The sequence below is a fragment of the Oryzihumus sp. genome (assembly GCF_054325275.1).
In genome coordinates this window covers 1-55,588 of sequence record NZ_JBTCWL010000008.1, presented here as the reverse complement: position 1 = coordinate 55,588, position 55,588 = coordinate 1, and the positions used below count along the sequence as shown (strand labels likewise).

Genomic DNA, 55,588 nt, shown 5'->3' with positions numbered 1-55,588 from the left:
CGCTTCGGTGAGGCCTACCGGCGGCGGCACGACCGGATCCGGGACCTGCTCGGCGGGGCCCTCCCCACGCCGGAGCACGAGGAGGGCGCCCGCCGGGACTGATGCCCGGCCAGGTGATGGTCGTGCTGGCGTCAGCGACGGTCCCGGCGGTCCTCACGACGGTCGGAGCGCCGCGACACCCCGTGTGAGACTACGGCGGCCGTGCCGACGACTGCGGCACCGCGTGCCACCGGACGCCCGATCACGCCACGACGTCCCATCCTCCTGGCTGCCAGCGGCATGTCACTCACCCTCTCCTGCGTCCTCGGACTCTTCTTCCTCGATCGCCTGGATCAGCGCCTGCACCGGGATCCGGCCGCTGTCGACCAGGTGACCTCCCGCGTGACGCAGCGCCGAGGCGAACGGGGCCGCCCAGGCGTTCTCCCACACCAGCAGCGCCGCCGTGCTGCCGGGCTCGATCACCTCGGCCACCGCTGCCACGTCGTCCTCGCTGAGCAGCCACGCGAGCTCGGTCTCGTAGGCCCGCAGCACCCCGAGCTCGCTCTCGTCGACCTCGCTGAGCTCGGAGATGTCGAGGGAACCGTCCTCGCCCTTGCGGATCAGCACGAGGTCGAGCACGCGGATGGTGCCGCTGCGCACGAGCTGTTCGAGCGTGGGGATGATCTCGCCCCTGAACCGGCTTCCGGGGAACTCCACGACGATCCAGTCGACCGGGCCGAGCTCGTCGAGCGGCTGGGCAACCGGGGCTGTCATCTGGTCGGTCATGTCTGGCCTCCTGCCTCATGGCCGGCACCGCGGACGCGGCCGGCACGTAGCCATCGTGGGCAGGGACGGGACGCTGGGGCATCACCCGGCACGAATGAGGACGAAGGCCCCGGGACGACGAACGGCGCCCGGCCAGTGGCCGGACGCCGTTTGTGCATGGTGGGCGATACTGGGTTTGAACCAGTGACCTCTTCCGTGTCAAGGAAGCGCGCTACCGCTGCGCCAATCGCCCCGGGGCGGCCCCTGGGGGCTGCGTGGAGCGGACGACGGGACTCGAACCCGCGACCCTCACCTTGGCAAGGTGATGCTCTACCAACTGAGCCACGTCCGCGTGTGAACTCCAGCGGGTTCGTGCCCCGCTGTCGTTGCGATGTCAGACATTAGCCCATCCGCGGACCCCTCGATGACACCCCCCTGCCATCGGGGGTCCGCGGGTCCGGCTCAGCCCGCGAACGCCCGGTCGATGACTCGCGTCCCCGACGCGCGGACGGCCGATGCCGGCAGGGTGCCGAAGCTGTGCCCGTGCTCGCCGCCGAGGCGGCTCGCGACGAACACCCCGGAGACGTATGCCGGTGCGAAGCGGACGAGCAGGCTCGCCTGCAGGGTGGTGGCGAGCAGCTCCACGACCCCGCGCGCCCCGGCCTGCGCGTCACCGGGGTCGCGGGTGGCCAGCTCGCGGGCCGCCGCCACGGAGCGCTCGATCGCGGTGTCGAGGCGGGCGTCGGCGCCCCGGGCGTGGGCGAGCTCCTGGTGGAGCGCCTCCAGGGCGTGCGGCTCACGGGTGATGGCGCGCACCACGTCGAGGGCGTTGACGTTGCCCGAGCCCTCCCAGATCGAGTTCAACGGCGCCTCGCGGTAGAGCCGGGCCAGCCCGTTCTCCTCGACGAAACCGTTGCCGCCCAAGCACTCCAGCGCCTCGGCCACCATCGGCGAGGCGCGCTTGCAGACCCAGAACTTGGCCACCGCGACGGCCAGGCGGGAGAAGGCGGTGTCGCCCGCGTCGACGGCGGCGGCCAGGCGCAGGCCCAGCGTTGTCGCCGCCTCGGACTCCAGGGCCAGGTCGGTCAGCACGTTGCGCATCAGGGGCTGGTCGACCAGCGCGGCGCCGAAGGCCTGGCGGTGGCGGGTGTGGTGCACGGCCCGGACGAGCGCGGCGCGCATGGTCGAGGCCGAGCCCAGGACGCAGTCCAGCCGGGTCGCGGCCACCATGTCCAGGATGGTGCGGATGCCGCGGCCCTCGTCGCCCAGGCGCACCCCCCACGTGCCGTCGAGCTCGATCTCGGAGGAGGCGTTGGAGCGGTTGCCCAGCTTGTCCTTGAGCCGCTGGATGGCGAAGGGGTTTCGGCTGCCGTCGGCCAGCACCCGGGGCACCACGAAGCAGGTGAGCCCGCCGGGCGCCTGGGCCAGGACGAGGAAGACGTCGCTCATCGGGGCCGAGCAGAACCACTTGTGGCCGGTCAGCCGGTAGGTGTCCCCGCCCTCGAGCGGCCCACCGGGGGAGGGCGTGGCCACGGTCGCGTTCTGGCGCACGTCCGACCCACCCTGCTTCTCGGTCATTCCCATCCCGGCGATCGCGCCGGCCTTGTCCGCGCGCGACCGCAGGCCGAAGTCGTACTCGCGGGAGGCGAGCAGGGGAGCCCACAGGGCACTCAGCTCGGGGCTGGTCATCAGGGCCGGCACCGCGGCATACGTCATGGACACCGGGCAGCCGTGGCCCGCCTCCACCTGTGACCAGGCGACGAACCCGGCGGCACGCCGCACGTGCGCGGCCGTCCCGACCGGGCGGGTCCAGGGCTCGGCCGTGAGGCCGTGGGAGACCGCAGTCGACATCAGCTCGTGCCAGGCCGGGTGGAACTCGACCTCGTCGATGCGCTCGCCGCGGGGGGAGTGGGTGTGCAGCACCGGGGTGACCCGGTCGGCCTGGTCGCCCCAGGCCTGCGCCCGCGCCGTCCCCGCGAGCTCGCCGAGCCGGCTCAGCCCGGCGCGGTCGGTCGCGTCACCCCACCGGGTCAGGCCCTCGGTGAGGGCGGGGTCGGAGTCGACCACGTTGTGGCCGAGCAGCGGCGGGACCTGGTTGGTGACCTCGTGTGTGCTCACCCCGGGCAGGCTAGGGCGGATGGTTACCGATGGGTACACCCCGGCGAGGTCCCGGGGGTGTCAGGTCCGTCACGCGGCCTGTCGGCGGTTACCGTGGTGCGGTGAGAAGCAGGCGGAGGGTGCTGGTCAGACGCGTGGAGCGGCGGCTCGGGCAATGAGCCCGAAGGACCGCGTCCGCCGGCGCCTCGCCCGTGTGCCAGGTGCTCTCGCCCTCGCCCGGCTCGCCGTGGCGACGTGGCGGCTGTGCCTGCGCTACCGCGTCACCGGGCTCGCGTCGGAGGCCGGGTTCTTCGCCCTGCTGTCGCTGCCGCCGCTGGTGCTGGGGATCTTCGGCGGCGTCGGCTACGTCGGGCGCTGGCTGGGCCCGGACACGACCGGCCAGGTCAGCACGGCGATCGAACGGTATGCCGAGCGCTTCCTCACCGACGACAGCGTGCGGCAGGTCATCGTGCCCACCGTCGACGACGTCCTGCGCAACGGGCGCATCGACGTCATCTCGATCGGCTTCGTCCTCTCCCTGTGGTCCGGCTCGCGGGCCCTCAACGTCTTCGTCGACACCATCTCGATCATGTATGGCCAGAGCGGGGTGCGCGGGATCGTGCGCACCCGCGCGCTGAGCTTCACCCTCTACCTCGTGGCCCTGGTGGTCGGCGTCGTCGTCATGCCGCTGGTCACCGTCGGCCCGAGCGTCATGGCGCGGCTGCTGCCGGCCCGGCTGGAGTTCCTCATCGGGCTGTACTGGCCCACGGTGGTCATCCTGACCGTCGCCAGCCTGACCACGCTGTTCCACGTCAGCACGCCCCGGCGCTCGCCGTGGAAGCGGGACATCCCCGGCGCGGTGCTGACGCTGGCGATCTGGCTGCTGAGCTCGTTCGTCCTGCGGCTGTGGCTCGGCGCCTCCGTCGGCGGGACCTCCATCTACGGCCCGCTGGCCGCGCCGATCGTGGTGCTGATCTGGTTGTACTTCCTCGCGATCGCCGTGCTCATCGGGGCAGCCTTCAACGCCGCCGCGCGCCAGCTGTGGCCGGTGCAGGAGCGGTTCAGCTCGCGCGCCCGGCTCATCTCGTGGCTGCGCGAGGAGTCCCGACGCCGACGGGAGGGGGCCGTCGCCGGCGGGGCCGTCGACGCCCCGGGGGCGCTCGCCGGGCTGCCGGGCGCCACTCCCGTGCCTCGGGACGAGAGCCCCGTGACTCCGGCGGAGAGCCGCGCCCACGCGCCGGCCAGGAGCGAGCGGCGCCGTCCGGCGCACGAACGGCCGCTCACGCCGATGCCGGAGCCGGGGGCGCCGGCCGGTGCCGACCGCCGGTTGGACTCCGATCCTCGAAATCGGCTACTGTCTGACCGCACGCACGGCGGGTAGTTACACCGCTGGCGTTCACGCGGACGTGGCTCAGTTGGTAGAGCATCACCTTGCCAAGGTGAGGGTCGCGGGTTCGAGTCCCGTCGTCCGCTCGGAGGCCCAGTGCCTTCCCGGAGGTCCCCGTGGCCTTCACGGTGGAGTGGCCGAGAGGCGAGGCAACGGCCTGCAAAGCCGTGTACACGGGTTCAAATCCCGTCTCCACCTCGGGCGATTGGCGCAGTGGTAGCGCGCTTCCTTGACACGGAAGAGGTCACTGGTTCAAACCCAGTATCGCCCACCATCGACAGCGAGCCCCTGACCCGCAGCACGCGGGTCAGGGGCTCGCTGGCTTTCGTACGTGGGGCGGGTGCGGTGCGGCCGTCGGCCACGACGTGGCGGCGTGGGCGAGGGCGTGCTCCTCCAGCCCGGCGACGAGGCGCTCGAAGAGCGCACCGGCCGCGGGCCCGCTCCAGTCCTCGGGCAGCACCTCCGGCGGCAGGCCCGGGTCGCGGTAGGGCAGCTTGCGCCACCGGTCGATGACACCGAGGTAGGCGGTGAACGCGTCAGCGCCCTCGGGCGCCTCATCGGCGTCGGACGTCGTGGCGAGGTCTGCGCAGGAGCCGATGAAATCCTGGTACTGCTGGTCGATCTCCTTGAGGTTCCAGCAGTCGGAGATCAGCCCCGAGAGCTGCTCGCCGCCGACGTGCCGGCCGACGAACAGGGCGCACCGCGAGGTGAGGCCGAGTTCCCCGATGGCCCGCTCGGCGGCCGCGGCCATCCGGGCCGGGGCGATCCACACGCCGCCGCCCATCATCCCGAACCCCAGGGCGGTGAGCCGTGACCGCAGCTGGTGGCGCCGCGCCCGCGCAGACTCGGGCACCGAGAAGCTGAGGACGCACCAGCCATCCGCCAGGTCCGCGGGCTCACGGGCGTGCCAGATGACCTCGTCGCCGGCGGCGAGGGCCGCCAGTGCGGTGTCGGTCAGCGCGTAGCCCCGCACCCCCACCCGGGTCTCGGGCATGAGCCAGTCCCGCCGCTTGAGGCGGAAGACGGCGGTGCGGACGCTCTGCGCGTCCAGCCCCATCGGCGTCAACAGGTCGACGGCACCCCGGATCGGCATCCAGCCGCCCATCGGGCGGACGACCGCTCCGAGGAAGCTGACGACCACCGTGCGAGACCTCTGTGCCGTCAGCGGGGCCGCCAGGGGGGCGTTCGGCGCGTCGGGCACGGCGCTCATCCTGCCAGCGGCGGCGTGGCGGGCTTCCAGCGGACGTGGACCGGCTCGAGCGGGCCGGAGCGCAGCAGCGACAGCCGCGGAGGCACCTTGTCGGTGCGTGAGGTCGGTGGCTTCCGCTGCCCGGCGCGCCACGGGAGCGGCCAGTCGGCGGCCGGCCCCCGGTAGTCCTGCTCGGCCGCCGCGTGCAGGGTCCACTGCGGGTCGTAGAGGTGGGTGCGTCCGAGCGCGCACAGGTCGGCGCGCCCGGCAAGGAGGATCGAGTTGACGTCGTCGTAGGAGGAGATGGCCCCGACCGCGATCACCGCGACCCCGGCCGGTGCCGCGACCTCGTGACGGATCCGGTCCGCGAAGGGCGTCTGGTAGGAGCGGCCGAACGCCGGCGTCTCGTCCTTGGTCACCTGGCCGGAGGACACGTCGATGGCGGCGGCGCCGTGCTCGATGAACGCGCGGGCGATCTCCACGGCGTCGTCGGCGGTGTTGCCGTCGGGCACCCAGTCTGTGGCGGAGATGCGCACCGTGACCGGGATGGTCGGCGGCACGGCGGCCCGGACCGCGTCGAAGACCTCGAGCGGGAAGCGCAACCGGCCGGCCACGTCCCCGCCGTACTCGTCCGTGCGCCGGTTGGACACCGGCGACAGGAACGAGGACAGCAGGTAGCCGTGCGCCGCGTGGAGCTCGATGAGGTCGAACCCGGCCTCCACGCCACGACGGGCTGCCGCCACGAAGTCGGCCACGACGGCGTCCATGTCGGCGCGGGTGACCTCGCGCGGGACGTGGCAACCCTCGCCGTACGGGATGGGGGAGGGCCCGATGACCGGCCAGTTGCCCTCCTCCAGCGGCTCGTCCATGCCCTCCCACATGAGCTTCGTCGAGCCCTTGCGGCCCGAGTGGCCCAGCTGCAGGCCGATCTTCGCGGTGCTGTGGCCGTGCACGAAGCCGGTGACCGTGGCCCAGGCGTCCCGCTGCGCGTCGTTCCACAGCCCAGGGCAGCCGGGGGTGATCCGGCCCTCGGGGGAGACGCACGTCATCTCCGTCATGACCAGGCCGGCACCCCCGAGGGCCTTGGACCCCAGGTGGACGAGGTGGAACTCGCCCGGCACCCCGTCGACGGCGGAGTACATGTCCATCGGCGAGAGGATGACCCGGTTCTTCAGCTCCAGCGCTCCGATCCTGGCCGGCTGGAACATCGCCGGCACCACCTGGGTGCACCCCTGCTGCCGCGCGAACTCCGCCTCCATCAGGGCGGCGAACTCCCCGTCGCGCTCCTTGAGGTTCTCGAAGGTGATGCGCCGGGACCGGGTGAGCAGGTTGAACACGAACTGCGCCGGGTCCTGGTCGGCGTACATGCCGATGCGCTCGAACCACTCCAGCGACGCCTGGGCGGCGCGCTGGGTCGACTCGACGACCGGCCGGCGCTCGGCCTCGTAGGCGGTGAGGGCCTGCTCCACGGTGTCGTGCTCGTGGAGGCACGCGGCGAGGGCCAGGGCGTCCTCCATGGCGAGCTTGGTCCCGGAGCCGATGGAGAAGTGGGCGGTGTGCGCCGCGTCCCCGAGCAGGACGACGTTGCCGTCGTGCCACCGCTCGTTGCGCACCGTGTGGAAGGTGACCCACCTGGAGTTGTTGGTGAGGACCCGATGGCCCTCGAGCTCGTCCCGGAAGATCTCCCTGATGCGCTCCACCGCGTGCTCGTCGGACGCCCCCGGCGGGAACGCCTCGTGCTCTGTCCGGTCGAACCCGGCGCGCCGCCAGACGTCCTCGTGCATCTCGACGATGAACGTCGAGCCCGTGTCGGAGTAGGGGTAGCCGTGGATCTGCATGGTGCCCCACTCCGTCTGCTTGACGAAGAACTGGAACGCCTCGAAGACCAGGTCGGTGCCCAGCCAGATGTACTTGTTGCGGCGCCGGTCCAGGGTGGGCCGGAACACGTCGGCACCGGCGTCACGGACCGTCGAGTTGAGCCCGTCCGCGGCGACCACCAGGTCGTGCGCCGCGCGCAGCTGCGCCACGTCGGGTGCAGGCGTGCGGTAGTGGACCACCACCCCGAGCTCGCCGGCCCGCTCCTGCAGGATCTGCAGGAGCTCCCGGCGGCTCATGGCTGCGAAACCCTGGCCACCCACCGTGAACGAACGGCCGAAGACCCCGACGTCGATGTCGGTCCACCTCGCGAACCGGCGCTCCATCCGGCCGTAGATCTCGGTGTCGGCGCTCTCGATGCCACCCAGGGTCTCGTCGGAGAAGACCACGCCGAAGCCGAAGGTGTCGTCGGGGGCGTTGCGCTCCCAGACGGTGACCTCGTGCGCCGGGTCGAGCTGCTTCATCAGCGCGGCGAGGTAGAGGCCTCCGGGGCCGCCGCCCGCGATGGCGATCCTCATGGCGCTCCCCTCACGCCTCGACCGGGACGTCCGGTGCCTGCGTGCCGGCCGCCTCGCCGGTGCCGCCGGCGGCTTCCTCCCGGACCCGGCGGCGCAGCTCGTAGTGCTGGAGCTTGCCGCTGCGGTTGCGCGGCAGGGCGTCGGTGAACCGGACGTCGCGGGGGTACTTGTACGGCGCCAGCTGCGCCTTGACGTGGTCCTGGATCTGGGTGGCCATGGCGGCGTCGCCGGCCACCCCGTCCCTCAGCACGATGAACGCGCACACCACGGAGCCGCGCTCGGCGTCGGGGCGCGCCACGACGGCGCACTCGGCGACGTCGGGGTGGCTGTCGATGGCGGCCTCCACCTCCGGTGCCGCGATGTTGTAGCCCGAGGAGATGATCATGTTGTCGGTCCGGGCCCGGTAGTAGAAGTAGCCCTCCTCGTCGCGGGTGAAGGTGTCACCGGTGAGGTTCCAGCCACCGACGACGTAGTCGCGCTGGCGGTCGTCGTCGAGGTAGCGGCAGCCGACCGGCCCGATGACCGCCAGCCGCCCCTCGGCGCCGGGTGGCAGCTCCGCGCCGAGCTCGTCGAGGATCGTGGCGCGGTAGCCCGGCACCGGTCGGCCCGTCGCCCCGGGCCGGATGTCCTCGCCGGCCGCCGAGATGAAGATGTGCAGCAGCTCCGTGGCCCCGATGCCGTCGATGACGTCGAGCCCGATCTCGTCGTGCAGCCGCTGCCACGTCTGCTCGGTGATGTGCTCGCCCGCGCTCACCGCCGCGCGCAGGCCGCGCAGCTGCCCCACCTTGCCCGCGGCCAGGATCCGCCGGTATGCCGTGGGTGCCGTCGCGAGCACCGTCACCCCGTGCTCGGCGACGAGGTCGGCCAGCTGGTCCGGCGTCGCCTGCTCGGTGAGGAACGCGCACGCGCCGGCCCGGAGCGGGAAGACGACCAGCATGCCCAGCCCGAAGGTGAACGCGAACGGCGCGCTGCAGGCGACGACGTCCTCGGGCACCAGCCGCAGGACGCCCTGGCCGAAGGTGTTGTCGATCGAGAGCAGGTCACGGTGGAAGTGCACCGTGACCTTCGGGACACCGGTGCTGCCGGATGTCGGACCGAACAGGGCGACGTCGTCCGCGGCCGTCGCGACGTTCTCGAAGGCCCCCGACTTCGCCGAGGCGAGGGTGGTCAGGTCCTCGGCGTCGTCGGCGCCGAAGGTCACGACGCGCAGCTCAGGTGCCGCCTCCCGGCGCAGGGCCTCGGCCTCGTCGACGAAGCGGTGGTCCACGAGGGCGATGCAGGGCCGGCACCGGTCGGCGATGGGCGTCAGCTCGCGGACCCGCAGCGCGGCGAACGTGGTGACCACGATCCCGCCGGCCTTGAGGACGCCGAGCCAGGCGGCCACGGTCCACGGGGTGTTGGGGGAGCGCAGCAGCACCCGGTTGCCCGGCACGAGGCCGAGGTCCTCGACCAGCACCTGGGCGACCTGGTTGGCGCGACGCTGCAGCTCGCCGTAGGTCCACACCTCGCCCTCCGGTGTGCGCAGGGCCGGACGGTCCGGCCCGAACGTCGCGACCGGGACGTCGATGAGCTCGGTCGCGGCGTTGAGGCGTGCGGGGTACTGCAGGAGCTCGGTGGTGAACTCCAGCTCCGGCCACTGGTCCGACGGCGGGAGGTGGTCCCGCGCGAACGTGTCGACGTGGGCCGACGGTGAGAGCGTGCTCATGACCTGCCTCCTGAGCCGAGACGGAGCATGCCTTCCTGGACGACGGTCGCCAGGTGGGTGTGGTCGGAGCCGAAGAGCCGCCCGGTGGCCACGCCCCGGCCGTTCTCGGCGGCCAGCGCCTCCTGGGTGTAGAGGACCCAGCCGTCGACGGCGCCGGCCCGGTGGAACCACATCGCGTGGTCGAGGCTGGCGGTGACCAGGCCCGGTTGGGCCCAGGCGAGGCCGAGCACCCGCAGCACCGGCTCGAGGATCGTGTAGTCGCAGACGTACGTCAGTGCGGCCAGGTCCCGCTGGGCGTCGGTCAGGCCGACCACCGGCCGCAGGGCGTCGAACGGCCGGACCCAGACCGCCTGGTGCGGGCTCCGGTGCCCGTCCACGGTCAGGTAGAGCGGTCCGGGCACGTGGCGCATGTCGAAGCTGCGCCCGCCCGACCAGTACGCCCTCGACTCCTGCGTCATGGTCCCGCCGCTGCGGTCCTGCAGGTATGCCGCGCTGCTGGGGAGCTCGTCCGGGTGCGGGACCTCGGCGGGGTACTCCACGGCATACGTGCCCCCGGGCTCACCCGCGGCGAAGCTGGCCAGGCAGACGTACACGGCCTTGCCGTTCTGGAAGCCGCGGACCTGGCGGGTGCTGTAGCCCCGGCCGTCCCGCAGGACCTCCACCTCGTAGCGCACGTCAGCGCCGATGTCGACCGGCCGCAGGAAGTAGGAGTGCATCGAGTGCAGGGCCTTGCCGTCGGGCACCGACCGCATCGCCGCCACCGCCGCCTGGGCGACCAGGTCGCCGCCGTAGGCCTTGGGCCACGGGCACGCCTGCGTGGTCGCCGTGAAGGCCAGGTCGAAGTGCTCCGGCTCGACCGGGGTCAGGGTCGCGGCCGCGGTGAACAGCGAGGAGGTCAGCGTGGGCGCTGCGGAGGTCACGGCCGGTCCGCCCAGTCGCGCAGGTCGGCGTCGGCCACGTCGGGCAGGTTGACGACGATGTTCTCCGGCGTTCGCGTCGTCATCCAGGTGAGCGGCCGGTTGCGGTCGATGTTGCACTCGACGTGGGGCATGAACGGCGGCATGAAGACCCAGTCGCCCTCCTCCATGTCGAGGTAGTCGGCGAAGTCGGTGCCGAAGTAGATGCGGGCGCGGCCGGACAGGACGTAGCCTCCGGTCTCGGCCTCGCCATGGTGGTGGGGCACCGAGCGGTAGCCCGCCTCGTTGCTCACCTTCCCGAACCAGATCCGCGTGGCCGGGGTGTGCTGGATGCTCACGCCGGAGATCCGCGAGGCGCCGGCCGACTGACCGGTTTCGCCCGGCTCATGCCCGGCGCGGGTGACGACCGGGACGACGAGCCCGCTGTCCGTGGCATACATCGAGTTGTCGCCCTCGAGGACGTACCTGCCGAAGTCCGGTTCCATGGATGGCTCCTCGCCGTGCCGGTGCGTCGACACGTCCTCCGGGGCGGCCTCGTTGCCGCGCTGGATGTTCTCGGATCGTAACGACCGTTGAAGCAATGTCAATGGACGTTACGCTGGCGTCCCCCCGTCCCGGAACCCGCTCGCGAACCCGCCCGAGACCCTGCAGGAGGCACCGTGACCGACAGCGCCGACCCCGTGCCGGTGAACCCCGCGTCGCTGCCCGCCCCGCGCGGCTACTCCCATGGCACCTTGAGCGGCAACACGCTCTACCTCGGTGGGCAGACGGCGCTCGACACGGACATGCGAATCGTCCCCGGCGGGATCGTCGCCCAGTTCCGCCAGGCGTTCACCAACGTCCTGACCACCCTGTCCGCGGTGGGTGGCCGGCCGGAGGACCTGGTCAGCATCACCATCTACCTCACCGACATCCCGGACTACCAGGCCCACGGCGCGGAGATCGGCGAGGTCTGGCGTGAGCTGGCGGGGCCGGTCTACCCCGCCATGGCCGGCATCGGGACCGCCGCCCTCTGGCAGCCGGAGGCGATGATCGAGATCCTCGGGGTCGCGGTGGTCCCCGAGGCGCGGCTGGTCCGACCGAGCTGAGCCGCGTCCGGGCGCAGGTATGCCGGGTGCGGACGTCCGCACCCGGCATACCGCCCCTCAGCCGTCGGTGTCCTCGGCCGACCCCCGCCTGCGGCGGCGCCACCAGGGCACCATCGCGATGGCAGCCATGGCCATCGGCGTCGCGATCGCCACGGGGAGCACGCCACCGGGGTTGCTCTTCTCGAACGCGTTGACGGTCAGGTGGATGCCGGGGCTGGCGACCGGGTTGGTGGTGGCGTTGGCGCCGGCCGGCTCCGGGATGACGGTCAGGTAGATCATGTAGTCGCCCTTGAGGATGGCGTTGACCGTCCACTGCTGCGCGTCGCTCTCCCCGGGCTCCAGCGGGTCCACCCCCTGGGTCCGCTCCGGTGACCAGTCCTCGGGGTCAACGGGCTCTCCCTCGCCCGTCTTGATGATGTTCATGGCCACGTTGGATGCCGCCGAGGTGGTCGACCCCGTGTTCTTGACGACGGTCGTGAACGTGATGGACTGGCCGGCGTTGACCGTCTTGTAGGCCAGGTCCGTGGTGATGCTCAGCCCGTTGGCTCCGCCGGAGGCGGATGGCGCTGCAGCTGCGGCCGGGCCCAGTCCGAGCGCGGGGACCGACAGCAGGGCCAGGACGAGCGCCGGCCCGGCCAGCGCCTCGGTGCGCGCACCCCGGTGCCACCTCGACCGGCCCGGCCGGGAGGCCTCCACGTCGAGCCGCAGGCGGGGTGCGGCGACCAGCATGAGCACGAGGAGGACGCCCGCGGCGGCGTAGATCGCGGCCATGAGGTACGGCATCTTCTCCGCCACCGTCCGGTTGTTGACGACGACCTTCTCGAGGAACTCGCTGGAGGCCTGCAGCGGGTTGAGCTGCTGGACCAGGTAGCCCAGGTCGCCCTTCTGCGCACTGCCGGGCCACTGGGTGGGGATGAGGAAGATGAGGTAGACCAGCAGGCTGGCGAACAGGCTGGTGCGGTTGGACCGCGACCAGATGCTGATCACCATGGCCAGCCCCGTGAAGGCGATGGACATCAGGCCGCCGAGCATCGCACCGAGGAGCAGGGCCTCGGTGATGCTGTCGTCGCCCTGGCCCAGCACCCAGACGTACGGCACCGAGATCAGCAGGGTCAGGGGCCACGGTGTGAGGGCGGCGAGGAACTTGCCGACCACCAGCTGCCGCGGCCGTACCGGGGTCAGGAGCAGCGGCTCCAGGGTCGCCCGTTCCCGCTCACCGCTGAAGGAGTCGGCGGCGATCACCAACCCGACGAACAGCCCGAAGGTGATGCTGCTCAGGACGGTCAGGAACACCATCTCCACCGGGGGGATCAGGCTGAGCTGGCTCTCCAGCTGCCGCAGCACCGACGTGACGGACATGATGAGGCTGAACAGGACCAGCAGCACGAGCACGCGCCCGCCGGTCCACAGGTCGACGAACTCCCGGCAGAAGACCAGCCACCACACGGGCGCGGCGCGGCGGGCGGTCCGGTGCGCGGGTGCCACCGGCAGTTCCTGGGCGATGCTCATGGCGCCTCCTGGGTGCTCGGGCCCTGGCTGTGGCGGGGCGGGTTCGGGTGGGCTGGGGTGCTCATGTGCGGGCCGCCAGGCGCAGCCGCGGCGCGGCCCAGCCGAACAGCAGGGCGAGGGTGAGCAGGGTCGCCGCGACGGGCGAGGCCAGGTAGGGCCAGGCCTGGGAGAGCTGCTGCCCCGACCCGATGACCCGGTCGAGGAACTGGCTGGCCGACTCCACGGGGTCGGCCAGCGTGAGCACCACGCCCGCCGGCGACCTGAGGAACTCGGTGGGCAGCTGGGCCGGGATGAGGGAGGCGGCGTAGGCGAGCAGGCAGATGAACAGGCTCACCCGGCTGGACTCGGACCAGATGCTCACGATGAGCGAGAAGCCGACGAACATCGCGGCGAGCAGCGTCCCGACGACGCCTCCCCAGACCAGTGCCGACCCGAGCACCGTGTGCCCCTGCGCCAGCACCACGAGGTAGGGCAGGGTCAGGAGCATGGCCCCCGGCCAGGCCGACAAGGCCGAGAGGAACTTGCCGGCCACGACCTGGCGGGGGCTGCACGGGGTGAGCAGCAACGGCTCGAGCGTCGCCCGCTCGCGCTCGCCGCTGACGCTCTCGGCGCCGATGGCCAGGCCGATGAACAGGCCGAAGGTGAGCGCCGAGGTGACGGCCACGACGATGTTCTGCCGCAGCGGGAGCAGGTTGAGCTCGGTGTTGGTGGCGAGCAGGAACGCCGTCAGGGACATGAGCAGGCTGTACAGCACCAGGTAGGTCAGCACCCGGCCGCCCATCCAGAGCTCGGTCAGCTCCTGCCGCAGGACGAGCCACCAGACCGGCGCGGACGTCCGGCGAACCGGCGCCAGCGGGGCGGCGACCGTCCCGGCGGTCACCGGATCGCCTCGGCGGTCAGCTGCAGGAACACGTCCTCCAGGCGTCCGCTGCCCGAGTCGAGCCCGAGGACGGGCACGTCCGCGCGGATGAGCGACTCGAGCATCCTGTTGACCAGTCGCGGGTCCGCTGCCGCGTCGCCGTTCCGCTGCCGCAGCTCCACGCCGATCCATCCGGTGGAGTCATCTGGTGTGGTGGCCCGGACGCTCGGCAGCGTCGCGATCAGGCCGCAGGCGGCGGGCACCTCGCCGAGGGGCACGCGCACCCGCAGCGCGACGCCGCTGCGGTGGCTGGCCTGGCCGACCACCTCGGCGACGGTTCCCCGGGCCACCACCTCGCCGGCGTTCATGATGACGACGTCGTCGCAGACGCCCTCGATCTCGGCGAGCAGGTGGCTCGAGAGCACGACGCCCTTGCCCCGGTCCCGGGCGATCCCCCGCACCATCGTGAGGAGCTCGCGCTGGCCGCGGGGGTCCAGGCCCAGCGTGGGCTCGTCGAAGAACAGCACGGCGGGGTCGTTCACCAGGGCGCGGGCGATGCCCAGCCGCTGGCGCATGCCGTGGCTGTAGGAGCCGATGGGGGAGTGGCCGCGGTTCTGCAGACCGACCTCCTGCAACAACCCCTCGGCTGTGCTGCGGGCCTCCCGTGCGGAGCTGCCGAACAGCTGGCCGTAGTAGGTGAGGTACCGCGTGCCCGTCAGCTGCCTGGGGAACCCCAGCCCTTCGGGCAGGACGCCGATCCGCCGCCGGATCTGCGCCGGGTGGTCGGAGGTGACCCCGTCAACGACGAAGCTTCCCGAGGACGGCGGGAGGATGGTCGTGAGGATGCGGATGGAGGTCGTCTTGCCTGCCCCGTTCGGGCCGAGGAAGCCGAGGACCCGTCCGGCGCGGAGGGTGAACGAGAGGTTCTTCAACGCCTGGTGGGTGCCGTAGCTCTTGCGCAGCTCCTCGGCCGACAGGATGACGGGGGGTTCCTCCACGTGTCCGTTGCTGGTCTCGGTCGTCATGCCACCCTCCTCGCCACGGTGCCTGTGCATCCCCTGTGACCTGTGGTACTCGCGGTTCGGGGTCCCGGGCTCGTCCGAACCGTCTATGCCGGGTGAGGGAGCCGGGTGAGCCGGCCTACGGCGGGCAGGGGGAGGACGACGTAACCCGGGTGCGCTCGGAGGATGAACGGTCGGTACGCCGGGTGGCCCCGACCCGCGATCCGCAGCAGGATTCCGGCAGGGGCCGGCACGCAGGAGACTCCGGCTGAGCCGGCACGGAGGAGGAGCGCCTTGATCTTCATCACCGCCAAGTTCCAGATCAAGCCCGGGCACGCCGACGCCTGGCCGCGGCTCTCGCGGGCCTTCACCGAGGCGACGCGGGCCGAGCCCGGATGCCTGTGGTTCGACTGGTCCCGCAGCCTGGACGACCCGCAGGAGTACGTCCTGGTCGAGGCGTTCCGTGACGACGCCGCCGGCGGCGCGCACGTGCAGAGCGAGCACTTCCGCACGGCGACGGCCGAGCTGCCCGCCTACCTCGTGCGCACCCCGAAGATCGTCAACGTCACGGTCGAGGGGACCGACTGGTCCGAGCTGGGGGAGATGGCCGTTCCCGGCAGCTGACCACCTGCCCAGACGAATGTCCGCAGACGCCAGGAGGGTGGCCGTCCCCATGTCGGCCACCCTCCGGCTGCGCGGCGCTCAGAGGTCGAGCGGTCGCAGGACCCGGCTGATGCCGTGCGCGATCTGCCGGTTGCCCTTGTTGATGTCGGGCACCGTGACCGCGGGGTTGGCGCTGTTCGGGTCCTTGTCCACCAGCGAGATCCGCCGGCCGTCCACGTCGACGGTCACGGTCGCGCCGCCCAGGGCCGTGGTGAGCCTGGCGTCGTCCGAGCGGCGTGCCGTCGCCGCGTCGATGGTGGCGCCCGGGACGACGTGGTAGAGCAGCACCGACTCGATCGTGTTGACGCCGGCCTTCTTCACCAACGCGTCGAAGACGGCCTGTTCGCTGCACAGCTCCCGGCCGGTGAGGTCCTGCGCCAGCCGCCGGAAGGCGCGGTCGTCGGGCAGGAAGGCCGTGAGCGGCCTGGTCCCGTCAGTGAGCACCGTGACGGGGCTGTGGGGCTTGGCGGCGAGGACCGCCAGGACCGCGTGGGTGAGGATGTCGTAGTCGTGCCAGTTGTGGTCGAAGGCGTAGCCGCGGGACGTCAGCACGGCAGCCAGGCTGCGCGTGCCGGACGGGTTGGCCGCATGGGCCGGGGCCGCAGAGGCGACCGGGGCGGCGGCGACCGGGGCCAGCAGCGCGGCCAGGACGACGGACAAACGACGGAGCTTCATCATGTGGTCCTCTCGTGACGGGCGACCGGTCCGGGGACGACCGGTCCACGAGGGGTTCGAAGGCCAGCGGCCGGTGGATGTCCGGCGTCTCACATCGTGGCCGGCGCACAGCCCCCGGCGCACAGCCCCCGGCGCCAGCGCGCGAGGACGGCGCGGGCGGGCCGGTGGGGCCCGTCCCGCGCCGTCGCGCGGTGAGCTGGCCTAGCTGGTGACCGTCACCGTCCCGACCATGCCCAGGAAGTCGTGCAGTCCGCAGATGTAGGAGTACTTCCCGGCCTTGGTGAACGTGACCGTGAAGTCGTGTCCGGGCAGCAGGATGCCGGAGTTGAGCTGCCCTCCGGCAAAGTGCTTCGGGTCGCCATAGGGCACGAAGATGTTCGCCCGCTCCGGCCCGAAGGTGATGGTGTGCGGGACGATCATGCCCGGGTCCTTCCAGGTGATGCTGTCGCCCACGTGGACCGTCACGTGCCGGTTGATGAACCGCATCACCATGGCGACGTCATCATCGGCGCCGGCATAGACGGTGCCCGTGGCCGCGTCCGCCTTGTCCGACGTGGCGTCCCACAGGCGGTGCCCGTCACGCAGGTCGGCCGCCTTCTTGTGGTCGGCCTGGCGGTTGTAGTCGGCCTGACTGAAGGGGTACTTCGTGCCGGCGGAGCGCACGTGCACGGTGCCCTTCATGAACATGCCGTGGACGAGGCACCAGTAGGTGAAGTTGCCGGTGTTGGGGAACTTCAGGGTGTAGGTGGAGCCGGCCGGGAACCCGGAGCCACTGCCCTGGTTCGAGAGCAGACCGGAGTTGTAGTACGAGTGGCCGTCGTAGCTGCTCCCGCCCTGGCGCTTGACGTGCATGGGGTCGAAGGGGTTGAACTCCGGCAGCTTCTGGCCGGAGGCGAGGAAGGTGACGGTGTGGATCTCGCCGGCCCGGACGGTCCAGAGGATGCTGTCACCGGCATTCACCCAGATCGTGCCGGGCATGAACGCCATGGTCTGGATGGCCATGTCGTGGGACTCGGCCCCGACGGACACGCGCCAGGTGCGCGGGTGGGACGTCGAGGCGCTGGTGGCGCTCGCCGGCGCGGTGAACGCGACGGCCAGGGTCAGGGCGCAGAGGGCGGCCAGCACCCAGCGCAGGCGCGGCAGGGGGCGTGGGGGTCGTGGGGAACTCATGGGTCTCCTCCGGGGGATGACGGGCAGCCCGTCGGGGGACGGACGGGCCGGGAGGGCTCCCGCCTGAGGTCCTGGCGCCGGTCTCGGGTGCGGCGGCCGACCGGCTAGGGCGGGCCGGTGGGGGTCATCCGTGGCCGATCCTCGTCCGTGCCCGAGGGGCGCGGCTCCCGCAAAGGGGCGAGCGATGACGCAGGCCCGCCAGTGGCTCGTCAGGCGCTCGTCAGCGGCTCAGTAGGCGGGGGCGACGTCGGTCTGTGCCGTGACCGTGACCGCGACCGGGTGCCCGGGGGTAGCCGGCCGGCCATCCAGGGTGAGCGCGACGACGGTGACGTCGTCGCGGTGCCAGTTGTCGGCGTGCTGGCGCACCGCCTCGAGGATCTCCGCGACAGCCACGTCCGGTGACCACGCGCCCAGTCCACCGAGGGCGGTCAGCACGCCGTCGGTCCCGAACTCCGCTGAACCCGCCTCGTGCCCCCGCCGCGCCTCGCTGACGCCGTCGGTGAAGGCCAGCAGCAGCTCGGTGGGCTCCAGGGTGGTGCGTTCGACCTGCCACCCCGAGCTGACCGAGCTCAGGAGCGGACCGGTTGGCCCGAGCTCGCGGGCCCCCAGGCCGGTCCGGTGCCGCTGGACGATCACCGCCGGGGGGTGGCCGGCGTTGATCCACCGCAACGTCCCGGTGAGCGGGTCGACGGCGATGACCAGGCAGGACAGGAACCGCTCGTCGTCACCGCCGAGGTCCTCCGCGGCGGTGGCGAAGGCCTCGTCCAGCTCCAGCCGGGTGTGCAGCAGGGCGGTCAGCCGGTGCTTGAATCGCGCGGCCACGAGGCCGGCGTCGGCGCCGTGACCCGAGACGTCCGCCAGGAGCACGACGACCGTGCCGTCCGGTCGCCGCACAGCGTCCCACCAGTCGCCGGCCAGGACACCCTCGGCAGGGCGCAGCGCACCGGCGAGGGTGACCCCCGGCAGGCTCCCGCCGGTCCGGGCCGCCAGCTCGGCGCGCAGTCCGGCCACGACCGGGCTGTGCTGCGCGAGGGCAGCCCCGGCGGCCCTCGCCGCGTCGACCTCGTCGAGGATGCGGCGCCGCATGCTCTCGGCGTCCGTGCCGATCGCCGCGACCTCGGGTGGCCCCAGAGCCTCGATGGGCTCGTCCAGGTGGCCCTCAGCGACCCGGCGCATGCTCGCGCGCAGCGCCGCGATGGGGTGCAGCACCCAGCGCCGCAGCAGCAGCCCTGCGCCGAGGACCAGCAGCACGAGCAGGACGGCGCTGGCGGTGATGACGCGGGCCAGCACGGCGTTGGCCTCCCGCACGGACCGGGTGGCGTCGGAGTGCCGCGCGTCGATGCGGGCCTGCAGGTCTGCGAGGTGGCTGCGCAGCGCGTCGAACGCCGCCTTGCCCCGGCCCTGGGCGATCAGTGCCCGGGCCCGTGCGGGGTCGCCGGCACGGGCGGCGGCGATCTCCGGGTCGGCCCCCAGGCGGTGCCACTGCGCCAGGTCGGCCTCGACCTGGTCGACGGCCCTGAGGACCCCCGGGTCGCCGGCGAAGGTGCGACGCAGCGACGCGATCCGGGTCTCGCTGGCGGTCTGGCCGAGCTTGTAGGGCTCCAGGAACGTCGGGTCGCCGGTGATGACGTAGCCACGCTGACCGGTCTCCTGGTCGACGACGTCTGCGAGCAGGGAGCGCACCTGCTCGCTGCCCGGCTGGAGGCGCTGCCGCACCAGGTCTTGCGAGGCCTCGACCCGCCGCAGCGCCGCGCCCACCGCCAGCGCGGTCCCGGTCAGGAGCAGCGCGAGGACACAGGCTGCCACAAGCACCCGCCGGTGCAGCGAGGGCTGCGCGGCGGTGCCCATCCCCCTGTGCGGGCTGTGGCCCATGCCCTTCACCGTAGAGCGGTCACCCCGGCCGGGGGTACCGCCTCGCCGGGGTGAACCCGTCCCGGTGACCCCTCGTGGATACCGGTATGGCGTCGCGCCACCACCCGGGAGGCGCGTGCCCCCACCGCTCCCCAAGGGAGGCCCCCCATGTTGTCGAGCCCCTGGACCCTGCGCGGGTCCGCGCCGGCCCGGCGTGCCGTCATGGCCGCCGGCGCCCTCGCCCTGGCCCTGGCCACGACGGCCCTGCCCGTGGCCCACGCCAGCTCGCCCACCGAACGATTCCGCCAGCTGAACCTCGTCGCCGACACCTCCGGCCACGCACGCCTCACCGACCACGACCTCGTCAACGCGTGGGGCCTGTCGGCCGGGCCGACCACACCGATCTGGGTGTCGGACAACGGCAGCAACCGTGCCACGGTCTACACCGGCGCCCAGCCCGGGAAGAACGTGTCCAAGGTCCCGCTGACCGTGACCATCCCCGGCGGCGCGCCCACCGGGAACCTGTTCAACCCCACCGCCTCCTTCGTCCTGCACGGTGGCGGGCGCTCCGGCCCGGCCCGGTTCATCTTCGCCGGCGAGGGCGGGGACCTGACGGCGTGGAACCTCACCGGGGACACGTCCCACGCGGTGGAGGTCGCCCACCCGGCCAACACGGTGTGGAAGGGCATCGCGTTGCTGCAGCGCCCGGGCCACCCGGTGCTCCTGCTGGCCAACTTCCACTCCGGCCGGGTCGACGTCTATGACGCTGCCTTCCACAAGGTCACGGCCTCCGGCCAGTTCTCCCCGGTCGGTGTGCCTGCCGGGTACGCCCCGTTCGACGTCGCGGTCCTCGGCGGCCGGGTCTACGTCAGCTACGCCAAGCAGGACAGTGCCCGCCACGACGACGTGGCCGGTGCCGGCAACGGCTTCGTCAACGTCTATGACCGCTCCGGCCGCTTCGTGCGCCAGCTGCTGCACCGCGGGTTCCTGAACTCCCCGTGGGGGCTGGCCATCGCGCCGGCCGGCTTCGGCTCGCTGGCCGGTGACCTGCTCGTCGGCAACTTCGGCGACGGGCGCATCCATGCGGTGGACCCGCGGACCGGCCACCTCGAGGCGACCTTGCGTGCCTCGAACGGCAGCCCCCTGGTGATCGACGGCCTGTGGGGCCTGCTGCCCGGCAACGGCACCGCGGGCGCCAGGAGCGACGTGTGGTTCAGCGCCGGCCCCGGCGGCGAGGCGCACGGCCTGCTCGGGATCCTGCGGTCGCAGGGCTGAGCCCGCGATCCCCGAGCACCCGAACAGAGCGCAGGGAGGGGACGGGCCCCGGTCACGGCGACCGGGGCCCATCCTGTGCCGGGGCGTGCCCGCGGGGAACCTATGATCGCCGCGTGGACCTCGCCCGCTTCACCGACCGGGAGGCCAGGGGGGTCCTGGACGTGCGGCACGACCTCGCCTGCCTCGACGAGGGCGGCTTCTGGGCCGTCGTGGTCACCTTCGAGGGGGAGGCCACCTGCGTCCGGTTCGACGACGTGCGCCCCACCACGGGTATGCCGTGGGCCGCGCCGTGCGCGGACTGGTCGCCGCTGGAAGGGGAGTGGCAGACGACCCTGGACGGCACGGCATACCGGGAGGGCGTGCGTTCCATCCGGCGGCACGTGGCCGCCGGTGACGTCTACCAGGTCAACCTCTGCCGCGTCATGAGCCACCCGCTGCCCGAGGACGCGGACCTCGAGGCGCTCGCGGGCCTGCTGGCCGCCGGCAACCCGGCCCCGCACGCCGCGCTCATCCGGGTGCCGGGCGCGGGGCTGGAGGTGGCCTGTGCGAGCCCCGAGCTGTTCCTGAGCCGGCGCGGGGACCGGCTGGAGTCCCGCCCGATCAAGGGGACGGCGCCGGTGGCGGGGCGGATGCTGGCCAAGGACTACGCCGAGAACGTCATGATCGCCGACCTGGTCCGCAACGACCTGTCCCACGTGTGCCGGGAGGGCACGGTCCGCGTCGACGCCCTCTGCGCCACCGAGGAGCACCCCGGGCTGGCCCACCTGGTCACGACGGTCTCCGGCACGCTGCGCCCCGGGGTCACCTGGCCGCAGATTGCCGCGGCCACGCTCCCGCCGGGCTCGGTGTCCGGGGCCCCGAAGTCCTCGGCGCTCGCGGCCATCGCGGCGCTGGAGCCGGGCCCGCGCGGGCCGTACTGCGGGGCGGTGGGCTGGGTCGACGCCGACCGGGACGAGGCCGACCTCGCCGTGGGCATCCGCACCTTCTGGGCCGAGCGGGACGCGGCGGGGCGACGGTGGCTGCGGTTCGGCACCGGTGCGGGCATCACGTGGGGGTCGGACCCCGAGCAGGAGTGGGAGGAGACACGGCTCAAAGCCGCTCGCCTCATCGGACTGGCATCTGGAAGGGTCAAGGCATGAGCAACGACGTACGTGTGTGGGTCAACGGGCAGCGGGTGGACGCCGGCGCGCCCGCGATCGCGGCCCTGGACCACGGGGTGACCGTGGGGGACGGGGTGTTCGAGACGGCCAAGGTGGCCGACGGTGCGGTGTTCGCGCTGACCCGGCACTCCCGGCGCCTCGACCGGTCGCTGGCCGGCCTGGGCCTGCCGGCCGCCGACCACGACCTCATCGCCAAGGGCATCGAGGACGTGCTCTCCGGCGAGCCGATCGCGTTCGGGCGTCTGCGCTGGAGCGTCACCGGGGGAGCGGGGCCGCTGGGGTCCGACCGCGACGAGTCGGCCCTGACCTACATCGTCACCGCCGGCGCACAGCCGCTGCCCCCGGCGTCCTGCAAGGTCGTCACCGTGCCGTGGACCCGCAACGAGCGCAGCGCGACGGTGGGCCTGAAGACCACGTCGTACGCCGAGAACGTCGTCGCGCTGGCCTACGCCAAGGAGCGAGGCGGGCTGGAGGCGATCTTCGCCAACACGCGCGGCGAGCTGTGCGAGGGCACGGGGTCCAACGTGTTCGTCGTCGTGGACGGCGAGGTGCTCACCCCACCGGTGGAGTCCGGGCTGCTGCCGGGCATCACCCGCCGGCTGGTCATCGAGTGGTGCCGGGAGGCGGGCATCCCGGTGCGCGAGGCGACGCTGCCGATGGACGTGCTCACCACCGCCGACGAGGTCTTCATCACCTCCTCCACCAAGGACGTCCTGCCCGTGCACGCCGTCGACGGGCGCGAGCTGCCCGTCGGCCCGGTGACCCAGGCCGCCGCCGACGTCTTCGCCCGCCTGTCCCGCGAGAGGAACGACCCGTGAGCCTCCAGCTGGACCCGATGACCGAGGCCGAGGTCGAGGACTACCGCGTCCGGTCCGAGGAGGGCTACGTGCGCCAGCGCGTGGACCTCGGCGGGGAGGACGAGGGCGACGCCCGGCGCATCGCCGCCGAGCAGATGGCCGCGTACTTCCCCGAAGGCCGGCCGGGGGAGGGCCACCACCTGTTCCTCGCCCGCGACGGCGAGACCGGCGAGGTGGCCGGTCAGCTGTGGCTGCACGAGCGCCCGCACGCCGCCGGCACCGCGGTGTGGGTCTTCGACGTCGAGGTGGCCGAGGCGCACCGCGGCAAGGGGCTGGGTCGCGAGCTGATGACCTGGGCCGAGGGCTGGGCGCGGGACCGCGGTGCGGCCGAGATCGGGCTCAACGTCTTCGGTGGCAACACCGTGGCCCGGGCGTTGTACGGCTCGCTGGGCTACGCCGAGACCGCGGTGAACATGGCCAAGAAGCTGATGCCGTGAGCCACGACGCCGACCACGACACCCCCGTCGAGGCCGACGACTGGGCATGGCGCCGCCGGATCCGCTCGAACCCGCACTCCCGCCGCATCTACCGGATCGCCGTGGCGCTCGTCGGTGCCGCGATCACGGTCGGGGGCCTGGTGCTCGTCCCGGCCCCGGGCCCGGGGTGGCTCATCGTGTTCCTCGGCCTGGCCGTGCTCGCTTCGGAGTTCGCCTGGGCCCAGTGGCTGCTGCACCACGCCCGCCGGCGGCTCGACGCCTGGACCGACTGGCTCAAGCTCCAGCCCTGGTGGGTCAAGGTCGCGGTCTCGCTGCTGACGTGCGCGTTCGTGCTGGCCGTCGTCTACGCCTACCTGCTCTGGCAGGGCCCGCCGGGGCTGCTCCCGGACTCCTGGGAGCACTGGCTGGAGAGCACGCTGGGGCTGTGAGATCCGGTGCCGGGTGGGGCGATTGGTGTGGCGGCCCGTCGAGCGGCTATTGTTCCACTCCGTCGAGACGGCTCCGGCCGGATCGCCCGGACGTGTAGCTCAGTTGGTTAGAGCGTTCGCTTCACACGCGAGAGGTCAGGGGTTCGAGTCCCTTCACGTCCACCACCTTCGAAGGGCCACGACCGAGGTCGTGGCCCTTCTTCGTGTGCGGCGTGGGGCGCGGCGGGTCCCGGGTGAGGGGCGGGGCCGGCCCCCGCCGGGTCCGGGCGGTGCGCCCTCGCGCTCAGCTCGTCGTGGTGGTCTTCGCGGTCGTGGTCGCCTGGGCCGTGGCCGCCGGCTGCGCGGCCGGTGCGGTCTGCTCGGCCCGCCGCATGTCGTCGGCGAGCTGGTCGGCGGCCATGTCCGTGGCCTTGGAGATGACCCGGTTGGCGGCCTTGATGTTGGCGGCGACCTGGTCGGCCAGGTTGGTCTCGTAGACCACGATCAGCCCGGCCTGTCCTGCGTCCAGCGTCTCCCCGAGCTCCTTGAGGTCACCGCGGGACATGCCCCCGCTGGCGTGGCCCGCCACCGCGCCGATCGCCGCCCCGCCCGCTCCGGCCGTGGCCAGACCGATGCCGACAGGCGGGAACAGCGCGGCCGTCACGCCGACCGCCAGGCCCCACCCCAGGCCGACGGCCGCACCGTGGCGGGTCGGCTGCTCGTGCTTCTTGACGATCTTCACCTTGCCGTCGTCGTCCTTGGCGACGACCGCGGCGTCGAAGTCGTGCGAGGTCTTCACCTCGTGGTAGATCTCCTTGACCGCCTCGTAGTCGGCGACGGCGGCGTCGACGTCGTCGTACGCCGCGGCGATCACGTAGAGGGTGTCCTTCTCACTGGCCATGTCGCGCCTCCGGGTCCCGGCTTGTCCGAGCGTCCATCGTGACCGTGGCGGCCGGCCGCGGAATCATGCTGCGCGGATGACCCGGTGAGGGCCTGTGTGGGTTCCCTGGTGGGGGTGCCCCGGCGGGGCAGCACGGCTAGCCTCGGAGCATGAGCGCCGAGCTGCCTCCCCACGTCACCGAGATCCGGATCTACCCGGTCAAGGGCGAGCCCGGCCAGGTGCTCGAGGACGTCGAGGTCGAGGCCGAGGGCCTGGCCGGGGACCGTCGCAAGAAGGCCGCCCTCCACCTGGTCTCGGTGGAGGAGGACGTCGCCACCCACCCCCGCGCCAACCTCGTCGTCGCCACGCCCACGGCGCTGCTCGAGGCCAGCGTGGGACAGCGCCTGCGCATCGGCGAGGCCGAGATCCACGTGACCGGCAAGCCGTCCGGCTGTCCCGGGGTCTATGCCGACGTGGTCGCCACGGGCTCCCTACGCGTGGGCGACGTGCTCCTGGCCGTCGGCGCGGGCGAAACTGCTGCGCCCACGGCCTGAGCGGGCCGATAGCATCGTCAGCACGTCACCCGAGGTGACGTGACGCCACCGCCCGACCGGGCGGCACACGCACACCAACCCAAGGAGCTCATCGTGCCTGCCGACATCACCGTGGTCATCGCTGGAAGCGAGCGATCGGTCGCGGCGGGCACGACGGCCGGCGACCTGTTCGCGGGCGACAAGGCCGTCGTCGTCGCCCGTGTCGGCGGCGAGCTGCGCGACCTCGCGCACGTCCTGGCCGACGGCGACGTCGTCGAGCCGGTGACCATCGACTCCGAGGACGGCCTGGCCGTGCTGCGTCACTCCGCGGCCCACGTGCTCGCCCAGGCGGTGCAGGAGGTCAACCCCAAGGCGAAGCTCGGCATCGGCCCGCCGATCCGCGACGGCTTCTACTACGACTTCGACGTCGAGGAGCCGTTCACCCCCGAGGACCTCAAGGCCCTCGAGAAGGTCATGCAGCGGATCATCAACGAGGGCCAGACCTTCTCGCGCCGGCCGGTCTCCGACGACGCGGCCCGGGCCGAGCTGGCCGACGAGCCGTACAAGCTCGAGCTCATCGGGCTCAAGGGCGGCGCGGCCGAGGCCGCCGAGGGAGCCTCTGCCGAAGTCGGCGCCGGCGAGCTGACCATCTACGACAACCACCGCCGCGACGGCGAGCTGGCCTGGCGTGACCTGTGCCGCGGCCCGCACCTGCCCAACACCAAGATCCTGGGCAACGCGTTCAAGCTGATGCGCTCCGCGGCTGCCTACTGGCGCGGGTCGGAGAAGAACCCGCAGCTGCAGCGCGTCTACGGCACCGCCTGGCCGACCAAGGACGACCTCAAGGCCTACCTGGACCGGCTCGCCGAGGCCGAGAAGCGTGACCACCGCAGACTCGGCAGCGAGCTCGACCTGTTCTCCTTCCCCGAGGAGCTCGGCTCCGGCCTGCCGGTGTTCCACCCCAAGGGCGGCATCATCAAGCGCGAGATGGAGGACTACGTCCGCCGCCGCCACATCGAGGAGGGCTTCGAGTACGTCGGCACCCCCCACATCTCCAAGGAGCAGCTGTTCCACACCTCCGGGCACCTGCCGTACTACGAGGAGGGGATGTTCGCGGCGTTCGACGTCGACGGCACGGACTACCGCCTCAAGGCGATGAACTGCCCGATGCACAACCTCATCTACCGCTCCCGCGGCCGGTCCTACCGTGAGCTGCCGCTGCGGCTGTTCGAGTTCGGGCACGTCTACCGCAACGAGAAGTCGGGTGTGGTCCACGGCCTGACCCGGGTGCGCGGGTTCGCCCAGGACGACTCGCACTCCTACGTCACCGCCGAGCAGGCGCCGGGCGAGGTCAAGCACCTGCTCGACTTCGTCCTGTCGCTGCTGCGCGACTTCGGGATGGACGACTACTACCTCGAGCTGTCGACCCGCGAGACCGAGGGCGAGAAGAAGGACAAGTTCATCGGCTCCGACGAGCAGTGGGAGCTGGCGACCGAGGTGCTGCGCGACGTGGCGACCGAGTCCGGCCTCGAGCTGGTCATGGACCCCGGCGGCGCGGCCTACTACGGCCCCAAGATCTCGGTCCAGGCCCGGGACGCCATCGGCCGCACCTGGCAGATGTCGACGATCCAGTACGACTTCAACCAGCCCGAGCGCTTCGGCCTGGAGTACCAGGCGGCCGACGGATCGCGCCAGCAGCCGGTGATGATCCACTCGGCCAAGTTCGGCTCGATCGAGCGCTTCCTGGGCGTGCTGACCGAGCACTACGCGGGCGCGTTCCCGGTCTGGCTCTCGCCGGTGCAGGTGCTGGGCATCCCGGTTGCCGAGGAGTACAACAACTACCTCTCGGGCGTGCTGGACCGCCTGAAGGAGAAGGGGATCCGCGTCGAGCTGGACGCCTCGGACGACCGCTTCCCGAAGAAGATCCGCAACGCCAGCAAGGCCAAGGTCCCGTTCGTGCTGATCGCCGGCGAGGACGACCGGGCGGCCGGTGCGGTCTCGTTCCGCTACCGCGACGGCTCCCAGAAGAACGGTGTCCCGGTCGAGGACGCCATCGTCGAGGTCGTCACCGCCGTGGAGACCCGCGCCCAGGTCTGAGACCCGGCCACACGGCATACCGTGGCGGCCCCGGACACCCGCGGTGTCCGGGGCCGCTCCGTTCGCAGGACAGAGAGGTGACCCGCGTGGACGTCGTGCACGAGGTGTGGCAGCGCGTGTATGCCGTGCAGCCCGCCCCGCCGTCGACCGTCGTGCTCGGCGCAGCGGTGGTCGCGCTCGTGCTGGTGCTCTGGTCGCCGGCCTGGTCGCTGACCCGGCACGTCGTGACCATCGCCCACGAGGGTGCCCACGGCGTGGCCGCGGTCCTGACCGGTCGGCGCCTCAGTGGCATCCGGCTGCACTCCGACACCTCCGGGCTGACCGTGTCCCGTGGCCGACCGCGCGGACCGGGCATGGTGCTGACCCTGGCGGCCGGCTACGTCGGGCCGGGGCTGGTCGGCCTGGGTGCCGCCGCCCTGCTCGGCGCCGGTCACGCGGTCGGCCTGCTGTGGGGGCTGCTCCTGCTGCTCGCACTGCTGCTGCTGCAGATCCGCAACTTCTTCGGCCTGTGGTCGGTGCTCTTCAGCGGCGCCGTGGTCTTCGCGGTGTCGTGGTTCCTGCCCACGCAGGCGCAGTCGGCGTTCGCCTACCTCGTCACCTGGTTCCTGCTGCTGGCCGCGCCCAGGACGGTCGCGGAGCTGCAGGTGCAGCGGTCCCGGGGTGCCGGCGCCGGCTCGGACGCCGACCAGCTCGCCCGGCTGACCCACCTGCCAGGGCTGGCGTGGGTGGGCGTCTTCCTCCTCGTCACCGTCGGGGCGCTGCTGCTCGGGGGCAGCTGGATCCTGGTGTGATCCGGGGAAGCCGGTCCCGCCTCCTGGATGCGCGGCTCCTGGAGGCCTGGCGGCTCAGGCGACGGGCAGACCTGCGGGCGCGGGAGTCGCCGGGGCGCCGGTCGGGATGAGCGGTGACGGCCGGAAGCCCTTGACGACCAGCCAGATGCCGAGCGACAGCTCCCACGCAGCGACCGGGAGGGCGGCCAGGCCGGACCACACCGAGACCTGCTCGATGAGGCCGAACATCGTGGCGATGCAGGCCGCGATGAGCAGCGGGGCGCCGATGAGGCCCACTGTGGGGATGATCCGCGGCACGAGGCGGGACCGGTACATCAGAGAGCCCAGCAGCAGGGCGTTCAGGCCCGGCATGAGGCTTTGCCCGAGCAGGAAGGTCCAGCGGTAGGTCGCGACGAACGCCGCGCCGGTGGTGGTCAGCGAGGCCGCACTGGCTCCGGTGGCTGCGCCGAGGTCCTGGCGCAGGGTCACGAGCGACATCAGGCTCACAACTCCGGTGAAGATCATGGCCGCCTCGAGGGTGCGGGTGGCGACGAAGCCGAGCGCGACGCCTTCGTTCTGGCGCCTGACGACCGGGAACAGCGTGACGGCGGTGCCGATGCCGGCGAGGGCGACGACCACCTCGAGGAGGGCGCCCCAGAGCACACCGGCGTCGCCGCCGGTGGTGGTGATGTAGTCCCGGTGGTTCCTTACGGGGCCGTAGAGGGCCAGCGTGGGGATCGACACGAAGGTGACCAGGTAGAACACGCCCGCGACGAGCGCGGTCCTTCTGCTGCTGCTCATGTCGACTCCTCGACAGCACTGGCGGTGTACGGCGTACACCCGGTGCTGCGACGCTAGCGCCGTTGGACATCGCTCAAGGGGTCGTTCGGCCTGCGGGGAGGAGCTGCATCGCCATGACCAGGTACGTCATCGGTCCCGACGTGGCCCTGCGGCTGGCGCAGGACCGGGCCGTGGTCCGTGCCGAGCACCAGCTGCTCGCTCCCGCGCTGCTCCGCTCCCAGCTGCTCTCGCTGCTCTACCAGGCGGTGTGCCGGGGGGAGCTGACGAAGAAGGAGGCGGAGCAACGGCTCGGCTACGTGCGCGGGCTGCGCCTTCGGCTGCTGGGCGACCGCGTCCTCCACAGTGTCGCGTGGCAGGTCGCCGACCAGTTCGGCTGGCCCGACACGTTCGATGCGGAGTACGTCGCCCTGACGCAGCTCCAGGCCGACGCCCTGGTCACGCTCGACAGGCAGCTGGCTGAGGCCGTGAAGGACCTCGTGACCGTCGCCCCCATCGAAGCGCTCGCCTGACTGACGGCACTGTGGCTACGGTGCCGTCACCCTCCTGTCCGTCACGTCGCGCTGATGCCGGCCCTGCGACGCTCCAGGAAGGCCCGCTCGCGCGCGTTCCCGCCCAGGGCGAGGGCTGCCTCGTAGGCTGCGGCGGCCTCCTGCCGGTGACCGAGCCGGCGGAGCAGGTCGGCGCGGACGGCGTGGAACACGTGGTAGCCAGCCAGGTCCAGGTGGTCGACGAGCTCCAGTGCGGGCGCCGGCCCCTCCACCTCCGCGACGGCCACTGCGCGGTGGAGCGCCACGACGGGAGTGGGCGAGAGAGTGAGCAGCTGGTCGTACAGCGCCAGCACCTGCTGCCAGTCGGTGTCGGCCGCGGTCGCGGCGTCGCTGTGCACCGCGTTGATGGCGGCCTGCACCTGGTAGGGCCCGGGCCGGCCGCGGCGCAGGCACTGGCGAACCAGCTGCTGGCCCTCGGCGACCAGCGCGGCGTCCCACCGGCCGCGGTCCTGCTCGGCGAGCAGGACCAGGTCGCCCCCGGGTGAGGTCCGGGCCGCGCGCCGCGACTCCAGGAGCAGCATCATCGCGAGCAGCCCCACGGCTTCGGGCTCGTCGGGCATGAGCTCCGCGAGCAGCCGGCCCAGCCGGATCGCCTCCGCGCAGAGGCCCTCGCGCACCAGCTCAGCGCCGGAGCTCGCCGACCAGCCCTCGTTGTAGACGAGGTAGACCACCGCGAGCACGGCCCGCAGCCGGTCGGGCAGGTCGGCCTCGCGGGGGACGCGGTAGGGGATGCCGGCGTCCCGGATCTTGGCCTTGGCCCGGACGAGCCGCTGGGCCATGGTCGGTTCCGGCACGAGGAACGCGCGGGCGATCTCGGCGGTGGTGAGCCCGCCGAGCAGCCGCAGCGTCAGGGCGACCCGGGCAGCGGAGGACAGGGCAGGGTGGCAGCAGGTGAACAGCAGCCGGAGCCGGTCGTCGCGCACGGCCCCCTCCTCGGTCGGTTCCTCCCGTTGCCGCTGGGCGTCCAGCAGCACGGCCTCGGCCTGGCGTTCCTCCCGGGTGGCCTCGCGGCGGAGCCGGTCGATCGCGCTGTTCCGGGCGGTGGTGATGACCCACCCGGGCGGGCTGGGCGGCATACCCGACTGCGGCCAGGTGCGCAGGGCGGCCGCGAACGCCTCCTGCACCGCGTCCTCGGCGGCGTCGATGCTGCCGAGGGTGCGGGTGAGGATGGCCACGGCCCGGCCGTACTCGCTGCGGAAGACGCGCCCGACGTCCTCCGCGGTGACGGCCGGCGGCGCGTCCGGCGGTGGGTGGCCCGCGGGCCGGTCAGTACTCGGCACGGTCATGGAACGGGCGCACCTCGATCGGCAGGGTGGTGGCCCTGGACGCCCGCTCCGCCCAGCCGAGCGCGACGTCGAGGTCGGGCGCGTTGACCACCCACAGGCCGCCGAGGTGCTCCTTGCCCTCCACGTAGGGGCCGTCGGTGGTGACGACCTCGCCGTCGCGCACGCGCACGACGGTGGCGCTTGCCGGGTCGTGCAGGCCGCCGGTGAACACCCATGAGCCCGCGGCCTTGATGTCCTCGTTGAGCGCGTGCAGCTCGCGGCCGACCCTCTCGAGCACGTCGGCGGAGGGGATGGGGCCGTCGGGCTGGTAGATGCTCAGCAGGTACTGCTTCATGGTGGTGTCCCTCCTCGGGTCGTCCGGCACGGTGCCGGCTCTCACCTCCTGTACGAACGCGACTCGGCCGGCTCGACACCCGGATCCCGGTCAGCTCTCGGGCATCACGCAGAACTCGTTGCCCTCGGGGTCGGCGAGCACGTGCCACCGGACGTCGTCGCCCGGTGCCCGCAGCAGGGTGGCGCCGGCGTCGATCAGCGGCGCCACGTCGGCGGCCGTGGTGTCCCAGTGGATCCGGTTCGGTGCCGATTTCGGCTCGGGCACGGGCACGAAGTCGAAGGTGGCGATCGGCATGCCCGGCACGTGCTCGACGGTGGAGAAGCCGCGCGGGTCGTCCACCACGTCGCCGCCGATCACCCGTGCCCACCAGCGGGCCTGGGCCGCGGGATCGGTGCTGTCGACGACCAGCCCGTGCAGCCGTTCGGCCGGCAGCTCCTCGCGCAGGAAGGCGCACAGCTCCCCGCCCTCGGGGTCGGCCATGACCGTCCAGCGGCGGTCGTCCCCCTCGGGCAGCACGATGCTCGCGCCCAGGGCCTGGAGGTCGGCCAGGGCACGGGCATAGATGTCCAGGTGCACCCGGTGCTTGACCTCCCGGGGCTGCGGGACCGCGTTGAACCACAGGGTGTGTCCCGGCGTCGGCCCGAAGATCCCGCCCTCACCGCGGCCGTCCGGCTCGAAGGTGCGACCCAGCGCGGCCGCCCAGAAGGCGCCGAGCGTGACCGGGTCCTGGGCGTCGAGGCAGACCTTGCGGAACTGTGCGAGAGCCATGTCCCGCACCCTAGTCAGCGTCCGGTGGCCGTGCCGGTCGGAGCGACGCGGCGGCCCGCCGAACGACCGGCATGCCGCGCAGCAGCACCGGGGTCGCGAGCACCGCGGCGAGATCGAACCAGCCGTAGCCGCCGGCGGCCCCGCTCGGCGGGTTGCCGATCGGGATGTGCCCGGTCGGGTCCAGCGGCTGCCAGGCCCAGGTGCCGATGGCCGTGCCGAGCAGCTCCAGGTAGGTCACGACGACGAACGCGCCGACGAAGAGCAACGCCGAGCGGCCCCAGCGCAGGAAGCCGAGCAGGCACAGGAACCAGAATGCCCCGAGCACGTCGTGGCGAGACGACAGGAGCAGGCCCCACACGGCATACCCGCCACCGCCCACGACGGTGAGGGTGACCAGCGCCCGCCGGTGCGCGGCGAACAGCCGCGAGCGTCCCAGGGCCAGGGCGCACAGGTACACGAGGCCGTGCCCCGGCGGGACGAAGGAGGGGACGTTGCCGAGGCGGTAGGTGTAGACCCCCAGCCAGCCGGAGAACGTGTACTCCACCGCCGTGGCGAACAGCACCACCACCGCGACCTGGACCCGCACCGGGGTGGTCTCGCGACGGGTCAGCACCAGCAGCAGCAGCCAGGTGGCGGCACCCAACAGGCCCTGCGCCGCGAGGGAGGCGTGGCGGTCGAGCAGGAGCAGGGTGGCGATCCACGCCATCACGGTCGCCGGGACGCCGAGGTCCACGGCCAGCGTCGCGGTGCGGGGGCGGTTGACACGGACGCGCCGCCGCGGCCGCTCCAGCAGACCCGCGATTGTCGTCACAGCCGGCAGCGTTGCAGCGGACGGGCCGGGCGTCCTCGCCCCTTTGGACGAGGGGCGTCGGTCAGCCTCCCGGCACGGCCGCGGGCCTGCGCAGGCGTTCGGACAGGCCGGCGAACAGCAGCCCCGTGGTGACGGCGTCCACGAGGTCCCCGAGCCGGGCGGCCGGCCCGGTGGCGCGCCTCATCCGCAGCCGGACCCGCAGGTGGAGCCGGGTACGGTCCCCGTCGGCGGGGTCAAGCTGGAGCGCCCAGCTCATGGCCAGGACCGCCGGGTCGGCAGCCGTGCCCTCCTGGGGCCAGCGCCAGCCGTTCCGGCGGTCGCGCAGGGAGGAGAAGACCAGGGAGGCCGGTGCGGTGACCGACGAGACCTCGAGCGCCGGTGTCCCCGGCCCCCAGTCAGGGACACGGTCCCCGGGGTTCACCTCCAGGAGTGCCGGGTCAAGATGGCGCAGCCCCCGGCGCCGCGGTGGCACGACGACCTCGAGCCAGGCGGGGAAGTACCAGCCGGCCCGGCCCTTGCCCAGCTGGAGCAGCCAGGGCCAGACCGCCGCCGGCGGGGCAGGGAGCAGGCCGACCCGGTCCATGACCACGGTGGCGTCGGGGACGAGGTCGTCCCCGGGAAGTGCCCTGGCGCGGTCGTGTGGCGTCACTTCGGGGGAGCGGTGCCGGAACCGGGCCGCTGCGACGACGCCGATGCCGACCACGGCGATGCCGACTCCCACCACCGCGCCGGCGAACCGATGTCTGCCCACGTGGTCATCGTGCCTGGCCGCCAGGCCGGGGCGCAGGCTCTCAGGCCCGTACCCACGCAGGTACCTCGCGTCCGGACATGCCTCGGTGACCCGCCGGGCTCGGGCGGGTCGCGGGGCGAGGGCGCTAGGTGTGTCAGGTGACGCCGAATGCGGTGACGGTCGCGGTGAGGCCGCGCTCGTGGACCAGGGTGTGGTGCCGGCCGCAGAGCAGGGCGAGGTTGGTCTGGTCGGTGGGTCCGCCGTCGCACCAGTGGGTGACGTGGTGGGCCTCGCACCAGGTGGGCGGGATCGAGCAGCCGGGGTAGGTGCAGCCGCCGTCCCTGTGCCAGAGCGCCAGCCGCTGTGCGGGGGTGGCGAGCCGGGTGGTGCGGCCCAGGTCGAGCGGCTCGCCGGCCGAGCCGAGCACCATCGGGAGGATGTCGGCCTCGCAGGCGAGGCGGCGCACGCACGCCGGGGTGAGCTGGTCGTCGGTCAGGGTCGTGGCGAGTCCGCGGACCTGGCCGCGCAGCCGGTCGAAGGGCAGGGTGATCACGACCTTGGTCTTGGCGCTCACGGGCACCCCGTCGGCGGCGGCCATGCCGCGCTGGAGGACGGTGAGCAGGGCGTCGCTGCGGCGTTGGGCCGGGGAGCGGGTGTCCGGCGCCTCGCCCTCGGGTGCGGGTCCGCCCAGGGCGGAGATGGCGGCGTGCACGAAGGCGGCGCCCTCGGGGTCCAGGCGCCAGGTGAACTCGCTGACCCCGCCGGCGCCGGGGCGCTCGTGCTGGGCCCGGGACTGGTGTTGGGCGGCGGCCAGGGCCGCGGTGTCGCGCTCGGGGGCGGCGCAGGCGACCAGGTGCCGGGTGGCCAGGGTCAGCTCCCGGTCGGTGCCGCTCACGGCCAGCGGGATGAGGATGTGCTGGTCGGCCTCGTAGTCCTGCGCGTCCACGAAGGGGCGGACCTGGGCCAGCGCGGACAGGACCTGGGCGGCCTTGCGGGCGGGCAGCGTCCCGGCGCGGACCGCCTCGGCCAGCGGGCCGTGGCACGGCATCGCGCAGGCGGTGGCCACGGTGACCAGCTGGTGTGCCTCGCGGACCGCGAGGCTGGGGCAGTGCCCGGCCACCCAGTCGGTCAGCGACGAGGCCCCGGAGGTGGTGGCGCTGCCGCGCTGGTCGGCGTCGGCGACCACGGCCAGGGTCAGCCGCTCGATGCCGCGGCGCAGCGCGTCGAGCTGTGCCAGGGCCTGGCCCAGCCCGGGCTCGGGCACCCGCCAGGTGTCCTGGGTCAGGGCCCGGTCCAGGCAGTCCAGGGCATCGGCCCGCGCACCCGCGACCGGGGTCGCCGGCCTGCACCTCGAGATCCCCCTGCATGGTTCGAACATACATTCGACCACTGACGGCACTCTGGAGGTTGCGTTTCGTCCACGACAAGGCAGATAACGGGCCTAAGCCGGACGGAGGGTGGACTCTCGCAACGGCACGGGGGAGGCGGCGGCCGCGACGGCCGGGGCGGCCCGCAAGAGACGCAAGGAGCAAGGAGCTGAGCACGCAGGTCCGCCGCGGCGGCCCTGCGGCGTCGGCCGGGGTGGCTCCTGCGGGGAGGCGTTCATGTGTGGGTGCCGCGAGTCGGAGCAGGCAGCGACGGCGTGTCGTCGGTCGCGCGAACCGGGCGCCAAGGCCAGCCGAGTCGGCCGCGGCTGGTCTTCCTGAGCCAGAGGCCATTGCCACGAAGTCTTGGCAACAGGGGGCGCCGCCAGAGCCGCGAGCCGCGGGTGCCGGCGACAGCCCTGGGCTCGGCCCAGGTTCCAACACCGTGAATAGATAACGGGCCCGAGGCGCGATGCCCATGGGCAACAGAACCACAAGCCAGCCGCAAGGAGAGGGGGTGCCCCGCGCCGCCGGCGGTCCGTGGGCAACGCACCGGCCGCGCGCCGATGGTCGGCGGGCAACGCCCCGGCCACGCCGCGACAACGCCGCTGCATAGGATCGGCGCATGACGCAGGACGTGGACGAGCAGGCCCGCGCACAGGGTGGAGCGACCGAGCCCGCGGCGGAGTTCGCCGGCGTCACGGACGGCTTCGAGCGCCTCTGGACGCCGCACCGCATGGCCTACATCAAGGGCGAGCGCCCGACCGACCACGCCGGCGACGGCTGCCCGTTCTGCGCGGCGCCCACCAAGGACGACGCCGAGGGGCTGATCGTCCACCGCGGCGAGAGCTGCTACGTCGTGATGAACCTCTTCCCGTACAACCCGGGCCACGTCCTGGTCTGCCCCTACCGCCACGTCAGCCTCTACGTCGACCTCACCGACGAGGAGACGGCGGAGTTCACCGCGCTGACCAAGGCCGCCATCGCCGCGCTCGACGCGTCGTCAGCACCGGCCGGCTACAACATCGGCATGAACCAGGGGTCGGTAGCCGGGGCCGGGGTGCGCGCCCACCTGCACCAGCACGTGGTCCCGCGCTGGGGCGGCGACTCCAACTTCCTGCCGGTCATCGGCCAGACCAAGGCCCTGCCGATGCTGCTCGAGGACGTGCGCCAGCGCCTCGTCGAGGCCTGGCCGCGCGGATGAGCGCCGTCGTCGAGGCGGTCTGTGTCAGCGGAGAGCACGCCTTCAGCAAGGAGTCCGTCGAGTCAGCCACGGTCCTGGATGGCCTCGGGCTCCAGGGGGACGCCCACGCCGGCGTGACGGTGCAGCACCTGTTCCGCATGGCGAAGGACCCGACGACGCCGAACCTGCGCCAGGTCCACCTGATGCACGCCGAGCTCCACGACGAGCTCCGCGCCGCAGGGCACCCCGTGCATGCCGGCAGCCTGGGCGAGAACCTCACCACCCGCGGTATCGCGCTGCTCGAGCTCCCGACGGGAGCTCACCTCCGGGTCGGGTCGTCCGTGGTGCTCGAGGTGACCGGCCTGCGCAACCCGTGCTGGCAGATCGACGAGTTCTCACCCGGTCTGCTCAGGCTGGTCCTGCGCAAGGAGGCCGACGGCACCGTCGTCCGCCGCGCCGGCGTGATGGCGGTGGTGCTTGAGGGCGGCGAGGTGCGCCCCGGCGACGCCATCGAGGTCGAACTGCCCGACGGCCCGCGAGCGCCGCTCCAGCCGGTCTGACGGTCGTCGCCAGGAGCCCCTGGGAGTCAGTGCTCCTCGAGGTGGGCCTTGGCCAGGGCGGGAGGCATCGGCTCGTAGCGCAGCATCTCGCGGGTGAACACGCCCGTGCCGTGTGACACCGAGCGCAGGTCGATCGCGTAGCGGGTGATCTCCGTCTGCGGGACCTCGGCGTTGATGGTGGTGCGGCCGGGCACCCCCGGCTCGGTGCCGATGACCCGCCCGCGCCGGGTCTGCAGGTCGGTCATGACCGCGCCCACGTGCTCGTCGGCGACGACGACGGCGACGAGGTCCACCGGCTCGAGCAGCACGACCGTGGTGGGTGAGGCCGCGTCCCGGAGAGCGAGGGCCCCCGCCGTCTGGAACGCCATGTCGCTGGAGTCGACCGAGTGGGCCTTGCCGTCGGTCAAGGTGATGCGCACGTCGACCATCGGGTAGCCGGCGATGACGCCCTTCTCCAGCTGGGCGCGCACCCCTTTCTCCACGCTGGGGATGAACTGCCGTGGCACCGCCCCGCCGACCACCTTGTCCACGAACTCGAAGCCCGCGCCGCGCTCGAGCGGCTCCACGGTGATGTCGCAGATGGCGTACTGCCCGTGGCCGCCGCTCTGCTTGACGTGCCGGCCGTGGCCGCTGGCGGCGGCGACGAAGGTCTCGCGCAGCGCCACCTTCAGCGGCTCGGCCTCGACGTTGACGCCGTAGCGCTCCCGCAGCCGTTCGAGCAGCACGTCGACGTGGGCCTGGCCCATGGTCCAGAGCACGACCTGGTGGGTCTCGGCGTTGTGCTCCATCCGCATGGTCGGGTCCTCGGCGACCAGTCGCTGCAGGGCGGCCGCCAGCTTGTCCTCGTCGGACTTGGTGACCGGGTGGATCGCCACGGGCAACAGCGGGTCCGGCAGGACCCACGGCTCGACCAGGGCGGGGGAGTCCTTGTCGCTCAACGTGTCGGCGGTCTCGGCCCGGGTCAGCTTGGCCACGACGACGATGTCCCCGGCGATGGCCGGCCCCTTGGGGCGCAGCACCTCACCCAGCGGCGAGGAGAGCACACCCACCTTCTCGTCGGCGTCGTGGTCGGGGTGGCCCTCGATGTCGTGCCCGGCGAACCGCTCCAGGTGGCCGGACACGTGCACCGTGCTGTCCGGGTGCAGCGTCCCGCTGAACACGCGCACGACACTCACGCGACCGACATACGGGTCGCTGGTGGTGCGCACGACCTCGGCGACCAGCGGCGCGGACGGGTCGCAGCGCAGCGCCGGCAGGGGGTCCCCGTCCGGGGTGGTGGCGCTCGGCAGCGGATGCATGGTCGGGGGCGGGAACGCGGCGGCCACGAGGTGCAGCAGCTCGTGCACACCCACGCCGGCCAGCGTCGACAGCGGCACGACGGGATAGAACGAGCCCCGGGAGACCGCGGTGAGCAGGTCGCTGATGACCGTGTCCAGCTCGACCTGCTCACCGGCGAGGTAGCGGTCGAGCAGGGTGTCGTCCTCGGACTCCTGGATGATCGCCTCGATCAGCTCCGAGCGGCGCGGGTCGATGGCGGTGCGCTCGGCCTCGCTGGCCTCCCGGGCACGGCGAGCGCCGGAGCTCACGTCATGCACCTGCTGGGTCAGCAGCCCGATGTTGCCGGTGACGGTGCCGTCGCCACCGGTCAGAGGCAGGTAGAGCGGCATCACCCCCTCACCAAGAACACGCTGGCAGGTTGCCAGCGTGTCCTCGAAGTCGGCCCGGTTCGCATCGAGCCGGGAGACCGCAATGGCCCTCGGCATGCCCACCGCCGCGCACTCCTCCCAGAGCAGCATCGTGGCCCCGTCGACGCCGTCGGTGGCGGACACGACGAAGATGGCGGCGTCGGCGGCGCGCAGTCCCGCCCGGAGCTCGCCGACGAAGTCGGGGTAGCCGGGCGTGTCGATGAGGTTGACGACGACCTCGGTTCCGGCGGCGTCGGTGGCGACCGAGGCCACGGACAGCTGGATCGAGCGGTCGTCGCTCGCCCGAGGCCGGTAGTCGGGGGTCGTCGCCGCGACCATGGCCTCGAACAGCGCCGTCTTGCCGCCCCCGCTGTTGCCGACCAGGACCACGTTGCGCAGCTCCTGCGGCGTGCGAGCCGAAGGTCCGGGGGAGTTCGGGGTGTTCTTCGCGCTCATGTCGACACGATTGCCCCATCGCCGCGCCGGCACAACCCCTGAGCGCGCGATCAGTAGTCTGAGGCCACCATGCTGAACCGATTCGCGCGCGCCCTCTTCACCCGCATCTTCACGCCGGTGGCCAGGCTGTTCCTCAAGTGGGGCATCAGCCCCGACGTCGTGACGATCGTGGGGACCGTCGGGGTGTGCGTCGGCGCCCTGGCGTTCTACCCCTTCCACCGGTTCTTCACCGGCACCGTGGTGATCGCCGTCTTCGTCTTCTCCGACACCATCGACGGCGTCATGGCCCGCCTGTCCGGGCGCTCGAGCCGGTGGGGCGCCTACCTGGACTCCACCCTGGACCGGGTCGGCGACAGCGCGATCTTCGGAGGCCTCGTCCTCTACTACGCCTCCGCCGGCCACAGTGCCGTCATGGCCTCCCTGGCGCTGGCCTGCCTCATCCTCGGCAGCGTGGTCAGCTACGCCAAGGCGCGGGCCGAGGGCCTGGGCATGACCGCCAACGTCGGCATCGCCGAGCGCGCCGACCGCCTCGTCGCCGTGCTCCTCGCCACCGGCCTGGTCGGCCTGGGCCTGCCGGAGGTCGTCCTCGGTGTCGTGCTCGGGCTGCTGGCCGTCGCGAGCCTCATCACCGTCTTCCAGCGGATGCTCACCGTGCGCCGCCAGGCCTTCGAGGCCGCGTGAGCCGGCTGACCGACCGGGCTGCGCTCACGGCATACCGGGCCGGCTGGACCCTGGTCCGGCGCCTGCCCGAGCGCCTCGCGTATGCCGTGTTCGACCTCATCGCCGACGTCGCCGCCCGGCGCGGCGGCTCGGGGGTGGCCCGGATGCGCGCCAACTACGCCCGGGTCCGCCCTGAGCTGGACGCGGCCCGCCTCGACGCCCTGGTGCGCGCGGGCATGCGCTCCTACTTCCGGTACTGGTGCGAGGCGTTCCGGCTGCCCGACCTGACCGAGGCCGACCTCGTCGCGCGGGTGCGCACGGTCGGCGACGCCCCGGTGCGGGCGCACCTCGGCGCGAGGCGGCCGGCCGTGATGTTCCTCGGGCACATGGGCAACTGGGACCTGGGCGGGGCCTGGTCGACGACCCAGCTCGCGCCGGTCACCACCGTCGCCGAGCGGCTCAAGCCCGAGGAGCTGTATGACGAGTTCCTCGGCTTCCGCGAGCGCCTGGGCATGCGGATCCTGCCGCTGACCGGCGGGTCCGACGTCTTCCGGGAGCTGACGAAGGCGTTGCGCGCCAACGCGTTCGTCGCGCTGCTGGCCGACCGCGACCTGACCGCGGGTGGTGTCGAGGTCGACTTCTGCGGGCACCGGGCACGGATGGCTGTCGGGCCTGCGGCGCTGGCCGTGACCACCGGCGCTGCGCTGCACCCGGTGTCGGTGCACTACGAGCGGCGGGTGACCGGCCGCGGGTACGACCTGGTCATCGTCTTCCACGACCGCGTGGAGGTGCCGGCGACAGGCACCACCCGCGAGAAGGTCGCGACGATGACCCAGGCGTGCGCCGACGCCCTCACCGGCGCGGTCCGCGCGCACACCGAGGACTGGCACATGATGCAGCGGGTGTTCGTCGAGGACCTCGACCCCGCGCGGATGCCGGTCGCGAGTGCCGAGGGGGCAGTGTGAGGATCGGCATGGTCTGCCCGTACTCCTTCGACGTCCCCGGGGGAGTGCAGTTCCACGTCCGGGACCTGGCCGAGCACTTCATCGCCGAGGGGCACGAGGTGTCCGTCCTGGCCCCGGCCGACGAGGGCACCCCCCTGCCGGACTACGTCCAGGGCACGGGCGGGGCGATCCCGGTGCGCTACAACGGCTCCGTGGCCCGCCTGGCGTTCGGCCCGGTGACGGCGCGGCGCGTCGGGCGGTGGATCGAGCGCGGCAACTTCGACGTGGTGCACATCCACGAGCCGGTCACACCGAGCACCTCGCTCCTGGCGCTGTGGGCGGTCGAGGGCCCGGTCGTGGCGACCTTCCACACCTCCAACCTGCGCTCCCGCGCGATGCAGGCGTCCTACCCCGTCCTGCGCCCCAGCCTGGAGAAGATCAACGGGCGCATCGCGGTCTCCGAGGACGCCCGGCGCACGGTCACCACCCACCTCGGCGGGGACGCCGTGGTCATCCCCAACGGCGTCTACGTCGCCCGCTTCGCCGAGGCGCCGGTGCGGCCCGAGTGGCAGGGCACCCCCGAGGCTCCGACCATCGCCTTCCTCGGCCGGATCGACGAGCCCCGCAAGGGCCTGCCGGTGCTCAGCCGCGCCCTGCCGCTCATCCAGCAGGCCGTGCCCGGGGTGCGGGTACTCGTGGCCGGCCACGGCGACGTCGACGCGGCCCGCGAGCGCCTGTCGCCCGAGTCCGCTGCCGCGTGCACGTTCCTCGGCGGGGTCAGCGACGCCGACAAGGCGAGCCTGCTGGCCTCGGTCGACCTCTACCTCGCGCCGCACACCGGGGGCGAGAGCTTCGGCATCGTCCTGGCGGAGGCGATGAGCGCCGGCGCCCCCGTGCTGGCCAGCGACCTGCCTGCGTTCGTGCGGGTCCTCGACGGCGGGGCCGCAGGGGCGACGTTCCGCAACGAGGACGCCGAGGACCTGGCCCGGGAGACGGTCCGCCTGCTGCAGGACCCGGCGGTGCGGGCCGACCTGGCTGCGCGCGGGCGCAAGCGCGCCGACATCTTCGACTGGTCGGTGGTCGCCGCCCAGGTCATGGCGGTCTACGAGACCGTGACCGCCGGAGCCCCCGTGGTGCGGCCGGCTAGCGAGCCGGCCTCGATGTGGTCGCGCTGGACGCGGGGCCGCGGTGCGGAGAGCGCCTCATGATGTCGAGCACGCTGTTCTGGGTGGTCGTCGTCTTCGCGGGCTGCGCGCTGGTGGCGTGGTACCTGTCCTACACCGCGGCCCGCCTGGACCGGCTGCACGTGCGCGTCGAGGGCGCCCACTCCGCGCTGGACGCCCAGCTGGTGCGCCGGGCCGAGGCGACGCTGGAGCTGGCCAACACCGGCCTGCTCGACCCGGCGAGCGCCCTGCTGCTGGCCGGGGCGTCCTCGGAGTCCCTGGAGTCCACCGACGCGGCGCTGCAGGGCCGGGAGGTGGTCGAGAGCGGGCTGTCCGAGGCCCTGCACCTGGCGCTGACCCCGGAGGTGGTGGCCGGTCTGCGCGCCGACGACGCCGTCGGTGCCCTGGCCCTCAAGCGCCTGGTCACCGCCGGGCAGCGGGTGCAGCTGGCGCGGCGCTTCCTCAACGACGCCGTCATCGACGTGCGCCGGGTCCGCCGCAAGCTGGTGGTCCGCTGGGTGCGCCTCGCCGGCCACACACCCCTGCCGCAGACCTTCGAGATCGACGACGACCTGCCGGCGGCGCTGCGCGACGCCTGAGCGGCGCACTTGCAGGGTGCGGCCGGGGGAGCAGCACGCCCGGGTGACGAGCACCGCACCTGCCCTGACCGGGCACGGACCGGCCCGGGCGTGCCTCTACGATGGCGAGTAGTCCCGTACCACCCTGAGACAGCGAAGAAGAGGCTCAGCCGTGTCTGCGCAAGAGAGCACCACCGCCACCGCACCCACCACTGGCACCTCGCGCGTCAAGCGCGGCATGGCCGAGATGCTCAAGGGCGGCGTCATCATGGACGTCGTCACCCCCGAGCAGGCCAAGATCGCCGAGGACGCCGGCGCCGTCGCCGTCATGGCCCTCGAGCGCGTCCCCGCCGACATCCGCGCCCAGGGCGGCGTCTCGCGCATGAGCGACCCCGACATGATCGACGGCATCATCGAGGCCGTCTCCATCCCCGTCATGGCCAAGGCCCGCATCGGCCACTTCGTCGAGGCCCAGGTGCTGCAGTCCCTCGGTGTGGACTACATCGACGAGTCCGAGGTCCTCACCCCGGCCGACTACGCCAACCACATCGACAAGTGGGCCTTCACCGTCCCCTTCGTCTGCGGTGCCACCAACCTCGGCGAGGCCCTGCGCCGCATCACCGAGGGCGCGGCCATGATCCGTTCCAAGGGCGAGGCCGGCACCGGTGACGTCTCCAACGCCACCACCCACATGCGCACCCTGCGCGCCGAGATCAACCGGCTGCGCTCCATGAGCCCCGACGAGCTCTACGTCGCCGCCAAGGAGCTCCAGGCCCCCTACGAGCTGGTCAAGGAGGTCGCGCAGGCCGGCAAGCTCCCGGTGGTGCTGTTCACCGCCGGCGGCATCGCCACCCCGGCCGACGCCGCGATGATGATGCAGCTCGGCGCCGAGGGCGTCTTCGTCGGCTCCGGCATCTTCAAGTCCGGCAACCCGGCCCAGCGCGCCGAGGCCATCGTCAAGGCCACGACCTTCTTCGACGACCCCGACGTGATCGCCAAGGTCTCGCGCGGCCTGGGCGAGGCCATGGTCGGCATCAACGTCGACGAGCTGCCCCAGCCGCACCGCCTGTCCGAACGGGGCTGGTGACCCGGCCGCTCGGCATACCGCCTGGTCCGTGAGCGGCCCCGGCACCCCTGGTGGGTGCCGGGGTCGCCTGCTGTCCGGCCCGGTCGTCCCGGTATGCCGGTTGGCCGGCTCACCGGGGCACCGATGAGTCCTCGCCGTGCCGGACGTTGAACGGGCATGGAGACTGGAACCCTGATGACCCGTCCACCCGCGAGCGCCACGCCGCAGGAGAGCCGGGGTGCGAACGCCCCGGCCGAGAGCGTCGGCGACCTCAGCGAGGCCGGCTTCACTGCCCTGGCTGCACGGCACCGCCGGGAGCTGCACGTGCACTGCTACCGCATGCTCGCCTCGTTCGAGGAGGCCGAGGACGCGGTGCAGGAGACGTTCCTGCGCGCGTGGCGCGGCCGGGACGGCTTCGACGGCAGCACCCTGGTGCGGGCCTGGCTGTACCGCATCGCCACCAACGTCTGCCTCGACGCGATCCGGCGCCGGTCGCGCCGGCCCGTGGCCGCCTCGAGCCACGCCGAGGTGCCGTGGCTGACGCCCTACCCCGACCGGCTGCTGGACGAGGCCGCGCCGACCGACGAGCAGCCCGAGGCCATGGTCGTCGACCGCGAGACGATCGAGCTGGCCTTCCTCGTGGCGATGCAGGCCCTGCCGCCGCGCCAGCGCGCCGCCTTCATCGTCCGGGACGTCCTCGGCTGGCCGGCCAGCGAGGCCGCGGACCTGCTCGGCACCAGCGTGCCCGCGGCCAACAGCGCGCTGCAGCGGGCCCGGGCGACGCTGCACGACCGGCTCCCGCAGCACCGCGGCGAGTGGTCCGCACCCGAGCTGGACGAGCAGGACCGGGCCCTGCTGGCCGCGTTCATCGACGCCCACGAGCGGTGCGACGCGGCGGCCGCGGTGGCGATCTCGGCCCAGGACCTGCGCGTCACCATGCCGCCGTACCCGATGGTCTTCGACGGTCTGCAGCAGGTCGCGGCGCTGCTGGAGCGGGCGTTCGGCCCCGAGCGCGACGGCGACTGGCGCCTGCTGCCCACGTCGGCCAACCGGATGCCCGCGGCGGCGAGCTACCTGCTCCGGCCGGGCGACACGGCATACCGGGCGTTCAAGCTCGACGTATTGCGGGTGCGCGACGGCCTGGTCGCCGAGATCACGACGTTCGGGCCGCAGCTGTTCGCCGAGCTGGGGCTGCCCGCGACCCTCTGAGTGCCCGGCGCGTGCCGCGGCCCGCGGCGGCGTCCGAAACCCGCCAGTGCGTCGGGTCCGGCCGCGCCATGATGGCTGCGTGACCGAGACCTTCGAGGCCCGCTACGCCGCGATCGCGAGCCGGGACCGCCGCCACGACGGGCGGTTCTTCACCGCGGTGCGCACCACCGGCATCTACTGCCGGCCCAGCTGCCCGGCGCGCACGCCGTACCCGGAGAACGTCACGTTCTTCACCACGGCGCCGGCCGCGCAGGCGGCGGGGTTCCGGGCCTGCAAGCGGTGCCGGCCCGAGGCCGCACCGGGGTCGGCGGACTGGGACGTGCGCGCCGACCTCGTGGCGCGGGCGCTGCGGCTGGTCAACGACGGGGCGGTCGACGAGGGCGGGGTCGCCGCCCTGGCCCGGCGGCTGGCGGTCAGCGAACGCCACCTGCACCGGGTCATGGTCGCCGAGGTGGGGGTCGGCCCGCTCGCCCTGGCCCGGATGCGGCGGGCGCAGACGGCCCGGCTGCTGCTCGAGGCCACCGAGCTGCCGGTGACGTCCGTGGCGTTCGCGGCCGGCTACGCCAGCATCCGGCAGTTCAACGACAGCATCCGCGAGGCGTTCGGCGCCGCACCGACCGACCTGCGCCGAGGGCGGCGGGCGGCCGCCGACGGCACCGGCGAGGTCGTGCTGCGGCTGACCCACCGGCTGCCGCTGGACCACGCGCCGCTGATGGCCTTCCTCGGTCTGCGGGCGGTGCCCGGCGTGGAGGAGTTCGACGGGACGACCTACCGCCGGGCGCTGCGCCTGCCGCACGGCGCCGGCGTCGTGACCGTGACACCTCACCCCGGCGAGGGACACGTCACCGCCCGGCTGCGGCTGGCGGACCTGCGCGATCTCACCCCGGCCGTACAGCGCACCCGCCGGCTGTTCGACCTCGACGCCGACCCCGAGGCGGTGTCCGGCGCACTGTCCCGCGACCCGCTGCTCGCCCCGCTCGTGCAGCGTCGCCCCGGCCTGCGGGTGCCCGGCCACGTCGACGGCTTCGAGCTGGCAGTGCGGGCGGTCCTCGGCCAGCAGGTCACGGTCAAGGGGGCGCGCACCCTGGCCGGGCGCCTGGTCGAACGGCTCGGCAAGCCCATGGACGCCCCCAGCGGTGCGGTGACCCACCTGTTCCCGACCGCCGAGTCGGTGGCCGAGGCCGACCTGTCGGGCCTGGGCCTGACCACCGGGCGGATGGACACGCTGCGGGCGGTCGCGAGCGCCGTGGCCGCCGGGGTGGTCGTCCTCGACCCGGGCGCCGACCGGGAGCAGACCCGCCGGGCACTGCTGTCCCTCAAGGGCATCGGGCCGTGGACCGCCGACTACGTCGCGATGCGGGCACTCGGCGACCCCGACGCCTTCCCGGCCGCCGACCTCGGCCTGCGCCAGGCACTGGAGCGCCTCGGCAGCCCGATGGACGCCCGGTCACTGACCCTGCGGGCCGAGGCGTGGCGCCCGTGGCGTGCGTATGCCGCGTTGCACCTGTGGTCCTCCCTGGCCGACGAGACTCCGGGTGCCGGTCTCAGGTGACCGCCGCGCGAGCATTGAACTCGGGCCGCTCGAACTCCTTGTCCCGCACCACGTCCAGCAGGTGCTGGGCGGAGGCGAGGACGTCGGCGTGCGACAGGTAGAGCGGGGCGAAGCCCAGGCGCACCACGTCGGGCTCGCGGAAGTCGCCGATGACCCCGCGGGCGATGAGGGCCTGCACCACGGCATACGCCTCCGGGTGGCGCAGCGAGACCTGCGAGCCGCGGCGCTCCGGGTCCCGCGGGGTGACCACCGGCAGGTCGAGCCCGAGGCTGTCGAGGCACTCGAGGAAGAAGCCCGTCAGCGACTGGCTGTGCGAGCGCACGTCCGCCATGGACAGCCCGTCGTATGCCGTGAGCGCGGCTTCCAGCCCCAGCAGCGACAGCAGGGGAGCGGTGCCGACCCGGGCCCGGGTGATCCCGTGGGCGGGGGCGTAGTCCGGGCTCATCGCGAACGGCGCCGCGTGGCCCTGCCAGCCGGTCAGCGGGTGGTCGAAGGCGTCCTGGTGGCGGGCCGCCACGTAGAGGAACGCCGGTGCGCCCGGCCCGCCGTTGAGGTACTTGTAGCCGCAGCCGACCGCGAGGTCGACCCCGTGCTCGTCCAGGCCGACCGGGTGCACGCCGGCGGAGTGGCACAGGTCCCAGCAGGCGAGCGCCCCGGCGTCGTGCGCGGCGCGCGTCAGCCCGGGCAGGTCCCAGAGCTCGCCGCTGCGGTAGTCCACCTGGGAGAAGGCGATGCAGGCCAGCCGGTCGGCGTGCTCGGCAATGGCGCCGGCGGCCTGCTCGTGGGGCACCCGCACGACCTCGAGGTCCATCAGCCGGGCGACCGAGGACAGGATGTGCAGGTCGGTGGGGAACGACCCGCCGTCGGTGAGCACAACGGGGCGGCCGGGGCGCATCCGCGCGGCGGCGACGAAGACCTTGAACAGGTTGACCGAGGTCGAGTCGGTGACCACGACCTGGCCGGGGGCGGCGCCGACCAGTGCGCCGATGCGGTCACCGGTGCGCTCGGGGGCGCCCCACCAGTCGAACTCGTTCCAGGACCGGATCAGGCGCTGGCCCCACTGGCGAGTGACCACGTCCTGCACCACGTCGGGAACGGCGGCCGGCAGCGCCCCGAGTGAGTTGCCGTCGAGGTAGATGACGCCCTCGGGGACGAGGAACCGCTCCCGGGTGCCGGACAGGGGGGACGTGGCGTCGAGGTCGCCCGCGCGGGCAGCCAGGTCAGCGTGCTGGGACATACCCCGCAACGTAGCGTCACCGGCACGGCATACGCTGGCGGGCGTGAGCCCTTCCCCCCTTCGCATCGGCGTGCTGGCCGTCCAGGGTGACGTCCGCGAGCACGTCCACGTCCTGTCCTCCCTCGGTGCCGAGGCCACCGGTGTGCGCCGGCCGCGCGAGCTCGACGAGGTCGAGGCGATCGTCATCCCCGGCGGGGAGTCGACGACGATGGACAAGCTGGTGCGGGCGTTCGAGCTCTACGACCCGCTGCGCAAGCGGATCGCCGACGGCATGCCCGCCTACGGCTCCTGCGCCGGGATGATCATGCTCGCCGACCGGATCGCCGACGCCCGGCCCGACCAGCAGACGCTCGGCGGGCTGGACATGACGGTGCGCCGCAACGCCTTCGGCCGCCAGGTCGACTCCTTCGAGGAGGACCTGCACATGCCCGAGGTCGTCGGCGCCGACGGCGAGCCGGTGCGCGCGGTCTTCATCCGGGCGCCCTGGGTGGAGCAGGTCGGCGAGGGCGTGCAGGTGCTGGCCACCGTCGAGTCGGGGCCGGCCGCGGGGCACGTCGTGGCGGTGCGCCAGGGCAACCTGCTCGCGACCTCGTTCCACCCCGAGGTGACCGGCGACCACCGGGTCCACGACTACTTCGTACAGATGGTGCGAGCGGCCCGCGCCTGAGCCACGCGCCGGCAGCCAGCCGACAGTCAGTAGGATCGTGCGGATTTCACGGATACCGAGCAGGGATAGGGAGACTCGATGAGCGGCCACTCCAAATGGGCGACGACCAAGCACAAGAAGGCTGCGATCGACGCCAAGCGGGGCAAGCTCTTCGCCAAGCTGATCAAGAACATCGAGGTCGCGGCCCGCACTGGCGGCGGTGACCCGGCGGGCAACCCGACGCTCTACGACGCCATCCAGAAGGCCAAGAAGACCTCGGTCCCCAACGACAACATCGACCGCGCCGTCAAGCGCGGCTCCGGCGCCGAGGCGGGCGGCGCCGACTGGCAGACGATCATGTACGAGGGCTACGCCCCCAACGGCGTGGCCGTGCTGATCGAGTGCCTCACCGACAACCGCAACCGCGCGGCGGCCGAGGTGCGCACCGCGCTGACCCGCAACGGCGGCCAGCTCGCCGACCCGGGCAGCGTGTCCTACGTCTTCACCCGCAAGGGCGTCGTCATCGTGCCCAAGGGGGACCTCACCGAGGACGACCTGCTCGAGGTGGTCCTCGACGCCGGCGCCGAGGAGGTCAACGACCTCGGCGAGTCCTTCGAGATCATCAGCGAGGCCGGTGACTTCGTCGCCGTCCGCACCGCCCTCCAGGGCGCGGGGATCGACTACGACTCGGCCGAGGCCTCCTTCGTGCCGACCCTGCAGGTCGAGCTCGATGCCGACGGCGCGCGCAAGATGTTCCGCGTCATCGACGCCCTCGAGGACAGCGACGACGTGCAGAACGTCTGGGCCAACGGTGACGTCAGCGACGACATCCTGGCCGAGCTCGACGAGGAGTGACCGGTGGGCGGCGCGTCGCTGTGGTGGCGCGCCGCCGGCACGGTAGGTTTCTCTCCGAACAGGTGTTCGGTGATCGTCGTGGCAAGGAGCCGGTTGTGCGCGTGCTTGGTGTCGACCCCGGCCTGACCCGCTGCGGCATCGGCGTGGTCGACGGCGGGCTCGGCCAGCCGCTGCGGATGGTCGCCGTCGGCGTGATCCGCACCCCGGCCGCCCAGGAGACCCACCTGCGCCTGCACGCCCTGCGCGGCGAGCTCGAGCAATGGCTGCAGCGCTACCAGCCCGACGCGATCGCAGTCGAGCGGGTGTTCGCCCAGGCCAACCTGCGCAGCGTCATGGGCACCGCCCAGGCCTCGGCCGTGGCGATGCTCGCGGCCGCCGAGCGCGGCCTGCCCCTTGCCATGCACACCCCGAGCGAGGTCAAGGCTGCCGTCACCGGCAGCGGCCGCGCGGACAAGGCCCAGGTGACCACGATGGTGACCCGCATCCTGCGGCTCGACACCCGGCCCCAGCCGGCCGACGCCGCCGACGCCCTGGCCCTGGCCATCTGCCACGTATGGCGCGGCGGGGCCCAGGACCGCCTGCAGCGCGCCGCCGCCGCGGCACGAGGCGGGGCCCGGTGATCGCCTCCGTCCGCGGCCCGGTGCTGTCCGTGGGCCTCGACTCGGCCGTGGTCGAGGTCGGGGGAGTGGGGCTGCTCGTGCACACCACCCCCGGCACCGCGGCCGGCCTGCGCCCCGGGTCCGCGGCCAGCCTGGCCACCACCCTGGTCGTGCGCGAGGAGTCGCTGACGCTCTACGGCTTCGCCGACGAGGACGAGCGCCAGGTCTTCGAGCTGGTGCAGACCGTCTCCGGGGTCGGCCCGCGCCTGGCCCTGGCCATGCTCGCGGTGCACGCCCCGGACGCCCTCCGCCGCGCCGTCTCCGACGGCGACCTCCACGCCCTGACCAAGGTGCCCGGCATCGGCAAGAAGGGTGCCGAGCGCATCGTGCTCGAGCTGCGCGACAAGATCGGCCTGCCCACCGGCGCAGCCCCGGTCGTGGTCAGCGGCAACGGCAGCGGCGCCCCGTGGCGGGGCCAGGTCCACGAGGCCCTCGTCGGCCTCGGCTGGTCGGCCAAGCAGGCCGAGGACGCCGTTGAGACCGTCGCGGTCGACGCCCCCGCCGATGCCACCGTGGCCACGCTGCTGCGCGCCGCGCTGCGGGAGCTCGGACGATGAGCCGCGACCTGCCCGCCGGCACCTACGAGATCTACTCCGACGGCTCGTTCGAGGCGACGACCAACCGGGTCATGGACGCCGGCAGCGACGACGACGAGCGCCGCGTCGAGGCGGCCCTGCGGCCCCGGCGCCTGGCTGACTACGCCGGGCAGACGCGGGTGCGCGACCAGCTCGGCCTGGTGCTCGAGGCCGCCCGGCGCCGCGGCGCGCCCCCGGACCACGTGCTGCTCTCCGGGCCGCCCGGGCTGGGCAAGACCACCCTCGCCATGATCGTGGCCGCCGAGCTGGAGCAGCCGATCCGCATCACCAGCGGCCCGGCGATCCAGCACGCCGGCGACCTCGCGGCGATCCTGTCCTCGCTGGCCGAGGGCGAGGTGCTCTTCCTCGACGAGATCCACCGCATGTCCCGGGCCGCCGAGGAGATGCTCTACCTGGCGATGGAGGACTTCCGGGTCGACGTGGTCGTGGGAAAGGGCCCCGGCGCCACCGCCATCCCGCTGGAGCTGCCGCCGTTCACCGTCGTCGGCGCCACCACCCGCTCGGGCCTGCTGCCGGCACCGCTGCGTGACCGGTTCGGCTTCACCGGCCACCTCGACTACTACGCCGCCGAGGACCTCGAGCAGATCCTCATGCGCTCGGCCCGGCTCCTGGAGGTCAAGGCCCACCCGCGGGGCATCTCCGAGATCGCCGGCCGCTCCCGCGGCACGCCCCGCATCGCCAACCGGCTGCTGCGCCGGGTCCGCGACTGGGCACAGGTCCACGGGCGCGGCGTGGTCGACGAGTTGGCCGCGCACACCGCGCTGGCCCTGTTCGACGTCGACGACAAGGGCCTGGACCGCCTCGACCGGGCCGTGCTCGAGGCGCTGTGCCGCCGGTTCGCCGGCGGGCCGGTCGGCCTGTCCACCCTCGCGGTGGCGGTCGGGGAGGAGTCCGACACCGTCGAGACGGTGGCCGAGCCCTACCTCGTGCGCGAGGGGTTCATGATCCGCACCCCGCGCGGCCGGGCCGCGGCCCCGCTGGCCTGGCAGCACCTCGGCCTGACCCCGCCGGCCCCGGTCGACCTCGGGGTCGCCCAGCCGCTGCCGTTCGGTGAGGGCGACGGTGGCCGCTTCGGCGGCTGAGGACGCAGGCATGCCGACCTGCCGGGTTGCCGGTCGAACCCGCGGGGGCGGCTCGCGGCATACCTCCGCGTTCATCACGAAATGGCGGCGCATGGGCGGGGTTCCTTGGTGCCTGTGGTGCCGCTCACCTAGACTCACGCGAACGCACCGGCTCCGTCCGGGACTTCCGCGCGTCCGGGGACGTTGTCCCCAGTGGTGCGTGTCAACCCAACTGTCGTGAAGGACTGACTCATGTCGTCACTGGCCACCGCGGCCGCCTCTTCGGGGGCCGGCCTCGGCAACCTGCTCATCTTCGCCCTGCCGATCCTGCTGATCGCGTTCATGTTCATGACGCAGCGGCGTCGCCAGCGCGAGGTGCAGGCCGTGCAGAGCGGCCTCAAGGTCGGCGACGAGGTGACCACGACCTCGGGCCTGCTCGGGCGCATCAGCGCCATCGACGACACCGTGGTCACCCTCGAGGTCAGCCCTGGCGTGCTGGTGCGCTTCGACCGCCGCGCGATCGGTGGTCCGGCTCCGGCCGGCGCCACCGCGACCCCGGAGGCCGCCGCGTCCGGTTCGGCCGCCGAGGCGCCGACGCCCACTGACGTGCCGGCCGAGGGCAGCACGCCGGCGGAGCGCCCGGACACCACCGGGGAGCGGGACTGACCGTGGCGATCAACCCGCGCAACCGCAAGCCGCTGCGGACCCTGGCGGCGCTGGCCGTGCTGGTCGTGGGCCTCTACGGCCTGCTGGCGGCCGTCGTCACCTGGGGCAGTGCCCAGTGGACGCCCAAGCTCGGCCTCGACCTCGAGGGCGGCACCCAGCTGATCCTCAAGCCGGTCATCACCAACGGCGGCTCGATCAGCCAGGACCAGATCAACCAGGCCGTCGACATCATGCGCCAGCGCGTCGACAGCACCGGCGTCTCCGAGGCCGAGGTGACCACCCAGGGCGGCTCGAACGTCGTGGTCTCCCTGCCCGGCACCCCGGACAAGGCCACGATCGACTCGCTGAAGCGCTCATCCCAGCTGCGCTTCCGTGCCGTGCTGGTCGAGGCCGCCGGCGCCCCGCAGCCGACCCCGACGTCCACCGGCACCGCGACCGCCCCGTCGGGCACGCCGAGCGCCAAGCCGACCTCGGGCTCCAAGGCCACCGCGCCGTCGGGGACCGCGACCACCAGCGCCAAGTCGGCCTTCCCGCCCGCGCTGAGCAAGGACACCACGCCCACGCCGACGCCCACGGCGACCGGCACGACGGGCTCGACCGGGACGACCGGCGCCAAGCCCAAGGACGCCAGCGACCTGGCCTGGATCACCCCCGACATCGAGAAGCAGTTCACGGCACTCAACTGCGCCAACCCGGCGACCCAGGCCAAGCTGGCGACCCAGATGGACGACCCGGCCAAGCCGTTGGTGACGTGCTCCCAGGACCGCCAGGCCAAGTACATCCTCGGCCCGGCCGAGGTCGTCGGCACCGACATCGCCGACGCGTCCTCGGGCTTCCAGACGACGCAGACCGGCGCGCAGACCAACCAGGTCGAGATCCAGCTCAAGTTCGACGCCAACGGCACCAAGAAGTTCGGCGACGTCACCTCGCGCCTGGTCTCGCTGCCGCAGCCGCGCAACCAGTTCGCCATCGTGCTCGACGGCCAGGTGCTCTCCGCGCCGGTGACCCAGAGCGCGATCACCGCCGGCACCGCCAGCATCACCGGCAACTTCACCGAGGCCAGCGCCAAGACGCTGGCCGACCAGCTGAAGTTCGGCGCCCTGCCGATGTCGTTCACGCCGCAGACCGAGGAGCAGGTCAGCCCCACGCTGGGCACCGACCAGCTCCAGAAGGGCCTGCTCGCCGGCCTCATCGGCCTGCTGCTGGTCGTCATCTACTCGCTGTTCCAGTACCGCGCCCTGGGCTTCGTCACGGTCGCGTCGCTGGTCATCGCCTCGCTGCTGACCTACGTCACGGTGGCGCTGCTGGGCTGGTCGCACGGCTTCCGGCTCACCCTCGCCGGCGTCACGGGCCTGATCGTGTCGATCGGTATCACCGCCGACTCGTTCATCGTGTTCTTCGAACGCGTGCGCGACGAGGTACGTGAGGGCCGGCACCTGCGCCAAGCCGTGGAGACCGGCTGGGCCCGCGCCCGCCGCACCATCCTGGTCGCCGACGGCGTCAACATGCTGGCCGCGATGGTGCTCTACATCCTGGCCACCAGCAACGTGCGCGGCTTCGCCTTCACGCTGATGCTGACGACCATCATCGACGTGGCCGTGGTCTTCCTGTTCACCCACCCGATCGTCGCCATCCTCGCCAACACGAAGTTCTTCGGCGAGGGGCACAAGTGGTCCGGCTTCGACCCCGAGCGCCTCGGCGCGAAGCAACCGTTGTATGCCGGTCGCGGCCGGGTCACGATCGCTGCGCGCCGCGCGGCAGAGGAGAGCGCGCAGTCATGACGAGCTTCGCCCAGTTCGGCAACGACCTCTACAGCGGAAAGCGGTCGATCGACTTCGTCGGGCGCCAGAAGGCGTGGTACGCCATCTCCGGCGTGATCCTCGTGCTGGCCCTCGTGGGCATCTTCGCCCGGGGCCTCAACCTCGGCCTGGAGTTCCGCGGTGGCTCCGAGCTGCGCGTCTCCGGCGTCAGCACGACGCAGGGCTACGAGGCCAAGGCCAAGGACGCCCTCGGCGGCCTGAACCAGGGCGCCGACGTCGTGGTCACCAAGCTCGGCACCGACTCCGTGCGGGTCCAGACCGAGAAGCTCAGCGACACCCAGACCGAGGATGCCCGCGCCAAGCTGGCCAAGGCGTTCGGCGTCGACGAGAACAAGATCTCGGCGTCCTTCATCGGCGCCTCGTGGGGTGCCTCGGTCAGCCAGAAGGCGATCACCGCCCTCATCTGGTTCCTCGTGCTCGTCGCGCTGACCATGGCGTTGTACTTCCGCACCTGGAAGATGTCCGCGGCCGGCCTCATCGCGCTGGTCCACGACCTGGTGATCACCGTCGGCATCTACGCGCTGTTCGGCTTCGAGATCACGCCGGCGTCGATGATCGGCTTCCTGACGATCCTCGGCTACTCTCTCTACGACACCGTCGTCGTCTTCGACAAGGTGCGCGAGAACACCGGCCAGGCGGTCGCCAACGGCCGGATGAGCTACTCCCAGGCTGCCAACCGGGCGGTCAACCAGACCTTGGTGCGCTCGATCAACACCTCGGTCGTGGCCCTGCTGCCGGTCGCGGCGATCCTCGTCATCGGCTCGGTGCTGCTCGGCCCCGGCGTGCTCGTGGACCTGAGCCTGGCGCTGTTCGTCGGTATCGCGGCCGGCACCTACTCCTCGATCTTCATCGCCACCCCGCTGCTGGCCGACCTGCGTGAGCGCGAGCCGGCGATGAAGGACCTGGCCAAGCGCGCCAAGCGCTACCAGGCGGCCCGGACCCGCGACGAGGCCAGGGCCGAGGAGGCCGGTGAGGTCGCCGCCGTGGACGAGGCCGGGGACTCCCACCGGGAGCCGGCCGCGGCCGGCGCCGGCCGGGCCTCGCGCCCGGTGCACCCCTACGTCACCGGTGGACCCCGCAACCAGCCCAAGCGCCCGCCCAAGAGCAAGCGCTGAGGAGAGCTGTGAGCACCGAACAGCAGTCCATCGCGCAGGTGGTCTCCGACCACCTGCGCGACATCCCCGACTTCCCCGAGCCCGGCGTGGCGTTCAAGGACTTCACCCCGTTGCTGTCCGACGGGGCGGCCCTGGGCGCGGTGGTCCGCGACATCGCCGACCGCTACCGCGGCCGGGTCGACCACATCGTCGGCATCGAGGCGCGCGGGTTCATCCTCGGCGCCGCCGTGGCCTACGAGCTCGGCATCGGCTTCGTGCCGGTCCGCAAGGCAGGCAAGCTGCCGGGGGAGACCCTGGGGGTGGAGTACGACCTGGAGTACGGCAGCGCCCACATCGAGGTGCACGCCGACGCGTTCGTCGCCGGCGCCCATGTGCTCGTCATCGACGACGTGCTCGCCACCGGCGGCACGGCCGAGGCGACCTGCACGCTGCTCGAGCGTGCCGGGGCCGAGGTCGTGGCGTTCGAGGCCGTGATCGAGCTCGGCTTCCTCGAGGGCCGGGTCAAGCTGGCGGGTCGTGAGGTCCACACCATCCTCACCGTGTGAGGGCACATAGACTCCTGTCATGAACGAGGACGTCGCGGGCGGCACGACCGGAACCTCCGCCCCCACGCAGGTCGAGCCCATGACCGGGCCGATCCCGCGCGTCCGCGCGCGGCTGGCCCGCTTCGGCGGTCCGCGCCAGGGGACCTACCGCGTCCTCGAGCCGCTGCTGCGCACTGTCCGGGCGACCCACCCCAAGGCCGACCTGACGGTCATCGAGCAGGCCTACGCCGTCGCGGAGCAGGCCCACCGCGGCCAGCTGCGCAAGAGCGGCGACCCCTACATCACCCACCCCCTGGCCGTGGCCACGATCCTGGCCGAGCTGGGCATGACGCCGGCCACGCTCGCCGCTGCGCTGCTGCACGACACGGTGGAGGACACGGCATACAGCCTCGAGGACCTCACCCGGGACTTCGGCCCCGAGGTCGCCATGCTCGTGGACGGCGTGACCAAGCTCGACAAGGTCACCTACGGCGACGCGGCCCAGGCCGAGACGGTGCGCAAGATGGTCGTGGCGATGGCCCGCGACATCCGGGTGCTGGTCATCAAGCTCGCCGACCGGCTGCACAACGCCCGCACCTGGCGCTACGTCTCGCAGGAGTCGGCGCAGCGCAAGGCACGCGAGACCCTGGAGATCTACGCCCCGCTGGCGCACCGGCTGGGCATGAACACCATCAAGTGGGAGCTGGAGGACCTGTCCTTCGCGACCCTCTACCCCAAGGTCTACGACGAGATCGTGCGCCTGGTCGCCGAACGGGCGCCGGCCCGGGAGGAGTACCTCGCCGGGGTCCGCGAGCAGGTCAACAACGACCTGCGTGCGGCCAAGATCAAGGCGACGGTCACGGGCCGGCCCAAGCACTACTACTCCGTCTACCAGAAGATGATCGTGCGCGGCCGCGACTTCGAGGAGATCTACGACCTCGTCGCGGTGCGGGTGCTGGTCGACACGGTCCGCGACTGCTACGCGGCGCTGGGCGCGCTGCACGCCCGGTGGAACCCGGTGCCGGGGCGGTTCAAGGACTACATCGC

Annotated in this window: 55 protein-coding genes and 6 tRNA genes (1 of these 61 cut by a window edge); 36 read left to right on the top strand and 25 right to left on the bottom strand. The window is 72.7% G+C overall.

Annotated features, from left to right (window positions below; genetic code table 11):
* Positions 1–102: the 3' end of a hypothetical protein gene (locus ACXVGS_RS03450; RefSeq protein WP_458529706.1), read on the top strand. 711 nt of this gene lie to the left of the window's left edge; the window shows 102 of its 813 coding nt (coding positions 712–813); its start codon lies off the left edge, out of view; it ends in the stop codon at positions 100–102.
* Positions 103–282: 180 nt separating this feature from the next.
* Here the strand turns inward: ACXVGS_RS03450 and ACXVGS_RS03445 are convergent, their stop codons facing one another.
* The 4 genes from ACXVGS_RS03445 to ACXVGS_RS03430 form a co-directional block, all read right to left on the bottom strand.
* Positions 283–765 carry a DUF6325 family protein gene (locus ACXVGS_RS03445; protein WP_458529705.1) on the bottom strand — a complete coding sequence of 161 codons (483 nt, stop codon included), beginning with the start codon at positions 763–765 and terminating at the stop codon, positions 283–285.
* 157 nt (positions 766–922) lie between these two features.
* A tRNA-Val gene (locus tag ACXVGS_RS03440) sits at positions 923–997 on the bottom strand.
* Between the two features lie 23 nt (positions 998–1,020).
* Positions 1,021–1,096, bottom strand: a tRNA-Gly gene (locus ACXVGS_RS03435).
* A 110-nt stretch (positions 1,097–1,206) separates the two neighbouring features.
* Positions 1,207–2,862, bottom strand: a complete 1,656-nt coding sequence (locus ACXVGS_RS03430) for an acyl-CoA dehydrogenase family protein (protein WP_458536620.1) — start codon at positions 2,860–2,862, stop codon at positions 1,207–1,209.
* A 154-nt stretch (positions 2,863–3,016) separates the two neighbouring features.
* On the opposite strand from ACXVGS_RS03430, the gene ACXVGS_RS03425 reads away from it, so the two are divergent.
* The 4 genes from ACXVGS_RS03425 to ACXVGS_RS03410 all read left to right on the top strand — a co-directional run bounded on the left by ACXVGS_RS03425 (position 3,017) and on the right by ACXVGS_RS03410 (position 4,502).
* A complete protein-coding gene (locus ACXVGS_RS03425) occupies positions 3,017–4,222 on the top strand; it encodes a YihY/virulence factor BrkB family protein (protein ID WP_458529703.1) in 1,206 nt (401 codons plus the stop codon).
* 19 nt (positions 4,223–4,241) lie between these two features.
* A tRNA-Gly gene (locus tag ACXVGS_RS03420) sits at positions 4,242–4,314 on the top strand.
* 41 nt (positions 4,315–4,355) lie between these two features.
* Positions 4,356–4,426 (top strand) — tRNA-Cys (locus tag ACXVGS_RS03415).
* A 1-nt stretch (position 4,427) separates the two neighbouring features.
* Positions 4,428–4,502, top strand: a tRNA-Val gene (locus tag ACXVGS_RS03410).
* A gap of 33 nt (positions 4,503–4,535) precedes the next feature.
* On the opposite strand, the gene ACXVGS_RS03405 is transcribed toward ACXVGS_RS03410, so the two are convergent.
* The 5 genes from ACXVGS_RS03405 to ACXVGS_RS03385 are packed head-to-tail and all read right to left on the bottom strand — an operon-like array spanning position 4,536 to position 10,917.
* Positions 4,536–5,429 carry a PaaX family transcriptional regulator gene (locus ACXVGS_RS03405; RefSeq protein WP_458532984.1) on the bottom strand — a complete coding sequence of 298 codons (894 nt, stop codon included), beginning with the start codon at positions 5,427–5,429 and terminating at the stop codon, positions 4,536–4,538.
* A 5-nt stretch (positions 5,430–5,434) separates the two neighbouring features.
* Positions 5,435–7,810 carry a bifunctional salicylyl-CoA 5-hydroxylase/oxidoreductase gene (locus ACXVGS_RS03400; RefSeq protein ID WP_458535783.1) on the bottom strand — a complete coding sequence of 792 codons (2,376 nt, stop codon included), beginning with the start codon at positions 7,808–7,810 and terminating at the stop codon, positions 5,435–5,437.
* A 10-nt stretch (positions 7,811–7,820) separates the two neighbouring features.
* On the bottom strand, positions 7,821–9,515 hold the full coding sequence (locus ACXVGS_RS03395; protein ID WP_458536619.1) for an AMP-binding protein: 1,695 nt from the start codon (positions 9,513–9,515) through the stop codon (positions 7,821–7,823).
* Positions 9,512–10,435 carry an acyl-CoA thioesterase gene (locus ACXVGS_RS03390; protein WP_458535781.1) on the bottom strand — a complete coding sequence of 308 codons (924 nt, stop codon included), beginning with the start codon at positions 10,433–10,435 and terminating at the stop codon, positions 9,512–9,514. The genes ACXVGS_RS03395 and ACXVGS_RS03390 overlap by 4 nt, the downstream gene beginning before the upstream one ends.
* Positions 10,432–10,917 carry a cupin domain-containing protein gene (locus ACXVGS_RS03385; protein ID WP_458536618.1) on the bottom strand — a complete coding sequence of 162 codons (486 nt, stop codon included), beginning with the start codon at positions 10,915–10,917 and terminating at the stop codon, positions 10,432–10,434. Before ACXVGS_RS03385 ends, ACXVGS_RS03390 begins: the two co-directional genes overlap by 4 nt.
* A gap of 174 nt (positions 10,918–11,091) precedes the next feature.
* Here ACXVGS_RS03385 and ACXVGS_RS03380 point away from each other — a divergent pair, with 174 nt between their 5' ends.
* Complete coding sequence (locus tag ACXVGS_RS03380; RefSeq protein ID WP_458529697.1) at positions 11,092–11,520, top strand: RidA family protein; 429 nt, start codon at positions 11,092–11,094, stop codon at positions 11,518–11,520.
* Between the two features lie 57 nt (positions 11,521–11,577).
* Here ACXVGS_RS03380 and ACXVGS_RS03375 read toward each other — a convergent pair whose 3' ends face one another.
* From ACXVGS_RS03375 to ACXVGS_RS03365, 3 genes are all read right to left on the bottom strand, one after another.
* Positions 11,578–13,029 carry an ABC transporter permease subunit gene (locus ACXVGS_RS03375; protein ID WP_458531640.1) on the bottom strand — a complete coding sequence of 484 codons (1,452 nt, stop codon included), beginning with the start codon at positions 13,027–13,029 and terminating at the stop codon, positions 11,578–11,580.
* Between the two features lie 61 nt (positions 13,030–13,090).
* A complete protein-coding gene (locus tag ACXVGS_RS03370) occupies positions 13,091–13,909 on the bottom strand; it encodes an ABC transporter permease (RefSeq protein ID WP_458529625.1) in 819 nt (272 codons plus the stop codon).
* Positions 13,906–14,913 (bottom strand): ABC transporter ATP-binding protein, encoded by a 1,008-nt coding sequence (locus ACXVGS_RS03365; RefSeq protein WP_458536617.1) that lies wholly within the window; start codon positions 14,911–14,913, stop codon positions 13,906–13,908. Before ACXVGS_RS03365 ends, ACXVGS_RS03370 begins: the two co-directional genes overlap by 4 nt.
* Before the next feature lie 270 nt (positions 14,914–15,183).
* On the opposite strand from ACXVGS_RS03365, the gene ACXVGS_RS03360 reads away from it, so the two are divergent.
* Entirely contained in the window at positions 15,184–15,513 is a 330-nt protein-coding gene (locus tag ACXVGS_RS03360; RefSeq protein WP_458529623.1) for a putative quinol monooxygenase, read from the top strand.
* 78 nt (positions 15,514–15,591) lie between these two features.
* On the opposite strand, the gene ACXVGS_RS03355 is transcribed toward ACXVGS_RS03360, so the two are convergent.
* From ACXVGS_RS03355 to ACXVGS_RS03345, 3 genes are all read right to left on the bottom strand, one after another.
* Positions 15,592–16,227, bottom strand: coding sequence for a fasciclin domain-containing protein (locus tag ACXVGS_RS03355; protein WP_458529622.1), 636 nt, complete (start codon positions 16,225–16,227; stop codon positions 15,592–15,594).
* Between the two features lie 201 nt (positions 16,228–16,428).
* Positions 16,429–17,397, bottom strand: a complete 969-nt coding sequence (locus ACXVGS_RS03350; protein WP_458529621.1) for a plastocyanin/azurin family copper-binding protein — start codon at positions 17,395–17,397, stop codon at positions 16,429–16,431.
* A gap of 228 nt (positions 17,398–17,625) precedes the next feature.
* Positions 17,626–19,269 (bottom strand): PP2C family protein-serine/threonine phosphatase, encoded by a 1,644-nt coding sequence (locus tag ACXVGS_RS03345; RefSeq protein WP_458531639.1) that lies wholly within the window; start codon positions 19,267–19,269, stop codon positions 17,626–17,628.
* A gap of 147 nt (positions 19,270–19,416) precedes the next feature.
* Between ACXVGS_RS03345 and ACXVGS_RS03340 the strand changes: the two genes are divergently transcribed.
* The 6 genes from ACXVGS_RS03340 to ACXVGS_RS03315 all read left to right on the top strand — a co-directional run bounded on the left by ACXVGS_RS03340 (position 19,417) and on the right by ACXVGS_RS03315 (position 23,570).
* Entirely contained in the window at positions 19,417–20,523 is a 1,107-nt protein-coding gene (locus ACXVGS_RS03340; RefSeq protein ID WP_458536616.1) for a TIGR03118 family protein, read from the top strand.
* A 113-nt stretch (positions 20,524–20,636) separates the two neighbouring features.
* Entirely contained in the window at positions 20,637–21,662 is a 1,026-nt protein-coding gene (locus tag ACXVGS_RS03335; protein WP_458529618.1) for a chorismate-binding protein, read from the top strand.
* Positions 21,659–22,501 (top strand): aminotransferase class IV, encoded by an 843-nt coding sequence (locus ACXVGS_RS03330; protein WP_458529617.1) that lies wholly within the window; start codon positions 21,659–21,661, stop codon positions 22,499–22,501. Before ACXVGS_RS03335 ends, ACXVGS_RS03330 begins: the two co-directional genes overlap by 4 nt.
* Positions 22,498–22,977 carry an N-acetyltransferase family protein gene (locus ACXVGS_RS03325; RefSeq protein ID WP_458529616.1) on the top strand — a complete coding sequence of 160 codons (480 nt, stop codon included), beginning with the start codon at positions 22,498–22,500 and terminating at the stop codon, positions 22,975–22,977. Before ACXVGS_RS03330 ends, ACXVGS_RS03325 begins: the two co-directional genes overlap by 4 nt.
* Positions 22,974–23,405 (top strand): TIGR02611 family protein, encoded by a 432-nt coding sequence (locus tag ACXVGS_RS03320; RefSeq protein WP_458536615.1) that lies wholly within the window; start codon positions 22,974–22,976, stop codon positions 23,403–23,405. The genes ACXVGS_RS03325 and ACXVGS_RS03320 overlap by 4 nt, the downstream gene beginning before the upstream one ends.
* Positions 23,406–23,493: 88 nt before the next feature.
* Positions 23,494–23,570, top strand: a tRNA-Val gene (locus ACXVGS_RS03315).
* A 118-nt stretch (positions 23,571–23,688) separates the two neighbouring features.
* Here ACXVGS_RS03315 and ACXVGS_RS03310 read toward each other — a convergent pair.
* Positions 23,689–24,285: a DUF1269 domain-containing protein gene (locus ACXVGS_RS03310; protein WP_458529614.1), complete on the bottom strand. Its 597-nt coding sequence runs from the start codon at positions 24,283–24,285 to the stop codon at positions 23,689–23,691.
* 149 nt (positions 24,286–24,434) lie between these two features.
* Here ACXVGS_RS03310 and ACXVGS_RS03305 point away from each other — a divergent pair, with 149 nt between their 5' ends.
* From ACXVGS_RS03305 to ACXVGS_RS03295, 3 genes are all read left to right on the top strand, one after another.
* Complete coding sequence (locus ACXVGS_RS03305) at positions 24,435–24,818, top strand: hypothetical protein (protein ID WP_458529613.1); 384 nt, start codon at positions 24,435–24,437, stop codon at positions 24,816–24,818.
* A gap of 93 nt (positions 24,819–24,911) precedes the next feature.
* Complete coding sequence (gene thrS / locus ACXVGS_RS03300) at positions 24,912–26,894, top strand: threonine--tRNA ligase (RefSeq protein WP_458536614.1); 1,983 nt, start codon at positions 24,912–24,914, stop codon at positions 26,892–26,894.
* A gap of 86 nt (positions 26,895–26,980) precedes the next feature.
* Complete coding sequence (locus ACXVGS_RS03295; protein WP_458531975.1) at positions 26,981–27,685, top strand: M50 family metallopeptidase; 705 nt, start codon at positions 26,981–26,983, stop codon at positions 27,683–27,685.
* A 54-nt stretch (positions 27,686–27,739) separates the two neighbouring features.
* Here ACXVGS_RS03295 and ACXVGS_RS03290 read toward each other — a convergent pair whose 3' ends face one another.
* Positions 27,740–28,465 (bottom strand): DUF4386 domain-containing protein, encoded by a 726-nt coding sequence (locus tag ACXVGS_RS03290; RefSeq protein WP_458531974.1) that lies wholly within the window; start codon positions 28,463–28,465, stop codon positions 27,740–27,742.
* A 113-nt stretch (positions 28,466–28,578) separates the two neighbouring features.
* Between ACXVGS_RS03290 and ACXVGS_RS03285 the strand changes: the two genes are divergently transcribed.
* Entirely contained in the window at positions 28,579–28,974 is a 396-nt protein-coding gene (locus ACXVGS_RS03285) for a hypothetical protein (RefSeq protein ID WP_458529610.1), read from the top strand.
* A gap of 41 nt (positions 28,975–29,015) precedes the next feature.
* Here ACXVGS_RS03285 and ACXVGS_RS03280 read toward each other — a convergent pair whose 3' ends face one another.
* The 6 genes from ACXVGS_RS03280 to ACXVGS_RS03255 form a co-directional block, all read right to left on the bottom strand.
* Entirely contained in the window at positions 29,016–30,299 is a 1,284-nt protein-coding gene (locus ACXVGS_RS03280) for an RNA polymerase sigma factor (RefSeq protein ID WP_458529609.1), read from the bottom strand.
* Positions 30,280–30,633 carry a YciI family protein gene (locus ACXVGS_RS03275; protein ID WP_458529608.1) on the bottom strand — a complete coding sequence of 118 codons (354 nt, stop codon included), beginning with the start codon at positions 30,631–30,633 and terminating at the stop codon, positions 30,280–30,282. The genes ACXVGS_RS03280 and ACXVGS_RS03275 overlap by 20 nt, the downstream gene beginning before the upstream one ends.
* A gap of 90 nt (positions 30,634–30,723) precedes the next feature.
* The gene (locus ACXVGS_RS03270) at positions 30,724–31,401 is read right to left on the bottom strand and encodes a VOC family protein (RefSeq protein ID WP_458531972.1); all 678 of its coding nucleotides are present in this window, start codon (positions 31,399–31,401) and stop codon (positions 30,724–30,726) included.
* A gap of 10 nt (positions 31,402–31,411) precedes the next feature.
* Positions 31,412–32,212, bottom strand: coding sequence for a hypothetical protein (locus ACXVGS_RS03265; protein WP_458535417.1), 801 nt, complete (start codon positions 32,210–32,212; stop codon positions 31,412–31,414).
* 61 nt (positions 32,213–32,273) lie between these two features.
* On the bottom strand, positions 32,274–32,963 hold the full coding sequence (locus ACXVGS_RS03260) for a hypothetical protein (RefSeq protein ID WP_458529605.1): 690 nt from the start codon (positions 32,961–32,963) through the stop codon (positions 32,274–32,276).
* 133 nt (positions 32,964–33,096) lie between these two features.
* Positions 33,097–34,320: a DUF222 domain-containing protein gene (locus ACXVGS_RS03255; RefSeq protein ID WP_458535416.1), complete on the bottom strand. Its 1,224-nt coding sequence runs from the start codon at positions 34,318–34,320 to the stop codon at positions 33,097–33,099.
* A 611-nt stretch (positions 34,321–34,931) separates the two neighbouring features.
* Between ACXVGS_RS03255 and ACXVGS_RS03250 the strand changes: the two genes are divergently transcribed.
* Entirely contained in the window at positions 34,932–35,510 is a 579-nt protein-coding gene (locus ACXVGS_RS03250; protein WP_458529603.1) for an HIT family protein, read from the top strand.
* Positions 35,507–36,049, top strand: coding sequence for an MOSC domain-containing protein (locus ACXVGS_RS03245; RefSeq protein ID WP_458529602.1), 543 nt, complete (start codon positions 35,507–35,509; stop codon positions 36,047–36,049). The genes ACXVGS_RS03250 and ACXVGS_RS03245 overlap by 4 nt, the downstream gene beginning before the upstream one ends.
* A gap of 26 nt (positions 36,050–36,075) precedes the next feature.
* Here the strand turns inward: ACXVGS_RS03245 and ACXVGS_RS03240 are convergent, their stop codons facing one another.
* On the bottom strand, positions 36,076–38,190 hold the full coding sequence (locus ACXVGS_RS03240) for an elongation factor G-like protein EF-G2 (RefSeq protein WP_458529601.1): 2,115 nt from the start codon (positions 38,188–38,190) through the stop codon (positions 36,076–36,078).
* 69 nt (positions 38,191–38,259) lie between these two features.
* Between ACXVGS_RS03240 and pgsA the strand changes: the two genes are divergently transcribed.
* The 7 genes from pgsA (at position 38,260) to ACXVGS_RS03205 (ending at position 45,362) form a co-directional block, all read left to right on the top strand.
* Positions 38,260–38,871, top strand: coding sequence for a phosphatidylinositol phosphate synthase (gene pgsA / locus ACXVGS_RS03235; protein WP_458529600.1), 612 nt, complete (start codon positions 38,260–38,262; stop codon positions 38,869–38,871).
* Positions 38,868–39,815 (top strand): phosphatidylinositol mannoside acyltransferase, encoded by a 948-nt coding sequence (locus ACXVGS_RS03230; protein ID WP_458529599.1) that lies wholly within the window; start codon positions 38,868–38,870, stop codon positions 39,813–39,815. The genes pgsA and ACXVGS_RS03230 overlap by 4 nt, the downstream gene beginning before the upstream one ends.
* On the top strand, positions 39,812–41,002 hold the full coding sequence (locus tag ACXVGS_RS03225) for a glycosyltransferase family 4 protein (protein WP_458529598.1): 1,191 nt from the start codon (positions 39,812–39,814) through the stop codon (positions 41,000–41,002). Before ACXVGS_RS03230 ends, ACXVGS_RS03225 begins: the two co-directional genes overlap by 4 nt.
* A complete protein-coding gene (locus tag ACXVGS_RS03220) occupies positions 40,999–41,556 on the top strand; it encodes a hypothetical protein (protein ID WP_458529597.1) in 558 nt (185 codons plus the stop codon). Before ACXVGS_RS03225 ends, ACXVGS_RS03220 begins: the two co-directional genes overlap by 4 nt.
* Before the next feature lie 151 nt (positions 41,557–41,707).
* Complete coding sequence (gene pdxS / locus ACXVGS_RS03215; RefSeq protein ID WP_458529596.1) at positions 41,708–42,622, top strand: pyridoxal 5'-phosphate synthase lyase subunit PdxS; 915 nt, start codon at positions 41,708–41,710, stop codon at positions 42,620–42,622.
* Between the two features lie 174 nt (positions 42,623–42,796).
* Entirely contained in the window at positions 42,797–43,810 is a 1,014-nt protein-coding gene (locus ACXVGS_RS03210) for an RNA polymerase subunit sigma-70 (protein ID WP_458533409.1), read from the top strand.
* A 79-nt stretch (positions 43,811–43,889) separates the two neighbouring features.
* Positions 43,890–45,362 (top strand): DNA-3-methyladenine glycosylase 2 family protein, encoded by a 1,473-nt coding sequence (locus ACXVGS_RS03205; protein ID WP_458531967.1) that lies wholly within the window; start codon positions 43,890–43,892, stop codon positions 45,360–45,362.
* Here the strand turns inward: ACXVGS_RS03205 and kynU are convergent.
* The gene (gene kynU, locus ACXVGS_RS03200; RefSeq protein WP_458536613.1) at positions 45,355–46,599 is read right to left on the bottom strand and encodes a kynureninase; all 1,245 of its coding nucleotides are present in this window, start codon (positions 46,597–46,599) and stop codon (positions 45,355–45,357) included. The genes ACXVGS_RS03205 and kynU overlap by 8 nt on opposite strands.
* A gap of 43 nt (positions 46,600–46,642) precedes the next feature.
* Here kynU and pdxT point away from each other — a divergent pair, with 43 nt between their 5' ends.
* The 10 genes from pdxT to ACXVGS_RS03150 all read left to right on the top strand — a co-directional run.
* Positions 46,643–47,266 carry a pyridoxal 5'-phosphate synthase glutaminase subunit PdxT gene (gene pdxT / locus ACXVGS_RS03195; RefSeq protein WP_458529592.1) on the top strand — a complete coding sequence of 208 codons (624 nt, stop codon included), beginning with the start codon at positions 46,643–46,645 and terminating at the stop codon, positions 47,264–47,266.
* A 78-nt stretch (positions 47,267–47,344) separates the two neighbouring features.
* On the top strand, positions 47,345–48,100 hold the full coding sequence (locus ACXVGS_RS03190; protein ID WP_141788294.1) for a YebC/PmpR family DNA-binding transcriptional regulator: 756 nt from the start codon (positions 47,345–47,347) through the stop codon (positions 48,098–48,100).
* 95 nt (positions 48,101–48,195) lie between these two features.
* Positions 48,196–48,720, top strand: a complete 525-nt coding sequence (gene ruvC, locus ACXVGS_RS03185; RefSeq protein ID WP_458529591.1) for a crossover junction endodeoxyribonuclease RuvC — start codon at positions 48,196–48,198, stop codon at positions 48,718–48,720.
* On the top strand, positions 48,717–49,316 hold the full coding sequence (gene ruvA / locus ACXVGS_RS03180) for a Holliday junction branch migration protein RuvA (RefSeq protein WP_458531966.1): 600 nt from the start codon (positions 48,717–48,719) through the stop codon (positions 49,314–49,316). The genes ruvC and ruvA overlap by 4 nt, the downstream gene beginning before the upstream one ends.
* Positions 49,313–50,437: a Holliday junction branch migration DNA helicase RuvB gene (ruvB, locus tag ACXVGS_RS03175; RefSeq protein ID WP_458536612.1), complete on the top strand. Its 1,125-nt coding sequence runs from the start codon at positions 49,313–49,315 to the stop codon at positions 50,435–50,437. The genes ruvA and ruvB overlap by 4 nt, the downstream gene beginning before the upstream one ends.
* A 231-nt stretch (positions 50,438–50,668) precedes the next feature.
* Positions 50,669–51,082, top strand: coding sequence for a preprotein translocase subunit YajC (gene yajC / locus ACXVGS_RS03170; RefSeq protein ID WP_458531071.1), 414 nt, complete (start codon positions 50,669–50,671; stop codon positions 51,080–51,082).
* A gap of 2 nt (positions 51,083–51,084) precedes the next feature.
* Positions 51,085–52,863 (top strand): protein translocase subunit SecD, encoded by a 1,779-nt coding sequence (secD, locus tag ACXVGS_RS03165; RefSeq protein ID WP_458531965.1) that lies wholly within the window; start codon positions 51,085–51,087, stop codon positions 52,861–52,863.
* A complete protein-coding gene (gene secF, locus ACXVGS_RS03160; protein WP_458531964.1) occupies positions 52,860–54,017 on the top strand; it encodes a protein translocase subunit SecF in 1,158 nt (385 codons plus the stop codon). Before secD ends, secF begins: the two co-directional genes overlap by 4 nt.
* Positions 54,018–54,025: 8 nt before the next feature.
* Complete coding sequence (locus ACXVGS_RS03155) at positions 54,026–54,562, top strand: adenine phosphoribosyltransferase (protein ID WP_458531963.1); 537 nt, start codon at positions 54,026–54,028, stop codon at positions 54,560–54,562.
* Positions 54,563–54,641: 79 nt separating this feature from the next.
* Positions 54,642–55,588, top strand: a 947-nt coding sequence (locus ACXVGS_RS03150) for a RelA/SpoT family protein (protein ID WP_458536626.1), incomplete at its 3' end; no start/stop codon positions are given.

Coding starts and splice junctions, on each gene's coding strand:
- ACXVGS_RS03445 (WP_458529705.1), bottom strand. CDS start 765: ATGACCGACCAGATGACAGCCCCGGTTGCCCAGCCGCTCGACGAGCTC.
- ACXVGS_RS03425 (WP_458529703.1), top strand. CDS start 3,017: ATGAGCCCGAAGGACCGCGTCCGCCGGCGCCTCGCCCGTGTGCCAGGT.
- ACXVGS_RS03400 (WP_458535783.1), bottom strand. CDS start 7,810: ATGAGGATCGCCATCGCGGGCGGCGGCCCCGGAGGCCTCTACCTCGCC.
- ACXVGS_RS03395 (WP_458536619.1), bottom strand. CDS start 9,515: ATGAGCACGCTCTCACCGTCGGCCCACGTCGACACGTTCGCGCGGGAC.
- ACXVGS_RS03385 (WP_458536618.1), bottom strand. CDS start 10,917: ATGGAACCGGACTTCGGCAGGTACGTCCTCGAGGGCGACAACTCGATG.
- ACXVGS_RS03375 (WP_458531640.1), bottom strand. CDS start 13,029: ATGAGCATCGCCCAGGAACTGCCGGTGGCACCCGCGCACCGGACCGCC.
- ACXVGS_RS03365 (WP_458536617.1), bottom strand. CDS start 14,913: ATGACGACCGAGACCAGCAACGGACACGTGGAGGAACCCCCCGTCATC.
- ACXVGS_RS03355 (WP_458529622.1), bottom strand. CDS start 16,227: ATGAAGCTCCGTCGTTTGTCCGTCGTCCTGGCCGCGCTGCTGGCCCCG.
- ACXVGS_RS03350 (WP_458529621.1), bottom strand. CDS start 17,397: ATGAGTTCCCCACGACCCCCACGCCCCCTGCCGCGCCTGCGCTGGGTG.
- ACXVGS_RS03345 (WP_458531639.1), bottom strand. CDS start 19,269: ATGGGCCACAGCCCGCACAGGGGGATGGGCACCGCCGCGCAGCCCTCG.
- ACXVGS_RS03340 (WP_458536616.1), top strand. CDS start 19,417: ATGTTGTCGAGCCCCTGGACCCTGCGCGGGTCCGCGCCGGCCCGGCGT.
- ACXVGS_RS03330 (WP_458529617.1), top strand. CDS start 21,659: ATGAGCAACGACGTACGTGTGTGGGTCAACGGGCAGCGGGTGGACGCC.
- ACXVGS_RS03310 (WP_458529614.1), bottom strand. CDS start 24,285: ATGGCCAGTGAGAAGGACACCCTCTACGTGATCGCCGCGGCGTACGAC.
- ACXVGS_RS03305 (WP_458529613.1), top strand. CDS start 24,435: ATGAGCGCCGAGCTGCCTCCCCACGTCACCGAGATCCGGATCTACCCG.
- ACXVGS_RS03290 (WP_458531974.1), bottom strand. CDS start 28,465: ATGAGCAGCAGCAGAAGGACCGCGCTCGTCGCGGGCGTGTTCTACCTG.
- ACXVGS_RS03285 (WP_458529610.1), top strand. CDS start 28,579: ATGACCAGGTACGTCATCGGTCCCGACGTGGCCCTGCGGCTGGCGCAG.
- ACXVGS_RS03280 (WP_458529609.1), bottom strand. CDS start 30,299: ATGACCGTGCCGAGTACTGACCGGCCCGCGGGCCACCCACCGCCGGAC.
- ACXVGS_RS03275 (WP_458529608.1), bottom strand. CDS start 30,633: ATGAAGCAGTACCTGCTGAGCATCTACCAGCCCGACGGCCCCATCCCC.
- ACXVGS_RS03270 (WP_458531972.1), bottom strand. CDS start 31,401: ATGGCTCTCGCACAGTTCCGCAAGGTCTGCCTCGACGCCCAGGACCCG.
- ACXVGS_RS03255 (WP_458535416.1), bottom strand. CDS start 34,320: ATGTTCGAACCATGCAGGGGGATCTCGAGGTGCAGGCCGGCGACCCCG.
- ACXVGS_RS03250 (WP_458529603.1), top strand. CDS start 34,932: ATGACGCAGGACGTGGACGAGCAGGCCCGCGCACAGGGTGGAGCGACC.
- ACXVGS_RS03245 (WP_458529602.1), top strand. CDS start 35,507: ATGAGCGCCGTCGTCGAGGCGGTCTGTGTCAGCGGAGAGCACGCCTTC.
- ACXVGS_RS03240 (WP_458529601.1), bottom strand. CDS start 38,190: ATGAGCGCGAAGAACACCCCGAACTCCCCCGGACCTTCGGCTCGCACG.
- pgsA (WP_458529600.1), top strand. CDS start 38,260: ATGCTGAACCGATTCGCGCGCGCCCTCTTCACCCGCATCTTCACGCCG.
- ACXVGS_RS03220 (WP_458529597.1), top strand. CDS start 40,999: ATGATGTCGAGCACGCTGTTCTGGGTGGTCGTCGTCTTCGCGGGCTGC.
- ACXVGS_RS03210 (WP_458533409.1), top strand. CDS start 42,797: ATGACCCGTCCACCCGCGAGCGCCACGCCGCAGGAGAGCCGGGGTGCG.
- kynU (WP_458536613.1), bottom strand. CDS start 46,599: ATGTCCCAGCACGCTGACCTGGCTGCCCGCGCGGGCGACCTCGACGCC.
- ACXVGS_RS03190 (WP_141788294.1), top strand. CDS start 47,345: ATGAGCGGCCACTCCAAATGGGCGACGACCAAGCACAAGAAGGCTGCG.
- ruvB (WP_458536612.1), top strand. CDS start 49,313: ATGAGCCGCGACCTGCCCGCCGGCACCTACGAGATCTACTCCGACGGC.
- yajC (WP_458531071.1), top strand. CDS start 50,669: ATGTCGTCACTGGCCACCGCGGCCGCCTCTTCGGGGGCCGGCCTCGGC.
- secF (WP_458531964.1), top strand. CDS start 52,860: ATGACGAGCTTCGCCCAGTTCGGCAACGACCTCTACAGCGGAAAGCGG.